Origin of the sequence: Hymenobacter sp. (assembly GCF_031398885.1) — a bacterium.
Classification (GTDB): domain Bacteria; phylum Bacteroidota; class Bacteroidia; order Cytophagales; family Hymenobacteraceae; genus Hymenobacter.
The window spans coordinates 57,672-113,789 of sequence record NZ_JANNOD010000059.1; the positions used below are offsets into that span (position 1 = coordinate 57,672).

The 56,118-nt window shown below is 64.2% G+C and carries 56 protein-coding genes (2 of these 56 running past the window's edge); 36 read left to right on the forward strand and 20 right to left on the reverse strand.

The genetic code is table 11. The features are described from left to right. Positions 1–27 carry the beginning of an RICIN domain-containing protein gene (locus RMO51_RS12245; RefSeq protein ID WP_310395007.1) on the reverse strand. 1,977 nt of this gene lie to the left of the window's left edge, so the window shows 27 of its 2,004 coding nt (coding positions 1–27); its start codon is at positions 25–27; its stop codon lies beyond the left edge, outside the window. Between the two features lie 218 nt (positions 28–245). Between RMO51_RS12245 and RMO51_RS12250 the strand changes: the two genes are divergently transcribed. Beyond that, positions 246–455, forward strand: a complete 210-nt coding sequence (locus RMO51_RS12250) for a DUF2945 domain-containing protein (protein WP_310395009.1) — start codon at positions 246–248, stop codon at positions 453–455. A 39-nt stretch (positions 456–494) separates the two neighbouring features. Further along, positions 495–917, forward strand: coding sequence for a hypothetical protein (locus tag RMO51_RS12255; protein WP_310395011.1), 423 nt, complete (start codon positions 495–497; stop codon positions 915–917). Positions 918–958: 41 nt separating this feature from the next. Here RMO51_RS12255 and RMO51_RS12260 read toward each other — a convergent pair whose 3' ends face one another. Next, on the reverse strand, positions 959–2,266 hold the full coding sequence (locus tag RMO51_RS12260; protein ID WP_310395013.1) for an acyltransferase: 1,308 nt from the start codon (positions 2,264–2,266) through the stop codon (positions 959–961). A 961-nt stretch (positions 2,267–3,227) separates the two neighbouring features. Further along, positions 3,228–4,808, reverse strand: a complete 1,581-nt coding sequence (locus tag RMO51_RS12265; protein WP_310395015.1) for an amino acid permease — start codon at positions 4,806–4,808, stop codon at positions 3,228–3,230. A gap of 250 nt (positions 4,809–5,058) precedes the next feature. On the opposite strand from RMO51_RS12265, the gene RMO51_RS12270 reads away from it, so the two are divergent. The 8 genes from RMO51_RS12270 (at position 5,059) to RMO51_RS12305 (ending at position 14,015) form a co-directional block, all read left to right on the forward strand. Then, positions 5,059–5,496 (forward strand): hypothetical protein, encoded by a 438-nt coding sequence (locus tag RMO51_RS12270; protein ID WP_310395018.1) that lies wholly within the window; start codon positions 5,059–5,061, stop codon positions 5,494–5,496. A 323-nt stretch (positions 5,497–5,819) separates the two neighbouring features. After that, positions 5,820–7,199, forward strand: a complete 1,380-nt coding sequence (locus tag RMO51_RS12275; protein ID WP_310395021.1) for an MBL fold metallo-hydrolase — start codon at positions 5,820–5,822, stop codon at positions 7,197–7,199. A 73-nt stretch (positions 7,200–7,272) separates the two neighbouring features. After that, positions 7,273–7,626: a hypothetical protein gene (locus tag RMO51_RS12280; protein ID WP_310395023.1), complete on the forward strand. Its 354-nt coding sequence runs from the start codon at positions 7,273–7,275 to the stop codon at positions 7,624–7,626. Then, the gene (locus tag RMO51_RS12285) at positions 7,616–8,062 is read left to right on the forward strand and encodes a DUF6934 family protein (RefSeq protein WP_310395025.1); all 447 of its coding nucleotides are present in this window, start codon (positions 7,616–7,618) and stop codon (positions 8,060–8,062) included. Before RMO51_RS12280 ends, RMO51_RS12285 begins: the two co-directional genes overlap by 11 nt. A gap of 11 nt (positions 8,063–8,073) precedes the next feature. Continuing rightward, the gene (locus RMO51_RS12290) at positions 8,074–8,235 is read left to right on the forward strand and encodes a hypothetical protein (protein ID WP_310395026.1); all 162 of its coding nucleotides are present in this window, start codon (positions 8,074–8,076) and stop codon (positions 8,233–8,235) included. A gap of 102 nt (positions 8,236–8,337) precedes the next feature. Further along, positions 8,338–9,597 carry an exonuclease subunit SbcD gene (sbcD, locus tag RMO51_RS12295; protein ID WP_310395028.1) on the forward strand — a complete coding sequence of 420 codons (1,260 nt, stop codon included), beginning with the start codon at positions 8,338–8,340 and terminating at the stop codon, positions 9,595–9,597. A 144-nt stretch (positions 9,598–9,741) separates the two neighbouring features. Beyond that, complete coding sequence (locus tag RMO51_RS12300; protein ID WP_310395029.1) at positions 9,742–10,212, forward strand: hypothetical protein; 471 nt, start codon at positions 9,742–9,744, stop codon at positions 10,210–10,212. An 86-nt stretch (positions 10,213–10,298) separates the two neighbouring features. Then, positions 10,299–14,015: an AAA family ATPase gene (locus RMO51_RS12305; RefSeq protein ID WP_310395031.1), complete on the forward strand. Its 3,717-nt coding sequence runs from the start codon at positions 10,299–10,301 to the stop codon at positions 14,013–14,015. A 125-nt stretch (positions 14,016–14,140) separates the two neighbouring features. Here the strand turns inward: RMO51_RS12305 and RMO51_RS12310 are convergent, their stop codons facing one another. Both RMO51_RS12310 and RMO51_RS12315 read right to left on the reverse strand, forming a co-directional pair. Next, complete coding sequence (locus tag RMO51_RS12310) at positions 14,141–15,229, reverse strand: DUF6687 family protein (protein WP_310395032.1); 1,089 nt, start codon at positions 15,227–15,229, stop codon at positions 14,141–14,143. A gap of 40 nt (positions 15,230–15,269) precedes the next feature. Next, positions 15,270–15,599 (reverse strand): HNH endonuclease, encoded by a 330-nt coding sequence (locus tag RMO51_RS12315; RefSeq protein ID WP_310395034.1) that lies wholly within the window; start codon positions 15,597–15,599, stop codon positions 15,270–15,272. 166 nt (positions 15,600–15,765) lie between these two features. On the opposite strand from RMO51_RS12315, the gene RMO51_RS12320 reads away from it, so the two are divergent. The 3 genes from RMO51_RS12320 (at position 15,766) to RMO51_RS12330 (ending at position 19,141) form a co-directional block, all read left to right on the forward strand. Then, on the forward strand, positions 15,766–16,233 hold the full coding sequence (locus RMO51_RS12320) for a hypothetical protein (protein ID WP_310395036.1): 468 nt from the start codon (positions 15,766–15,768) through the stop codon (positions 16,231–16,233). Between the two features lie 48 nt (positions 16,234–16,281). Further along, positions 16,282–16,686 (forward strand): thioredoxin, encoded by a 405-nt coding sequence (gene trxA, locus RMO51_RS12325; RefSeq protein ID WP_310395038.1) that lies wholly within the window; start codon positions 16,282–16,284, stop codon positions 16,684–16,686. A 118-nt stretch (positions 16,687–16,804) separates the two neighbouring features. After that, positions 16,805–19,141: a TonB-dependent receptor gene (locus RMO51_RS12330; protein WP_310395040.1), complete on the forward strand. Its 2,337-nt coding sequence runs from the start codon at positions 16,805–16,807 to the stop codon at positions 19,139–19,141. 17 nt (positions 19,142–19,158) lie between these two features. Here the strand turns inward: RMO51_RS12330 and RMO51_RS12335 are convergent, their stop codons facing one another. Further along, entirely contained in the window at positions 19,159–19,443 is a 285-nt protein-coding gene (locus tag RMO51_RS12335; RefSeq protein ID WP_310395209.1) for a TIGR03643 family protein, read from the reverse strand. A 244-nt stretch (positions 19,444–19,687) separates the two neighbouring features. Between RMO51_RS12335 and RMO51_RS12340 the strand changes: the two genes are divergently transcribed. Beyond that, a complete protein-coding gene (locus RMO51_RS12340; RefSeq protein ID WP_310395043.1) occupies positions 19,688–20,548 on the forward strand; it encodes a DUF4249 domain-containing protein in 861 nt (286 codons plus the stop codon). Positions 20,549–20,654: 106 nt separating this feature from the next. On the opposite strand, the gene RMO51_RS12345 is transcribed toward RMO51_RS12340, so the two are convergent. From RMO51_RS12345 to RMO51_RS12355, 3 genes are all read right to left on the reverse strand, one after another. Then, entirely contained in the window at positions 20,655–21,476 is an 822-nt protein-coding gene (locus RMO51_RS12345; protein WP_310395045.1) for a purine-nucleoside phosphorylase, read from the reverse strand. 111 nt (positions 21,477–21,587) lie between these two features. Then, the gene (gene sppA, locus RMO51_RS12350; protein WP_310395050.1) at positions 21,588–23,357 is read right to left on the reverse strand and encodes a signal peptide peptidase SppA; all 1,770 of its coding nucleotides are present in this window, start codon (positions 23,355–23,357) and stop codon (positions 21,588–21,590) included. Between the two features lie 212 nt (positions 23,358–23,569). After that, positions 23,570–24,898: a replication-associated recombination protein A gene (locus RMO51_RS12355; protein WP_310395053.1), complete on the reverse strand. Its 1,329-nt coding sequence runs from the start codon at positions 24,896–24,898 to the stop codon at positions 23,570–23,572. A gap of 141 nt (positions 24,899–25,039) precedes the next feature. On the opposite strand from RMO51_RS12355, the gene RMO51_RS12360 reads away from it, so the two are divergent. From RMO51_RS12360 to RMO51_RS12370, 3 genes are all read left to right on the forward strand, one after another. Continuing rightward, positions 25,040–25,963, forward strand: coding sequence for a DMT family transporter (locus tag RMO51_RS12360; RefSeq protein ID WP_310395055.1), 924 nt, complete (start codon positions 25,040–25,042; stop codon positions 25,961–25,963). Between the two features lie 64 nt (positions 25,964–26,027). Next, entirely contained in the window at positions 26,028–26,231 is a 204-nt protein-coding gene (locus RMO51_RS12365) for a hypothetical protein (RefSeq protein WP_310395057.1), read from the forward strand. Then, positions 26,221–26,631, forward strand: coding sequence for a PIN domain-containing protein (locus RMO51_RS12370; RefSeq protein WP_310395060.1), 411 nt, complete (start codon positions 26,221–26,223; stop codon positions 26,629–26,631). Before RMO51_RS12365 ends, RMO51_RS12370 begins: the two co-directional genes overlap by 11 nt. On the opposite strand, the gene RMO51_RS12375 is transcribed toward RMO51_RS12370, so the two are convergent. Together RMO51_RS12375 and lpdA are read right to left on the reverse strand one after the other, a co-directional pair. Next, the gene (locus tag RMO51_RS12375; RefSeq protein ID WP_310395063.1) at positions 26,628–27,614 is read right to left on the reverse strand and encodes a virulence protein RhuM/Fic/DOC family protein; all 987 of its coding nucleotides are present in this window, start codon (positions 27,612–27,614) and stop codon (positions 26,628–26,630) included. The genes RMO51_RS12370 and RMO51_RS12375 overlap by 4 nt on opposite strands. A gap of 109 nt (positions 27,615–27,723) precedes the next feature. Continuing rightward, positions 27,724–29,118: a dihydrolipoyl dehydrogenase gene (lpdA, locus tag RMO51_RS12380; protein WP_310395065.1), complete on the reverse strand. Its 1,395-nt coding sequence runs from the start codon at positions 29,116–29,118 to the stop codon at positions 27,724–27,726. Positions 29,119–29,340: 222 nt separating this feature from the next. On the opposite strand from lpdA, the gene RMO51_RS12385 reads away from it, so the two are divergent. Next, a complete protein-coding gene (locus tag RMO51_RS12385) occupies positions 29,341–30,243 on the forward strand; it encodes a tetratricopeptide repeat protein (RefSeq protein WP_310395066.1) in 903 nt (300 codons plus the stop codon). A 117-nt stretch (positions 30,244–30,360) separates the two neighbouring features. Here RMO51_RS12385 and RMO51_RS12390 read toward each other — a convergent pair whose 3' ends face one another. Continuing rightward, positions 30,361–31,602: a geranylgeranyl reductase family protein gene (locus tag RMO51_RS12390; protein WP_310395067.1), complete on the reverse strand. Its 1,242-nt coding sequence runs from the start codon at positions 31,600–31,602 to the stop codon at positions 30,361–30,363. A gap of 143 nt (positions 31,603–31,745) precedes the next feature. Here RMO51_RS12390 and fabG point away from each other — a divergent pair, with 143 nt between their 5' ends. The 8 genes from fabG to RMO51_RS12430 all read left to right on the forward strand — a co-directional run bounded on the left by fabG (position 31,746) and on the right by RMO51_RS12430 (position 38,736). Beyond that, complete coding sequence (gene fabG / locus RMO51_RS12395; RefSeq protein WP_310395069.1) at positions 31,746–32,495, forward strand: 3-oxoacyl-[acyl-carrier-protein] reductase; 750 nt, start codon at positions 31,746–31,748, stop codon at positions 32,493–32,495. A gap of 2 nt (positions 32,496–32,497) precedes the next feature. Continuing rightward, positions 32,498–33,181, forward strand: a complete 684-nt coding sequence (locus RMO51_RS12400) for a YiiX family permuted papain-like enzyme (protein ID WP_310395071.1) — start codon at positions 32,498–32,500, stop codon at positions 33,179–33,181. 45 nt (positions 33,182–33,226) lie between these two features. Beyond that, positions 33,227–33,469 carry a DUF6364 family protein gene (locus RMO51_RS12405; protein ID WP_310395072.1) on the forward strand — a complete coding sequence of 81 codons (243 nt, stop codon included), beginning with the start codon at positions 33,227–33,229 and terminating at the stop codon, positions 33,467–33,469. Continuing rightward, positions 33,466–33,891 carry a PIN domain-containing protein gene (locus tag RMO51_RS12410; RefSeq protein WP_310395074.1) on the forward strand — a complete coding sequence of 142 codons (426 nt, stop codon included), beginning with the start codon at positions 33,466–33,468 and terminating at the stop codon, positions 33,889–33,891. Before RMO51_RS12405 ends, RMO51_RS12410 begins: the two co-directional genes overlap by 4 nt. 35 nt (positions 33,892–33,926) lie before the next feature. Continuing rightward, positions 33,927–36,008, forward strand: coding sequence for a VWA domain-containing protein (locus tag RMO51_RS12415; protein WP_310395077.1), 2,082 nt, complete (start codon positions 33,927–33,929; stop codon positions 36,006–36,008). 160 nt (positions 36,009–36,168) lie between these two features. After that, a complete protein-coding gene (locus RMO51_RS12420) occupies positions 36,169–36,849 on the forward strand; it encodes an NAD-dependent epimerase/dehydratase family protein (RefSeq protein ID WP_310395079.1) in 681 nt (226 codons plus the stop codon). A gap of 27 nt (positions 36,850–36,876) precedes the next feature. Continuing rightward, positions 36,877–37,971 carry an MBL fold metallo-hydrolase gene (locus RMO51_RS12425; RefSeq protein ID WP_310395081.1) on the forward strand — a complete coding sequence of 365 codons (1,095 nt, stop codon included), beginning with the start codon at positions 36,877–36,879 and terminating at the stop codon, positions 37,969–37,971. Positions 37,972–38,079: 108 nt separating this feature from the next. After that, the gene (locus RMO51_RS12430) at positions 38,080–38,736 is read left to right on the forward strand and encodes a pseudouridine synthase (protein ID WP_310395082.1); all 657 of its coding nucleotides are present in this window, start codon (positions 38,080–38,082) and stop codon (positions 38,734–38,736) included. A gap of 135 nt (positions 38,737–38,871) precedes the next feature. Here RMO51_RS12430 and RMO51_RS12435 read toward each other — a convergent pair whose 3' ends face one another. Continuing rightward, positions 38,872–39,636, reverse strand: a complete 765-nt coding sequence (locus RMO51_RS12435) for an ATP-grasp domain-containing protein (protein ID WP_310395084.1) — start codon at positions 39,634–39,636, stop codon at positions 38,872–38,874. Positions 39,637–39,878: 242 nt separating this feature from the next. On the opposite strand from RMO51_RS12435, the gene dnaK reads away from it, so the two are divergent. After that, positions 39,879–41,831, forward strand: a complete 1,953-nt coding sequence (gene dnaK, locus RMO51_RS12440; RefSeq protein WP_310395086.1) for a molecular chaperone DnaK — start codon at positions 39,879–39,881, stop codon at positions 41,829–41,831. Between the two features lie 86 nt (positions 41,832–41,917). Here dnaK and RMO51_RS12445 read toward each other — a convergent pair whose 3' ends face one another. From RMO51_RS12445 to purE, 3 genes are all read right to left on the reverse strand, one after another. Continuing rightward, complete coding sequence (locus tag RMO51_RS12445) at positions 41,918–43,240, reverse strand: MFS transporter (protein WP_310395087.1); 1,323 nt, start codon at positions 43,238–43,240, stop codon at positions 41,918–41,920. Between the two features lie 743 nt (positions 43,241–43,983). After that, on the reverse strand, positions 43,984–45,102 hold the full coding sequence (locus tag RMO51_RS12450) for an endonuclease/exonuclease/phosphatase family protein (protein WP_310395088.1): 1,119 nt from the start codon (positions 45,100–45,102) through the stop codon (positions 43,984–43,986). A gap of 18 nt (positions 45,103–45,120) precedes the next feature. After that, entirely contained in the window at positions 45,121–45,606 is a 486-nt protein-coding gene (gene purE / locus RMO51_RS12455; protein ID WP_310395211.1) for a 5-(carboxyamino)imidazole ribonucleotide mutase, read from the reverse strand. Between the two features lie 203 nt (positions 45,607–45,809). On the opposite strand from purE, the gene RMO51_RS12460 reads away from it, so the two are divergent. The 9 genes from RMO51_RS12460 to RMO51_RS12500 all read left to right on the forward strand — a co-directional run bounded on the left by RMO51_RS12460 (position 45,810) and on the right by RMO51_RS12500 (position 52,378). Beyond that, on the forward strand, positions 45,810–46,430 hold the full coding sequence (locus RMO51_RS12460) for a MarC family protein (RefSeq protein WP_310395089.1): 621 nt from the start codon (positions 45,810–45,812) through the stop codon (positions 46,428–46,430). A 329-nt stretch (positions 46,431–46,759) separates the two neighbouring features. Then, a complete protein-coding gene (locus RMO51_RS12465; protein WP_310395090.1) occupies positions 46,760–47,521 on the forward strand; it encodes a hypothetical protein in 762 nt (253 codons plus the stop codon). Between the two features lie 55 nt (positions 47,522–47,576). Then, positions 47,577–48,272: a hypothetical protein gene (locus RMO51_RS12470; RefSeq protein ID WP_310395092.1), complete on the forward strand. Its 696-nt coding sequence runs from the start codon at positions 47,577–47,579 to the stop codon at positions 48,270–48,272. A gap of 51 nt (positions 48,273–48,323) precedes the next feature. Next, on the forward strand, positions 48,324–49,439 hold the full coding sequence (locus RMO51_RS12475) for a histidine kinase (protein WP_310395093.1): 1,116 nt from the start codon (positions 48,324–48,326) through the stop codon (positions 49,437–49,439). After that, positions 49,357–50,115, forward strand: coding sequence for a LytTR family DNA-binding domain-containing protein (locus RMO51_RS12480; protein WP_310395094.1), 759 nt, complete (start codon positions 49,357–49,359; stop codon positions 50,113–50,115). Before RMO51_RS12475 ends, RMO51_RS12480 begins: the two co-directional genes overlap by 83 nt. A 209-nt stretch (positions 50,116–50,324) precedes the next feature. Next, entirely contained in the window at positions 50,325–51,350 is a 1,026-nt protein-coding gene (hemE, locus tag RMO51_RS12485; RefSeq protein ID WP_310395095.1) for a uroporphyrinogen decarboxylase, read from the forward strand. Positions 51,351–51,397: 47 nt separating this feature from the next. Next, a complete protein-coding gene (locus tag RMO51_RS12490; RefSeq protein ID WP_310395097.1) occupies positions 51,398–51,589 on the forward strand; it encodes a hypothetical protein in 192 nt (63 codons plus the stop codon). A 95-nt stretch (positions 51,590–51,684) separates the two neighbouring features. After that, positions 51,685–51,759, forward strand: a complete 75-nt coding sequence (locus RMO51_RS12495) for a hypothetical protein (RefSeq protein ID WP_310395212.1) — start codon at positions 51,685–51,687, stop codon at positions 51,757–51,759. Between the two features lie 241 nt (positions 51,760–52,000). Next, positions 52,001–52,378, forward strand: a complete 378-nt coding sequence (locus RMO51_RS12500) for a hypothetical protein (protein ID WP_310395099.1) — start codon at positions 52,001–52,003, stop codon at positions 52,376–52,378. On the opposite strand, the gene RMO51_RS12505 is transcribed toward RMO51_RS12500, so the two are convergent. From RMO51_RS12505 to RMO51_RS12520, 4 genes are all read right to left on the reverse strand, one after another. After that, positions 52,373–53,362: a bifunctional ADP-heptose synthase gene (locus tag RMO51_RS12505; protein ID WP_310395100.1), complete on the reverse strand. Its 990-nt coding sequence runs from the start codon at positions 53,360–53,362 to the stop codon at positions 52,373–52,375. The two genes, RMO51_RS12500 and RMO51_RS12505, sit on opposite strands and share 6 nt — an antisense overlap. A gap of 64 nt (positions 53,363–53,426) precedes the next feature. Next, positions 53,427–54,671 carry a pyridoxal phosphate-dependent aminotransferase gene (locus tag RMO51_RS12510; protein WP_310395101.1) on the reverse strand — a complete coding sequence of 415 codons (1,245 nt, stop codon included), beginning with the start codon at positions 54,669–54,671 and terminating at the stop codon, positions 53,427–53,429. Between the two features lie 73 nt (positions 54,672–54,744). Then, positions 54,745–55,101 carry a hypothetical protein gene (locus RMO51_RS12515; RefSeq protein WP_310395102.1) on the reverse strand — a complete coding sequence of 119 codons (357 nt, stop codon included), beginning with the start codon at positions 55,099–55,101 and terminating at the stop codon, positions 54,745–54,747. Between the two features lie 50 nt (positions 55,102–55,151). Beyond that, a protein-coding gene (locus RMO51_RS12520; protein WP_310395104.1) for a glycosyltransferase crosses the window boundary here: on the reverse strand, positions 55,152–56,118 show its final stretch. It continues 1,049 nt past the right edge of the window; the window shows 967 of its 2,016 coding nt (coding positions 1,050–2,016); the start codon falls outside the window, past its right edge — the gene reads right to left on this strand; it ends in the stop codon at positions 55,152–55,154.

Here is a 56,118-nt window from a genome sequence, read left to right on the forward strand (position 1 = left end):
GGTTTGGGCGGGGGCAAGCAAGGGCAATAGCAGAAGCAGCGGCAGCAATCGAAACATCAGGGGGGCGCGCCGAGAAAGAGCGCACGTGGGTGAATTACGCAAAAGAACGGCGGGAAAGGTGAAGTGTCCGGCCGCGCGCGCCCCGGCGCCGGCCCGGCGGCGGCCCGGGCGCAGGCAACAACGCAGGCCCGTTGGTAGTAAGCAAGAATAAAGCCCCTGATTTTTCAAACTTCTCACGAATAACCATGCGCAAAGGCACCAAAGTCACCTGGAAATACGGCACGGGCACGGCCACAGGCAAAATTGAGTCGCTTCACAAGGAGCCGGTGGCCCGAACCATCAAAGGCACCGAGGTTCACCGCAACGGCTCGGCCGAGGACCCGGCCCTGGTCATCGTGCAAGACAACGGCGACCGGGTGCTCAAACTACAAAGCGAGGTGAAGGCAGCGAATTAAATATATTGCCGGCCCTATTGTTTCGCCTGTCCAGCCGCAATGCTTTCCTTGATGCCGCATTACTACTCCGTGCATTACCAGGCCCAGCCCCCGCTCATCCGGGGCCTCGTGCTGCGCCCGCTAACGGCGACGGAGTTCACGGAAGCTTGCGAACTGCTGCTGGCCCAGGCCCAGGAACACGACTGTCCCTATTGGCTGCTCGACGGCCGGGCCGACGAAAACATTCGTCCCCCGGCCCTATTCCAGTGGCTAGTGGAGGACTTCCTGCCCCGCGTGCCCAAGGTGCTGGGCCGGGTTCCCTGCCTGGCCTTTGTGGCCCAGCCCCGCTTCTGGCGCGAGTTTCAGGCCCGCAACAGCACCCCCGACTCCCCGGGGCTGTTCGTGCCTGGTTTTCGGACCGGCCTGTTTACCGAGGAAGCAATGGCCCTCGACTGGCTCGACACCTTCCGCACCAGCCCGTGAACTCCTGCCGCCGACGTGGTCCCGGCGGCCGGCTCGCCCCGCTACCGGCCAGGCCGCCTCACTTTACGCCCCGGCTGCGCCAGCTGTGACGCACCGTTTTTTTTCCTGACTTCCGCGCCCGGCAGCCGCTTATTTAGTTCGCCGCCTTCCCGTTGTGCTTCACGCGGGCCCGAAAAGCCGGCGGTGGCAGCGGGCCGGGCCGGGCCGCGGCCGCCCGTCAGCACGCCGTAGGGGGCCGGGGCCACGCGCCGAAGCAAGGCCGCCGCCAGCACCAGCGCCGCCAGCACCGCCGCCGGCAACAGGCCAAACACCAGCAGCGGCCACTCCGGCCACCAGCGCAGCGCCCCCTGGGTGGCATAGCTCAGCAAGGGTTCCTGGGCGGCGTAGAGGAAGAACGAGAACCCCGTGAGCCAGACGAACCACGCCCGGCGCATGGCCGCCCGCACCAGCCCGTCGGCCCCGAACCAGAGGGTGAGCACGCCCACCGCTTCGGCCGCTTTGTGCAGCAGTGCCAGCACCAGCGCCGGGGCGGGCAGCACCTGCGGGTAAAAAGCCAGGCTGGTTTTGCCCACCAGCAGGGCCAGCCACAGCGCCAGGAACCGCCCCGGCCGGAACCAGCCCGGCACGGCCAGGGCATCGAAGTGGCGGCCCCGCAGCCACACGCCCAGCGCGAAAAACAACAGCCCGCTGCCTTCCAGCAGGGGCACCACCGGCAGGTGCCAGTTCGTGAGCCACAGCAGCGCCACCAGGCCAAAATACAGGCGCGGCACCCGGTCGACGGCGGCCCGCAGCCACGGGTAGCACAGGCTGTAAACCAGCAGGCTCCGAATGAACCACAGTTGAAACGGCACCGGCACCAGCAGCCAGCAAAGCAGCACCTGCTCGGGCGAGTAGGCGCTCACGAGCGGCGCGTCGGGCCCGAACCGGTCGAGCCCGGCCGCCAGCACCAACTGCCGGGTGCCCGGAAATTGCTCCAGCGCCCACGCCAGCCCCATGCCCAGGGCGCTCCAAGCCAGAAACGGAACCCCCAGCGTGCGCACCCGGTGCCACACCCGGGCCAGGTGCGGCGCGGTGCCGGCGCGGTGCGCAAAAAGGTAGCCGGAGATGGCGAACAGCAGGGGGATGCGAAAGCGCAGCAGCCCATTCGCCAGAAAGTACTGGACCCAGGTGGCGGGCGTCAGCGGCTCTGCCACCTCGGTCCAGGGCTGGAGGTAGTGCGGGTGCAGGTTGTAGGCGTGCACGTAGGCCAGCGACAGCATGGCCGCCAACGACCAAAACCGCAGCTTCTGGCTCAGAAACGGAGGAAGGCGCTCCTCCGGGCGCCGGGCGGGATTGGCAGGGTGAAACAACGGCGACCGGGGGTAGAAAGCGTGAACGAAATGGCCGGGCCCCGGCGCCGGGCGGCAAGGCCGCGCGCCGGCCCGGAGGCGCGGTCTTGCCGGGGCTTCGCGGCCAAAGCCCCCGGACGGCCGTTCCGTTGAGTTTCACTAAAGTAAGTAATTTTTATATTAACATGCGTTTCGCTCGCTGCATTTGGCGACTCCGCTCCTGCTCACGGCCCCGCTCTCCACCCTCCCCGCAGCCCCGGCCGGTTCGGCCGGTTCGGCCGGTTGGCTCTCTTCGAGTCCTGGGCGCCCTTCGCCCGCATCAGCTTGCTGGTGCTGTATGTCTACGCTGTGTTTCACAGGCTGAACCTGGACTACTTCAACCCAAACCTCAGTTGCAGCACTTTCCTGCTGGACGGCTACGGCGGCCGGCGGCCCTTCTTGCCCCACGGGGCGGCGGGCGCGGAGAAACGAAACGGCTCTGCTCGCTCACGGCCCACGGGCATTTCGGACGCGGGCCCGGTCGGGACGACGCCCGGATGCCAACTGGAATGAAATGAAAAGCAGAGAGTCAAAAGCGAAAAAAACCCGTCTACCTTTTAAATCCTCAGACAGTAGTTATCAGTCGTTAGCTACTTGATAAACAACTGACTAACAACAAACAACGAGCAACTGACAACTCGTTTACTGTTGGACGAGTAATTAACTCTTCACTTTTAACTCACCACAAGCGCTTGACTCACCGCAAGCGCTTGCCGCGGAATCACAACCAGTGTAGGCTGCCGGAGCACGGTAGAGACGCACTCCTTGCCGTTCGGCGTTGAACGAGCACAGGGGGAACGACGCGGACGACGAGCCGCAAGGATGCGCCTCTACCCCCCGTGCTCCGCCTGGGAAACAGCTCCGGCGGCGGTTATTGAAAGCCAAAAGCCCCGCTGGTTGTAACCAGCGGGGCTTTTGGCTTTCATTGGCGACGGGGCCAAGGCTACCGGTTATCCTTATCGGGCGTAATGAATGCCTGCTCTTCCATCTCCGTGGGCACCACCACGATGCCCTGCTGCAGCTTGGAGTTGCCGCGGCCGTAGATGAAGTAGACGATGAAGCCCAGCAGCATCCAGCCCACGGCCACTTGCAGGGTGAAGGCGTCGAGGCCGATAATGAGCAGGGTGCACACGATGGCCCCCATGATGGGCACCAACGGAAAGCTGGGCGAGGAGAGCGGCGAGCGGAACGGCCGGGGCTGGTCGGGGTCGGAGCGGCGCATAATCCACACCCCGATGCTCACCAGCACGAAGGCCAGCAAGGTGCCGAACGACGTGAGGTCGCCGGCCAGCGAGCCGGGCACGAACGCGGCAAACAAGCCCACGAACACCATCAGCATGAGGTTGGACTTGTAGGGCGTGTTGAACCTGGGGTGCAGCTCGGAGAAGGCTTTGGGCATGAGCCCGTCCTTGGCCATGGAGAAGAACACGCGGCTCTGGCCCATGAGCATCACCAGGATAACCGACGTGAAGCCGAGCAGGATGCCCACCGTCACGGCCGTGGCCAGCCACTCGAACCCGGGCATGTGCGCCCGGATGGCGTAGGCCACGCTGGCCTCGCCGCCCAGGGCCGGGTCGGCAAACTCGCGCCAGTTGGCCACGCCTGTCAGCACGTGCCCGAACAGAATGTAGAGCACCGTGCAAATGGCCAGCGAGCCCAGAATACCAATCGGCATGTCGCGCTTGGGGTTTTTGGCCTCCTGCGCGGCCGTGCTCACGGCGTCGAAGCCGATGAAGGCGAAGAACACAATGCCCGCCCCGCCGATGATGCCGCCCAGGCCGTGCTTGTTCCAGCCCTCGTAGGTGCGTACCACCTCGCCGGCGGCGTTTTTCACCACGGCGTCGGCCGGAATCAGGTAGGGCGTGTGGTTGGCCGGGTCGACGAACTGCCAGCCCACGGCGATGAACACAATCACAATGAGCACCTTCAGCACCACCACCACGGCGTTGAACAGCGCCGATTCCTGCGTGCCTTTCACCAGCAGCAGGCTCAGGGCCACGATGATGAGCAGCGCGGGCAGGTTGATGAAGCCGTAGGTGTCCACGCCGTTGACCAGCGCGTGCTCGAAGGGCGAGTGGCTCAGGTTGTACGGTATTCGGGTGCCAAAGACTTCCAGCAGCTTGTTCAGGTACTCGCTCCAGGCAATGCTCACGGTGGCCGCGCCCAGCGCGTACTCCATAATCAGGGCCCAGCCGATGACCCAGGCCACAAACTCGCCCATGGTGGTGTAGGCGTAGGTGTAGGCCGAGCCGGCGATGGGAATCATGGCCGCAAACTCGGCGTAGCACAGGCCGGCAAACACGCAGCCGAACGCGGCCAGGATGAAGGCCAGCGTGACGCCCGGACCCGAGGCCTGGGCCGCCGCGTTGGCAGTGCGCACAAACAGGCCGGCCCCGATGATGGCGCCCACGCCCAGCGCCACGAGGTTGCCGGCCCCCAGCGTGCGCTTCAGCGCGCCGTGCCCGGAAGAGTTGGCCTCGCCCAGGAGCACGGCCAGTGGTTTTTTGGCGAAAATACTTGCCATGTGTTAGCTGTAAAGAAGGAAGAGGTGTGAAATAAAACGACCGATTAAACGGAACCGCCGCCTGCTCACCAAGTACAGAATTGGGCGGCCAGGGCAGCGGAGGGCCCGAAATATAGGCAGCAAATTCACGCCGAAGCCGCTTGGGGTCGGGAATACCGACGGCGCCGGGAAAATACCCGGGGCCCTGGCGCGCTTAAACCCGGCGCCGTTTCCGGCATCCAAGCCCGCGTTTTAATCTTTTCAACTCGCCATGAAAAAGTCCCTCTTGTTACTTGCCGTGGTGGCGGCTTCCGTCACCAGCAGTTTTGCCCAGGCGCCCGCCGCCAGCCCTGCCGCGCCGGCCCAACCCGGCGCGGGCCAGCCCCAGTCGCCCGACCAGCAAGCCGACCGCCGGGCCCAGTACCTGGCCAAGGAGCTGAGCCTTTCGGCCGACCAGCAAGCCCAGCTCCGGCCCATCCTGCTGGCTCAGCGCCAGGAGTTGCAGGCCTTCCGGGGCCAGCTTGGCGGGGGAGGCCGCCGTCCGGGCGTGGGCAAGGAGCTCAAAGCCACCCAGGCCAAGTACGACGCTCAAATCAAGGCCGTGCTCACGCCCGAGCAGTACGCCAAGTTTGACCAGTTGAAGGACGACCGCCGCGACAACCTGCGCGAGCAGCGCGCCAACGGCCAGCGCCTGAAAGCAACCGAGTAGCCCCCGGCTTGGCAGGCAAAAAAAGGCCCGCTCATCGACAAGAGCGGGCTGACGCCGGAGCAGCACGCCGGGCTGGCTCAAATGAAGGACGAGCACCGCGACCACTCCCAGGCCAAGCACGCCAGGCACGGCCGAAGCGAAAGCCCAACCGCCGGGCCGGCGCCAGCCACCGCAAGCCTCGCCCCCGCCGGGTGGCGAAGCCGTGGACCACGTGAAGCTTTTTGGGTATTGGGTATTAGACGGAGCCGGGCCGGCTGCAGGCGGTGGCTTGCTTATATTTGGCCTAGTCGGTGGCTTCGCCTTTCGCCCCGATGCCCTGCCCCATGCCTCCCCTCCCCAGTAGCACGGCTTCGGCCGTGCAAATCCAGCAGTTTTACGACAAGGGCCTGGCCCACGCCAGCTACGCCGTGCGCTGCGGCCGCCAGGTGGTCGTCATCGACCCGGGCCGCGACCCCCAGCCCTACTACGACTTTGCCGACGAGCACGAGGCCGACATCATCGCCGTGATTGAAACCCACCCGCACGCCGATTTCGTGTCGTCGCACCTGGAAATTGCGCAGGAAACCGAAGCCACCATCTACTGTAGCCGGCTGATGGGCGCCAAGTACCCCCACCGCAACTTCGACGACGGCGACCGGATTGTGCTAGGCAGCGTGGAGCTGCACGCCATCAACACCCCCGGCCACTCGCCCGACAGCATCAGCATCCTACTGCTCGACGAGCTGGCCCAGAGCCGCGCCATCTTCACCGGCGACACGCTGTTTGTGGGCGACGTGGGCCGGCCCGACCTGCGCGAGGAAGAAGCCGCGGGCGGCCACAACCGCGTGGAGCTGGCCGCTCAGCTCTACAAAAGCACTCGCAACAAGCTCATGACCCTGCCGGGTAGCACCAAGGTGTACCCCGCCCACGGCCCCGGCAGCCTCTGCGGCAAAACCACCAGCCCCGACCTCGACAGCACCATTGCCAAGGAATTAAAGACGAACTACGCCTTGCAGCCCATGTCGCAGGCCGAGTTCATCAAGGTCTTGCTCGAAGACCAGCCCTTCGTACCCAAATACTTCGGCCACGACGTGGCCCTCAACCGGCTGGGCGCCCCCAGCTTCGAGGACAGCATCCGGGCCGTGCCGCACCCCGGCAGCGCCGCCGCGCTGGAATCCGGCGTATTACTCATTGATACCCGCCCCGCCGCCAAGTTCCGCGCCGGCCACCTGCCGGGCGCCATCAATCTGCAGGACGGCGGCAAGTTCGAAACCTGGCTGGGCTCGGTGGTCGGGCCCAAGGAGCCGTTTTACCTGCTCGCCGATTCCAAAATTGCGCTGGACACCGTGGTCCGCAAAACGGCCAAAATTGGGTACGAAGGCAATATCAAGGGCGCGCTGCTGGCCCCTGCCGCGGCCACGGCCACCTCGCCCGCCGTGGACGTGGCCCGCGTCCGGGAGCACCCCGAAGGCTACACCATCGTCGACATCCGCAACCGGACCGAAGCCCAGGTACCGGTGTTCGAAACCGCCCTCCTCATTCCCCTGCCCGAGCTGCGCGAGCGGGCCCACGAAATCCCGACCGACAAGCCCGTGCTGGTGCACTGCGCCGGCGGCTACCGCTCGGCGGCCGGGGCCAGCATTGTGCAAAATGCGCTGCCCGGCGTGGAAGTGCTGGACTTGGGCGAGGCCGTGCTGGAGTTTCAGAAGCAGGCGGTGCATTGAGAAACTACAAAGGGCAGCTTCAGAGGCAAGAGCATCAACCAGAGAAAGCACATCTGTCATACCCCAAGCTGGCATGGCCTTACCTAAAAAAGGGCTTCGGAAAATTACCGTTGACAACTTTCGCTATGCTTGGAGTGCTACTGGAAATGATGGCTGGATTAGCCTTTCCATTGCGCCTTTGGACAATGTAGGACAGCTATTGACAACTGTATTTGATTATCATAGTAAAATCGTTGGAGAGCTTCGCACTCCAACCGGGAAACATCTAGGCTATGCAACAAAACAGCAGCTTCTCATAACACCTTTTATCATTCGTCAAATTATTCAAATAGCCTTGAAAAAGGCTGGCAATCAGCCACGAAGCCCCCCATTCAACTTACCTGGTGTTGAGAATATGATTGATTTAAGACTGGTAGATGAACATTGACAAGTATGCGCTAAAAGCAGAAAGTAGCCTGACCGTTTTTGAATTCATCAGCGAAGGGCCCAACGGAAATATTCGCAAGCTGATTCATTTTCAAGAAACCAACGAGCCGGGAGTTTACAATTTAGCTTTTGGTGATAAACAAGCCGGTTTGGTTGAAATTAATGACTTGGCCATTTCAAATAATGGCGACAGTGAGAAGATTTTAGCCACTGTAGTTTCTGCTTTGTATGCCTTTTTTGCTAAGTACCCTGATTCCTTCGTCTACGCTACTGGCAGCACCCGTGCCAGAACGCGCCTTTATCGAATGGGCATCACCCGCTTTTACGATGAAATAAAAACGGACTTCTACCTGTTCGGGCAAGTAGGTGACGATTTCCACGAATTTGAAATTGGTCGAGAATACAGCGGATTTCTGGCCCAACGAAAGTTTGACTAACTTACCTCGTTATGAAAACGATAGCAGAACTCAACAGTCGCAAAGCTCCTATCGTGCGCATCGACGCTTCTTTGGAGCCGTACCGGGATAAAATACTTTTTCCTGCCAAGCTAGCCAAGGCGAACGAGATGCTGAAGACGGCCAAGCTGCCGGCCAAGCGACAGCGAGACTAAATACCTATGGCCTGATTACAGACTGTTAAAAGCCCCGGCACCTCTCACCGGGGCTTTCTTCATTCCTCACCGCCTGGGTACCTTTGAGATTAACTCTACCCCATGCGCGTCCTTCACACCGCCGACTGGCACCTCGGCCAACACTTCCTCACGGGCCAGGAACGCACCACCGAGCAGCAGGCTTTTCTGGAGTGGCTGCTGCTCACGGTGCAGGACCAGGGCATTGACGCGCTGGTGATTGCCGGCGATATTTTCGACACCCAAACGCCGTCGTACACGGCCCAGGAGCTGTACTACACCTTTCTGGTGAAGATGCAGGCTACCGGCTGCCGCGACATTGTGGTGGTGGGCGGCAACCACGACTCGCCCACCATGCTCAACGCCTCGCGGCAACTGCTGCGGCAGTTGCGCATCCACGTGGTGGGCGGCGTGCCCAGCGACCTGGCCGAGCAAGTGCTGCCCCTCGCCGGGCCCGAGGGCCGGCCCGGGCTGGTGGTGTGCGCCGTGCCATTTCTGCGCGACCGCGACATTCGCCTGGCCGTGGCCGGCGAAACACCCGACGACCGGCAGCTGCGCATCCGCCAGAGCATCGCGGGGCACTACGCCGCCCTGGCCGAACTCGACGCGGTGCGGCGGCTGCGCGAACAGGACGTGCCCGTGCTGGCCACCGGCCACCTCTACGCGGCCGGCGGCGAGGCCCGCGAGGGCGCCGAGCGCGACGTGCACATCGGCGGGCTGGGACTGGTGGGCGCCGAGCACTTCCCGGCCGCCTTCGACTACGTGGCCCTGGGCCACCTGCACCGCCCACAGGTGGTGGGCGGCCGGGCCCACATCCGCTACTCGGGCTCGCCGGTACCGCTCTCGTTCACCGAGGCCGACGACCGCCAGCAGGTGCTGCTGCTCGAATTCCGCGGGGCCGGCGCGCCCGCCATCACGGCGCTCCCGGTGCCGGTAGCCCGGCGGCTGCAACGCTTCCACGGCACGCTGGAGGAGGTGGAAGCCGACATCCTGGCCTACGACAACGCGGCCTTCCCGCTGGTGGCCTGGGCCGACGTGCTGGTGCGCTCCGACGAAGCCCCCGCCGAGGTGCAGCGCCGGGTGCAGGCCGTGCTCCAGTTGCAAAAAGCTCAGGTGCTGGCCCCGCGCGGCGCCCGCCACCAGCGCGCCACCCAACTGCCCGACCTGGCCCTGGACGCTACGCCGCTGACCCTGCTGCATGAGCTGACGGTGGAAGAGGTGTTCAGCCGCCGGGTGGGGGGCCTGCCGCCCGAGCGGGCCGCGGCCCTCACCGCCACGTTCGGCGAGCTTCGCCAACTGCTGACCGAGGCCGACCCGCTGGCCTGGGGCGGCGCGGCCGAGTAAAGCCAGGGATTCTCGGCCGCAGCCCTGCTTTTTTACCGCTATTTTTAAGTTGTCGGGCAGTAGTTGTCAGTTGTTAGCCCCTTGATAAATATCTAACTGACAACGGACAACAAACAACTGACAACTCGTTTACCTCTTACCTGCATGAAGAAGATTTTAGTACCCATCATCGCACTCGCCACCCTGCTCGGAGCGGCTGCCGAAGCCCGGGCCCAGGCCAACCTCGTTCACGGCATCACGGCGGGCATCGGCGCGGCGCGCATGGCGGCCCGCAACAAGGATGCCCAAGCCAAACAAGCCGCCAGCACCAGCACCTACCGCGGCCAGGCGTTCCCCATGCAGCGCACCCCGGCCGACCAGCTGCCCAAAAAAGGCGCCGCCGAGGTGACGGCCGTGGAAACCCAGCTCGACCGCTTCCACACCGCGCTGCTGGCCGACTCGACCAGCGCCCTGTGCACGCCGGCGCAGCGCACGGACATCCAGACGGCCATTGTGAACCTGGCCCGGGCACAGTCGCGTTGGGACCTGGGGCCCTACCAGCAAGAGGCCACGTTCTATTTGGCCGAAGATGCGCGCCGCCAGCGCACGGCCGCCGTCCCGGCCCCGGCCAAGTAGCCCGGCGGCTCGCCTTCCTTACCTGTTCCTATCCTACGCCCGCCCCGCCAGCAAGCGCCTGGTGGGCGCGGGCATAATTTTATCCCATGAAGATTATCAGCGTCCGCTTCGCTAACCTCAACTCGCTGCCCGGACCGTTCCTCATTCGCTTCGATGCCACGCCCTTGGCCGACACGGGGCTCTTTGCCATTACGGGCCCCACGGGGGCAGGCAAAAGCACGCTGCTCGACGCCATTTCGGTGGGCCTCTACGGCCGGGTGCCGCGCCACGACCGCCAGGTGGGCGAGATGGTGAGCCGCCACGCCAAGGACGCATTTTCGGAGGTGGAATTTGAGGTGCACGAAACCAACCCCGACACCGGCGCGGTGGACCGGGTGCGCTACCGCTCGCGCTGGGAGGTGAAGCGCAAAACCCGCGGCGAAGACAAGGGCGGCCTCGGCCAGGACGCCATGACGCTGGTAAGCAGCTCCTCGGGCGAGGCCATAACCAGCGGCAAGGAAGCCGTGCCCGCCCGGGTGGGCGAGCTGTCGGGGCTCGATTTTGGGCAGTTTGAACAGTCGGTGCTGCTGAGCCAGGGCAAGTTTGCCCGCTTCCTGCACGCGCCCGAAAAAGAGCGTAGCGCCCTGCTGGAGAAGATGACCAACGTGGGCATTTACTCCCGGCTGTCGGTGGCGGCGTTTGAGAAGGCCAAGGAGGAAGAGCTGAAAACGCGGCTGCTGCGCGCCAAGCTCGACGCCACCCGCCTGCTCTCGGAAGACGAGCGCACGGCCCTGGAAACCCAGCTCGACGCCCTGCACCAGCAGGCCGAAGACCACCACCTCGAACAGCAGGAGCTGACCGTGGGCCTGACCTGGCGCACCATCCTCGACCAGCTTGACCGGCAGCTGACCGACTCCGCCCGCGAAGTGGAACGGCTGCGCCGGGACGATGAAGCCCTGCAGCCCGAATTTTCCCGACTCAACGACCACGCCCGCGCCGCCGCGCTGGCCACGCCCCTGGCCCTGGCCGAAGCCGCCGAGAAGGAGCTGAGCAGCGACGAAACGAAGCGGCAGGAACTGGAGCAGGCCCTGCCCCGGCTGGCCGCGGCGGCCGCCGCGGCTGCCACGGCCCACGCGGGCGCCACGGCCGCTCGGGCCGCCGCGCTGGCGGACGAAAACCGCCTGCGCCCGCTGCTCCAAAAAGCTCAGCAACAGGACGCGGAAATAGCCGCCGCCCGGCACCAGTTAAGCCTGCAGCGCGACACTTACCTCCAAAACCAACACGACCACCAGCAAGCAGAAGCGGGGCTGGCCCACCTGGCCCGCGAGGTGGAGGAGCTGCGAAGCCAAACCGCCGCGCTCGACCGCTGGCTCATCGGTCACAGCGCCGAAATCGACCTGAAAAACCAGGTCCTCGCGCTGGACCGCGAAATCATTGACCTGCAAGGGGCGCAAAAAGAGCTGGCTGCCCGCGAAGCCCGCCGAAGCGAGGGGCGCAAAACCCAAGGCGCGGCCGCCACCGACCTGCTCCGCCAGCGAAGCCTTGAAGCCGAGGCGCTGGCCCGTCAGCAGGCCATCAAGGACGAGGGGCAGCCCTGCCGCACCGAGCGCGACGCGCTGCTGCGCGGCACCACGGCCGCCGCCCTGGCCCAGCGGGCCGACGACTTCACCACCCGGCTGCAAGCCCTGCAACAACTGCTGCCCAAGGCCGAAACTGCCCGCGAGCAGCGCACCCGCGCCGAAGCCCTGGCCGGGCAAATTGCCGCCGAAGCCCCGGCCCTGGCCGCGGCCGAAACCGCCGTGGGCCACCTCGAAACCCGCCGTGCCGACGGCCAGCACTTGCTGGACAGCTACCGCCGCGAGCTGCGTGCCCAGCAGGCCCTAGCCGACCTCAACGCCCACCGCCAGCACCTGCTGCCCGGCCAGCCCTGCCCCCTCTGCGGCGCGCTGGAACACGCTTTGGCCGCTGATTTCACGGCGGAGGCCGACGAGCAGGAGCAGCGCGTGGCCCGGCAGCAGCTGGCCCTCACCGCCCTGGACGAGGAGCTGCGCCGCGCCACCAGCGCCTGCACCCGCCGCCAGACCGAGCAGCGCCAGCGCCAGCAGCTCCGCCGGGAAGCGGCGGCGGCGGCCGAAGCCGCTGGCCAGCAAGCCGCCGCGCTGGCGGCCGCGCTGGTGCCCGTCCCCGCCCAGCCCGCCGACCCGGCCGCCGTGCAGGCCCTGCTGGCCGAGGCCACCATCCGGCAGGCCGCCGCCGCCGCCGACCGCCGCCGTCTGGCCGTGCTCGATGAAAAGCTGGCGGATTTGCGCGAGAAATACCTGCAAGCCGGGGAAGCCGCGATGGGTGCCCAGCGGGAAATTCCGCGGCTGGTGGAGCGGCAGGCCACGGCTGAAAAAGACTTGGACCAGCTCGCCGACGAATTGGTTTACTGGCAAGAGCAGGCGGCTGTTTTCGAAGGCACCATTCGGGAGTTGCTTCAGCCCCACCAGCTGGCGCTGCCCGCCTGGCCGCCCTACGACGGCCTCCTGGTCACGCTGCGCGAGCGGGCCGACAACTACGAGGCCCAAGTCAGCAACCTGACGGCGCTCGGCCACACCCTGCTGGAAAAAAGCAGCCAGCACAAAACCCGGCACGAAGCCCTGGCCCAAGACGCCACCCGCTTGGCCGCCGCCGCCGCCGCGCTGGATGCGGAGCAGCACGCCATCGCCCGGCAGCAGGCCACCCGGCAGGCCCACTACCCTGGCCCCGACCCCGCAGCCGCGGCCGAGCAGCTGCGCCTGGCCAGCCAGCAGCTAACCACCGCCCTGCAGCTGAGCCAAACCCAGCTAGCCGACCAGCAGCAGGCCCTGGCCATCGGAAAAAGTGGCCTCGACGCGCTGCAAACCCAGCTGGCCGCGCACCGCACCGCCCACGCCCAACGCCAGGCTGAGCTGACCGCGGCCCTGGCCGCGGCCGGCCTGGCCACGCCCGCCGAAGCCCTCGCCCTGCTGCTGCCCCCCGCCGAGGCCGAACGGCTGCACCAGCGCCGGCAAGACCACCTCACGGCCCGCGCGGCCGCCGCCCGCCGTCTCACCGACCTGGGCGCCGAGCTCCTCCGCCACGCCGAGGCCGGCCTCACGCCGCACACCGCCGCCGAGCTCACCGCCCAGCTCCACGCCCTTTCGGCCGCCGACGACACGCTGCAGCAGCGACTGGGCGCCGTGAGCAACCAGTTGGCTCAGGACGATGCCGCCCGCGCCCAGCAGGCGGCCGGGCTGCAGGAGCTGCTGCGCCGCCAACTGGAGGAACAGCGCTGGCAGGACCTCAGCGAGCAAATCGGCTCGGCCCGGGGCGACAAGTTCAGCCAGTTTGCCCAGGGCCTCACGCTCACGCACTTGGCCCGGCTGGCCAACCTGCGGCTGCGGCAGCTTACCGGCCGCTACACCATCCTCAAAACGCCCTACCGCAACCTGGAGCTGCAAATCATCGACCACGACCAGGCCGATACGGTACGCCCCATGGCCTCGCTTTCGGGCGGCGAGAGCTTCCTGGTGAGCCTGGCCCTGGCCCTGGGCCTGAGCGAGCTGGCGGGCCACAAGGCCCGCATCGAGTCGCTGTTCATTGACGAAGGATTTGGCACCCTCGACCCCGACGCCCTCAATACGGCCCTCGACGCGCTGGAACGCCTACAGCACTCGGGCAAGATGATTGGCATCATCTCCCACGTCTCCGACCTCAAGGACCGCATCGGCACCCAGATTCGGATACGGCCCGGGGCGGGCGGCAACAGCACCGTGCACGTCGTGGACGTGCGCGGCGACGAAACCAGCTGCGCCACGCCGTAGCCAAAAGCAAACGAGTTGTCAGTTGTCAGTTGTCAGCATCGCCACAAACAGGAAGCTAACTAACGAGCAATCCGCTTGCTTTTGGCCGATTTTTTCGTGCGCTGCCAAGCGGCGCCGTCCCCGCATTAGGCCATGTGCTTCGGGGGCTGGGGCTGGGCCGGCCCGACAGATTTTATTTCGGGCCAAGTCCAGTATTTTCGAGGCGCAGTACCCGCGTAAGCAGCCCGAAAAAAAGCCACCACCTCTTGTTCCACCAACTCTGGGGTGATGGAGGAAGGGTAAATCGGCCGGCCGTCGGGGTCGGCGTAGCGCCCGGCTTTGGTGAGCTTTTGGCCCGCCAGGCGCAGCAGCGGGCCGGTGTCGGTGATGCCGTCGGCGGCCCAGCGCCGACCAGTGGTTTCCAGGCTGTTCAGGCGCGCCACCAACGGGGCCAGCGCCACGCGCGGGAGCGTGGGCCGGCTTTCGAGGTCCACCCAGGTGGTGTATTTGTACTCCAGCTCGTAGCGCCCGCCGCCGTACAGGCTCAGCACGATGTCGAAACCCGCGGTGGGCCCAAACAGCGCGTAGTACGGCCCGGGCTCCGGGGTGCGGATGACCACCAAGCCGATTTCGGGGTAGTCCTGCCGTTTCGTGAGCGGCCCCCGCAGGGCAGCGGCGGCACGCTTCACCCGGTCGAATTCAGGCTGCCAGGCGGCGCGGCCAGCGGCGGGGTGGGTCAGCATTTCGGCAAAGCGCGGCAGAAACCACGCAAACTTCTCAGCCGAGGCTTCGTCCTCCCGGCGCTTCCGGGCGGGGGCCCCGAACGGCTCGTAGAACCGCGCCTTTTCTTCCGCATTCAGCCAACACACCAGCTGCAAGGCGTGGTCGGCTGATGGATGCAGCCAATCAATTTCCCGAAAGTCGCCCAGCGTGGCCGCGCGGCGCAGCAGGACTTCGTGTTGCAAGGCCAGTTCCGGGTTCAGCATTGCCCACACGCCCACAAAGCCGTCCACATCAAAATGGTTGGCCGTCACGGCCGGGGCCGCCATGCCGGGGATGGCTGCTTGTCGCAGGGCCCGGAGCACGGAGCCGGCGCTGGTGTCGTCGCGCAGGAACGCAGGCGTTGCGGCGCCGCGCCAGTGCGCCAGCGTCAGGGCCGCGCCGTTGCCCACGCTGTCGACGACGACGGTGGGCTGCTGCCGGAGCTGCGCAAAGGGCACGAAATAGCGGTTCATGGGGGTAAAGTTTGGCTGCTTGCCCGGCGGCGGCCAGGAATCAGCCCCCGCCGCGCCGGTTCACGATGCGCTCCACGCGCTGCTTGCGAATCCAGCGCAGGTAGGTTTGCAGCTCTTCGGCCGCCCGCAGCGCCTCGACGGAAGGATAGTGCCGGGCGATATTGCGGTTGCTTAAAAAGCGGTGCACGCTGCTGTGGCAGGGCTGGCACAGGTCCACGGTGGGGCCAAAGCGGCCGCCTTCCTCGCGGGGCACCAGGTGGTGGCGGGAGGTGGCCTGCACGGCCCGCTCGCAGAGGCCGCACTGCGGCGCGGCCGCGGGCGGTGGAGTTGTGGGCGGCCATCCGGCGGACCGCAGGCGTTGCCTTGCCATGCGCTGCAAAAAAAGAATTGGTACGTGGTTTGACTGAGCGGCCAACAATGACAGCTTAGCGCAAGTTGCGGATTCCTTGAAAACGTATTATCTTGGCATACATTGCGCTTTGTTGCATTACTTTAGTCTTCATTAATTAGCATTTCACCTTTTTGTTTTACTCACCGTGATAACATCTGTACCCTCTTCGCATGCGCTCAAACGAATTTCCTTGCCCGGCTGGGTGAAGGGCGTGTTCGTGCTGCTCTTGCTGTGCGGCGCGGCACCCGGGGCCGGGGCCCAAACCTGGATGGTGAGCACCACGGCCCAAATCAAGCTCGGGGTGCTGGACAAATACGGCCAACTGGGCCCCTACACGGCCACATTCATCGTGCACAGCGAGCGCACCGGCAAGGATTATTTTTTGGTGAAAGAAATCACCAAAGGCCAAAGCGGGGTGGACGTGCTCTTTCCCACCGAGCCAACGGATTCTGAGTATTTCAAGGCGGAAACCGGGGAAGCCGCCGCCGCCACGCCCGGCAGCTACACCTGGGAATGCCGGGTGAAGGGCGTGAAGGCAGTGGGCGGAAAGTTCGAGTTTCCTTCCGTCGGCAACGATGTTACGATTATCAACAAAGAGAAAGAAAAAGAATAGGCCCCCGGCGTTTTATTTATTACGTTCACGACCACCAGAAACCTGGCCTTGCGCCGGGTTTTTGCGTTTAGTGCCTGCGCCCCCGTCCGCTGGCGTGGCGCGGTGCCCGAGTACCGCCAGCGGTTTTCTTCCCCCATTACCGCCGTGCCCCGCAAGTCCTTCTCCGAGCTCATCAACAGCCCCGGCATGCCCGTGCTGGTCGATTTTTATGCCACGTGGTGCGGCCCTTGCAAGACCATGGCCCCTATTTTGGAGCAGGTGGCGGCCCAGCACGGGGGCAAGCTGCGCATCATCAAGATTGACGTGGACCGCAACGCGGCCGTGGCCCAGCAATACCGCGTGCAAAGCATTCCAACGCTGATTCTGTTTCATCGGGGCCAGCCGGTGTGGCGGCAGGCGGGCGTGGTGGCCGCCGCCCAAATCGGGGAGGCCCTCCGGCCGTTTGTGAGCTGAGCGGGCGGTGATTTTTCGGAGCAGGGGCAACTCATAAACTATCTGGCCGGGATGGGCGTTGGAAAGGCCGTTGCCTTTTTATTCCCCCGATTAGGACTTCATGCGTACCCCTTCTCCTTTGCGACATATTCTGCCGGGGCTGCTGCTGGGGCTGGGCCTCCTGCGCCCGGCACGGGCCCAGGAGGCCCCTCGGTTCACGCTCAGCGGCACGGTGCGCGGAGGGCGCGGCGAGGTTCTGCCCGGGGCCAGCGTGGCCGTGCCCGCGCTCAGCACCGGCACGGCGGCCGACTCGGTCGGGCGGTTTGTGCTGAGCCTGCCGGCGGGGCGGCACCAGGTGGTGGTGGCCTTTGTGGGCTACCAGCAATTCACCCGCGAAGTGAACCTGACCAGAAACCAGCGCCTCAACCTCGCGCTGGAAGAAAGCGGCAACGAGCTGGGCGAGGTGATTGTGGAAGGTGCGGTGACGTTGGAGCAGAAGCTCAAGACCACCCAGATGGGCGTCGAACACCTCAGCATCCGGGAGGCCAAGCTGCTGCCGGCCTTGTTTGGGGAAGTGGACATCCTGAAGACCTTGCAGCTCAAGCCCGGCGTGCAGAGCGGCGGCGAGGGCACCAGCGGCCTGTTTGTACGTGGCGGCTCGTCGGACCAAAACCTGGTGCTGCTCGACAACACCCTGGTGTACAACCCCAACCACTTGTTCGGGCTGTTCTCGGTGTTTAATTCCGACGCCGTGCAGAGCGTGGACCTGTACAAGTCCGGGTTTCCGGCGCAGTTCGGGGGGCGGCTCTCGTCGGTGGTGGACGTGAAGCTGCGCGAGGGCGACCGGCAGAACTACGTGGCCACGGGCGGCGTGGGGCTGATTTCGTCGCGGCTCACCTACGAGGGGCCCATCAACAAGGGCAAGGGCTCGTTCATCGTGTCGGGCCGGCGCACGTACTTCGACGTGTTCACGCGGGCCCTCAATAAGGCCAACGAAGGCAAGCCCGACTACGACCCCATCCCCGACTACTTCTTTTACGACCTCAACGCCAAGGCCAACTACACGCTGGGCGAGCAAGACCAGTTGTTTCTAACCGGCTACCTGGGGCGCGACGTGTTCGGCTTCAACAGCCCGAACGGCTTCAACTTTACCTTTGACTGGGGCAACACCCTCGGCTCGCTGCGCTGGAACCACGTGTTTTCGCCCCGGCTGTTCGCCAACACCACGGTGTCGGTGTCGGACTACAAATACAACCTGACCAACCGGTTCGACCAGTTCACCTTCGGCCTGGGCTCCAGCATCCGGGACTATACCGGCCGCACGGATTTTGAGTACGCCCCCAACGACCGGCACGTGCTCAAGGCGGGGGCCGTGCTCACGCAGCACGTCTTTGGCGTGGGCCGCGCCGAAGCCAACTCCGGCGACGGGCGCGTCAACTTTGGCGCCAACGTCAAGTACTACGGCCTGGACGGCGCCCTGTACGCGTCCGACAACTACAAGGCCACCGACAAGCTGCAGCTCGAAGGCGGCCTGCGGCTGAGCGGCTTTCGGAGCGGGAACAACCAGTACGGCGGGCTGGAGCCCCGCGCCGCGGCCCGCTACTCGTTCAACGACCGCACCTCCTTCAAGCTCAACTACGCGCTGATGTACCAGTACGTGCACCTGGTGTCGAACTCCGGTGCTTCGCTGCCGACGGACATCTGGTACCCGTCGCGGTTGAGCGTGAAGCCGCAGCGCTCGCAGCAGCTGAGCAGCGGGGCGAGCTTCCTGCTGGGCCAGGGCAAGTACCTGCTCACCAACGAGGTGTACTACAAGTGGGGCCGCAACCAGGTTGACTTCCGCGACGGCGCCCAACTGTTCGTCAACCCCGAGCTGGACACCGAGTTCATCTTCGGCCGCAGCTGGAGCTACGGCAACGAGGTGTACCTGGAAAAAAAGACCGGCAAAACCACCGGTTGGGTGGGCTACACCCTGGCCTGGAGCTGGCGCAACTTTCAGCCCCAGCGCGGCACCACCGGCGTGAACAACGGCGCCGACTTCCACCCCAACTACGACCGTCGCCACAACCTGACCGTGGTGCTGCTCCACCAGCTCAACAAGCGCATCAACCTCACGGCCAGCTTCATCTACACTTCCGGCGGGCGCGCCACGCTGCCGCTGGGCCGGTTCGGCATCCAGGACATCCCGGGCTCGCGCACGGGCATCGACCCGCGCCCGGTGCCGGTGTACCCCGACCGCAACTCGTACCAGCTCATCCCCTACCACCGCCTCGACCTGGGCGTGGTGTACAAAATTGGGTCGCGGCTCAACCAGGACCTGACCCTGAGCATCTACAACGCCTACAACCGGCGCAACGCCTACTTCGTGTTCTTCGAAACCATAGAAGACGCCAACGAACGCATCACCGGCTTCCAGGCCCAGCAGGTGTCGCTGTTCCCCGTCATCCCCTCGCTGACCTACAATTTCAGATTTTAGCGGCGGGCGGCCCCCGTCTATTTTCGCTTGGAGATTTTATTGAAGGTGATGGGGCGCTGCCGCGTGGACTTGAAGCGGGCGTCGTCGACCGCGCTTTTGGCCCGGTGCTTGGTGGCCCGCCCCTGCACCCGCGCCCGCCACATTCGCCACGAAGAAGCCTTCATTTCGCGCCGCATGAGCTTGATTACCTCTGTTTCGCTGAGCCCAAACTGCAGCAGTATGGCCTCAAACGGCGTGCGGTCTTCCCAGGCCATTTCGATGACGCGGTCAATGTCCTGTTCGGTCAACTCTGGTTTGCTCATTTCACGGGTAGCGACGGTGGGGCCGGCCGGGGTTATCGTGGCGGGCACGAAGACCCCGATTGCAAAGAACCTAAACCAGCGGGCCGGCATTAAGATTTACGCGGTACGCATTTAGAACCCTTCGTTTTAAAGAATGCCCGGAAATCCTTCACCGGCCCGTGCGCTTTTTCAACTCCCCAACCACCCGCATCCGTTCTCCGGCCGGCCGTCACCCTTCGCGACTGGTACTTTCGCACTTGCGCTTATGCTGACCCTAACTAAAATTTCCGGCGGCTTGCTGGCCCTGGTGGCCCTGGCCGGCTGCGACTCTTTGCAGAACGACATCGACGTGCCGCTGCCCTCGTACTCGGCCGAGCTGGTGGTGGAATGCTACCTTGAGCCCGGCAAGGTGCCGACCCTGACCGCCACCACCTCGGTGCCCTACCTGAGCCCGGCGCTGCCGCAGTTACCCACCGACATCACCGCCACGCTCACCCTGCCTGACGGCACCGCGGTGCCCCTCAACTTCGCACCCAACTACCAGGTGCTGGTGGACACGACCAGCGGCGAAAAATTTCATACCCACATCGGCCGCGACCCGCTGGTGGCCCGCCCGGGCGACGTGTTCACGCTGGAGGTGCGCGACACCCAGGGCCGCCGCGTCACCGGCACCACCACCATGCTCGCGCCCGTGCCCATCGATTCGGTGGAGTACAAATTCAACGACGAAGCCGGCGCCGAGCGCAAGGCCTACTTCCTCACCAATTTTCGGGACCCGACGAGCCCGGGCGACTCCTACCGGCTGCAACTGCACCGGGGCGACCCGGCCCGGAAGGCCCTGGTCCGGCGGCCCGAAGTGGACAATTCCTTTGAGGACCGGCTGCTCAACGGCCAACCTTTTGTGGTGGGCACCAGCTATCGCTTCCTGCCCGGCGACACCGTCACGAGCACCCTCTACCGCACCGACGCTGCCTTCTACCGCTTCCGCGAGTCGGTGCGCGACGCCCGCAACGCCAACGGCAACCCCTTTGCGCAGCCTTCGGCCGTGTACAGCAGCGTGCAGGGCGGCATCGGCATTTTCACGGTGCTGAGCTACGTGCGCACCACCAAAATTTTGAGCAAATAAGCAGTTAGTGGTCAGTGATTAGTGGTCAGTGATTAGTCTGCTATTTGTGACAGTACCGACAACTAATCACTGACCACTAATCGTTAATCACTAATCACTGGCATTCCTACGCTTCGGCCACTACCGCTTTTATCAGCGCCGTGAGCCGCGGCTCGGCCTGGGCGGCGGCGGCAAAAATATCGGCCAGCACCACCGGCTTGAGGTGGCCCGGCGCGCACAGGTCGGTAATAACCGACACGGCCAGCACGGGCAGGCCCAGGTGGCGGGCCGCGATGACCTCGGGCACGGTGCTCATGCCCACGGCGTCGGCCCCGATGGTGCGCAGGTAGCGGTACTCGGCGGGCGTCTCCAGCATGGGGCCCGGCACGCTCACGTACACGCCGCGCCGGATGGTGGCGGCTTGGCCCAGGGCGTGGGCAGCGGCTTCGGCCCGGGCCAGCAGGCCGGCATCGTAGGGCGCAAACATGTCCGGGAAGCGCGGGCCCAGCTCGTCCAGGTTAGCGCCGATGAGCGGGTTGGTGGGCTGCAGGTTGATGTGGTCCTCAATGAGCATCAAATCCGCCAGGTTGAAGTCCGGGTTCAGGCTGCCGCCCGCGTTGCTCACCAGCAACTGCGCGATGCCCAGCAGCTTGAGCACCCGCACGGGCATGGCCACCTGCTGCATAGTGTAGCCTTCGTAGTAGTGAAACCGCCCTTGCAGCACGGCCACTTTCTTCCCGCTCAAACGGCCCAGCAGCAGCCGGCCGGCATGGCTTTCCACGGTTGAGAGCGGGAAGTGTGGGATGTCGGCGTAGTTGATTTCGTGCTCAATTTCCACCTCCTTAGCCAGCCCGCCCAGCCCGGTGCCGAGGATGATGCCCGTGACGGGCTGGAAGTTTTGCGAGTGGGCTTGGATGTAGGCGGCGGCTTCTTGGAGGTGGTGTAGCATTGTTGGGGGGGCAAAAATTAGCACGGAGTCAAAGGAGGAAAAGGGAGTTTCACGGAGTTCGATACCCTCCGTGAAACTCCCTTTTCCTCCTTTGACTCCGTGCGAAATTAATCAGTTAATTTCCAGCGCATACGGCAGCTTGGCCTGCACGCCGCGCATCTGCAGCAGCTGCTGGTACTGCGCGTAGGCCGGATAGAGCGGGCCCAGCTCGGTTTTCAGCGCCTTGGTTTTGGCCTCGTCGTCGTCGTTGCCGAACATGGACAGGATGTTTTCAAATTCCGACTTCTGGCGGGGCAGGCGCTGCACCTGGTAGTCGTCGGCCTTGAGCTTGGCGCGGGCGGCGGCAATTTTCAGCGCGTCGGAATAGTCCCCGAGCACGTCCACGAGGCCGTTCTCCTTGGCTTCGAGGCCGCTCCAGACGCGGCCCGAGGCCAGGCGGCGCAGGCGCGCCACGGGCATGCCCCGGCCCAGCGCGGCCTTGGTGGTGAAGTCGGCGTAGATACGGTCGACCTCGCCCTGCAGGGTGCGCTTCTCAAAGTCGGAGAGCGGGCGCGTGATGGTGGGCAGGTCCGAAAACTTGCCGGTGCTCACCCGGTCCACGGTGATGCCGAGCTTGTCGGCCAGCAGCTTCTGCACGTTGGGCAGCACCCCAAACACGCCAATGGAGCCGGTGATGCTGTTCGGGTGGGCCACGATGGTGTCGCAGGCCATGGCGATGTAGTAGCCGCCCGACGCCGCCACGTCCGACATCGAGGCGATAATCGGCTTCACTTTTTTGGTCAGCAATACCTCGCGGTAGATGATGTCGGAAGCCAGCGACGAGCCCCCGGGCGAGTTGATGCGCAGCACCACGGCCTTCACCTTGCTATCGAGCCGGGCCTTGCGGATGGCTTCGGCAAACTTGGTGCTGCCGATGTTATTGTCCGAGCCCTTGCCGGTCACGATGTCGCCCTCGGCGTACACCACGGCAATGCGGTTGCCGCTGGTGGCGCCCTCTTTTTCGTCGTCTTTCTCACTCTCAGAATAGTCACTCAGGCTCACCAGGCTGGGCTTTTTGTCTTTGGCCACGCCCAGCTTGCCGCGCAGGTAGTCCTGCACCTCGTCGAAGTAGCCGAGCCGGGTCACCAGCTTCAGGCGCAGGGCGTCGGCGGCGTTGTGCACCAGCATCGAGTCGGAGATGACTTTCAGCCGGGCCGGCGCGATGCCCCGGGCGGCGGCCACCTGGCCTATCAGGTGGCCGTTGATGGAGTTGAGGAACGACACGGTCTGGTAGCGGGCCGAGTCGGAGAAATTCTCGCGGAAAAACGGCTCCACGGCGCTTTTGAAGGAGCCCACCCGGAAAATGTAGGGCTCGATGCCGGCCTTCTCAAACAGCCGCTTGTAGAACAGGACCTCCGTGCTCAGGCCGTTGAACTCCAGCGTGCCCTGCGGGTGCAGGTAAATCTGGTCGGCCACCGACGAGAGGTAGAGGCTCTTTTCGGAGCACACCTCGTGGTAGGCCACCACGAACTTGCCCGACTTCTTGAAGTCCAGCAGCGCGTCGCGCACTTCTTCCAGCGAGGCCAGGCCGCCCTGCACGATGTCCAGGTTGAGCAAAATGCCCTTGATGTCGCCGTCGCCCTTGGCCCGGCCGATGGCTTCCTTCAAATTGACCAGGCCGGTGGACGCGTCATTACCGCCGAAGCTGAACTTGCTGTCGCGCCCGCGCTCGGTGAGCGGCTCGTTGAGCTTGAGTTCCAGTACCGAGTTGGCCGCGGTTTCCTTCTGGTCGCCGGCACTTTTAGCCGCCCCGACAACGAGGGCCAGCACCACAAAGCCCAGGAAGCTGAAGGCCACCAAGCCCACGACGGTGGCCAGGACAAATTTAAAAAATTGACGCATGAGGCCGCAGATTTAACGGGTTTTAACGAATGGGAACGGATTTTTTGGGGTTCAGCGCACGCTTTAATTTCAAGTAGCGCGCCACCCAACCGGCCGGCAAGTTACAAGCCGTTGTATCGTTTGGCTTCGCTGTCCATTACAGGAAAGCAAAATCCCCTTCGGAACCCCCAAAAACCCGTTTTCACCCGCTGAAATCCGCTGAATTGGCGGTTTCAGTAGCCGTACTTCTCGCCCCACCAGCCGCGCAGCCGCTCCTGAATTTTCTGCTCGGCGGGGTTCTGCCCGGGCTCGTAGTAGCGCGTACCGCTCAGGGCGCCAGGCAGAAACTCCTGCTCCTCGAAGTTGCCCGCGCCGTTGTGGGAGTACGCGTACTGCTGGCCGTAGCCGAGCTGCTTGAGCAGGCGCGTGGGGGCGTTGCGCAGCGGCACCGGCACCGGGTGCACGCCGTGGGCCTTCACCTCGGCCTGCGCCGCCCGAATGGCCAGGTAGGCCGCGTTGCTCTTCACGGAAGTGGCCAGGTAGATGACCGTTTGGGCCAGGATGAGGTCGGATTCGGGCAGGCCGATGACGGTGCAGGCCGTGAAGCAGCTCGTGGCCAGCATCAGGGCGTTGGGGTTGGCGTTGCCGATGTCCTCGCTGGCCAGGATGAGCAGGCGGCGGGCAATGAACTTCACGTCCTCGCCGCCTTCGAGCATCACGGCCAGGTAGTAGAGCGCCGCGTTGGGGTCGGAGCCGCGGATGCTTTTGATGAAGGCCGAAATGACGTCGTAGTGCATCTCGCCGCCCTTGTCGTAGCGCGCCAGCGGGCGCTGGGCCACCTGCTGCACCACGGCATCGGTAATTTGGATGACGCCTTTTTCATCGGGTGGCGTGCTCTGCACCACGATTTCGAGCAGGTTGAGCAGCTTGCGGGCGTCGCCGCCGCTCAGGGCCAGCAGGGCGTGGTCTTCGCTGAGCTTCACCTTTTTCTGCTTCAGGGCCACGTCTTCGGCCAGGGCCTTTTGCACCAGCCCGCGCAACGTGTCGGCGCCCAGCGGCTCCAGCACGTACACCTGGCAGCGCGAGAGCAGGGCCGGAATAACTTCGAACGACGGATTTTCGGTAGTGGCGCCAATCAGCGTGACGGTGCCCTGCTCCACGGCGCCCAGCAGCGCATCCTGCTGGGCCTTGCTGAAACGGTGAATTTCATCGATGAACAGCACGGTGCCCCGCTGCCGCTTGGCTTTCTCAATGACGTCGCGCACGTCCTTCACGCCGGCGTTGATGGCCGAGAGGGCCGAAAACGGCTGTTTCAACTCGCTGGCCAGCAGATGGGCCAACGTGGTTTTGCCCACGCCGGGCGGGCCCCAGAGCACGAGGCTGGGCAGCCGGCCGGCGTTCAGGTAGCGGCGCAGCACGCCGGTTTCGCCCACCAGGTGCGGCTGGCCCGCGTAGTCGGCCAGGCGGCGCGGGCGCTGGCGCTCGGCTAGGGGCGCGTCAGGGCCCGGCGCGGGCAACGGGGTAAAAGCGGCGGGTTCGTCGTCGGGAAAGAGGGAAGCCATGAATACTTGCGATTGGTAACGCGACCTTTGCCGCAGCCGTGTCAGAACGTTTGCTGCTCCAACGGGTTTTAGCGGCGCGAAATCACGCGGCAAAGTTGGTGCCCTTCATCGTTCGGCCCACGCCGCTGCCCCTTCGAAACCATGCGTAATCAGCTCCGCGTGCACGCGGCCCTCTTTCTCGTCACCGTCATCTACGCGGCCAACTACAGCTTGTCGAAGGACGTGATGCCGCGCTACATGGGCCCGTTTGGCATCGTCACGCTGCGCATTGTGGGCGCGGTGCTGGTTTTTTCGGCGATAAAATATTTCGTCGCGCCGCAGGACAAACTCGTCGGCCGGGCCGATAACCTGCGGGCCGTGGCCTGCGGCATCTGTGGCATCGGCGTCAACCAGCTGCTGTTCTTCTCGGGCCTGAACCTGACTTCACCCATCAGCGCCTCGCTGCTGCAAACCATCGCGCCCATCATCGTAGTCATTGCCTCGGCCCTCTTGCTGAGCGAGCGAATTACGTTGCCGCGGGTGCTGGGCATTGCGGTGGGCGCGGCCGGGGCGGCGTCGCTCATCCTCAGCCGCAACGCGCAGGCGGCCATTTACCCGCACGCCACGCTGGGCAACGTTTTCATCCTGGCCAATGCCACCGTGTTCGGGCTCTACCTGGTGCTGGTGCAGCCGCTCATGCGCAAGTACCACGCCTTCACGGTGCTCACCCGGGTGTTCCTGGTGGGCGCCTTCATCGCCGTGCCCTTCGGCTGGCGCGAAGCCCTCACGGCCGACTACGCCCACTTTCCGCTCTACATCTGGCTCGAAATCGGCTACATGGTCGTCTTCCTCACCATCCTGGCCTATTTGCTGAACAACTGGGCCCTGAAGTACGCCTCCCCCGCCCTGCTGGGCGTGTATATTTATTTGCAGCCGGTGCTGGCCGTGCTCATCGCCGTGGGCCTGGGCAAAGACCACCTCACCTGGGGCAAGGCCGGGCAGGCCGGGCTCATCTTCCTGGGCGTGTGGCTGGTGAGCCAGCGGCCGAAAGCGGCGAAGGTGCCGGCCGTGGCGGTGGCTGACTGAACGGAAATGAGTGCTTTGCGTTATCTTCCAGTGGCCATTTGCCTACTGGTCGTCTCATCACATCATGGAAACTGTAGTAGTTGATTTAAACCACGAACACGCCCGCCGCTTGCTAGAAGACTTGCAGCTGCTAGGAGCCATTACCATCCGCCCGGCCGCTAACGCCGCCGCTCATGCTTCGCTAGGCCGCCGGCCGGCCACCTTCGACGCCATTCGCCTGGACACGCGCGGGTTCAAGTTCAACCGCGAAGAAGCCAATGAGCGGTAGAATATTCCTTGACACCAACGTACTGATTTACGCCTACGCAGCGTTCGAGCCGGCCAAAAAAGCACAAGCTCTGGCGGCCAGCGGCACCGGAGAGCGCTGGATTTCCACGCAGGTGCTCATCGAATTTATCAATGTGAGCCACCGGAAGCTAAAAACAAGCTGGCCGGATGTTCAAATCACCTTGATTGAGCTCTTGGACAATCATCAGGTTCTGCAAACCACCGCCACTACCATCGCCCACGCCACCCGTTTGGCCGACCGCTACGGCTTTTCCTGGTTCGACGCCCTCATCGCGGCTGCCGCCCTCGAATGCGGCTGCGAAACGCTGTATTCCGAGGATTTGCAGCACGGGCAGCTGATTGAGAATTCGCTGTGGGTGGCGAATCCGTTTCGGGTTTAGTTGTCCTGATTAATTAGGTTCACCACCAGCGTCACCATCATGGCTTTGTCTTCCGGCTTGCTTTCAGCGATGAGCAGCGTGAGGGCTACCAACGCGTTATCGGCCAGTCGCCGGGTGCCATCGGGGTGGTACAGGCACTCGTTACGGTCGAGAAACCACACGAATAGGAAGGCCGCAATGCGTTTGTTGCCGTCCGAGAACGAATGATTCTTCACCACGAAATACAGCAGATTGGCCGCCTTTTCTTCTACGCTCGGGTACAGGTCTTCGCCACCAAAGCTCTGGTAAATGGACCGCACCGAACTTTGGAACGAAGCGTCCTTCTCTCTGCCGAATAAGGCGCTGCCGCCAAACTGCTGTCGCAAGCTGTCCACGGCCTCCAGCCCCGCCTCGTAGGTCAGTTCAAAAGGCTCTTCGGTGGCCGTGCCGCGCACCCGCAGGCGCTGGTGGTCGTACTGGTCGAGTACGTCGAGGGCCCGGGCGTAGTCGCCCAGCACCCGCAGCAGCGCTTCCGACTGGTCGGAAGTCAGCTCCTGATTGGCGGCCACTTCGCCTTGCAGTTGCACCAGTCGCTTGAGGTCGGCCAGTTGGCGGGCGCTTTCACGCAGGCGTTTCTCGTTCAGCGCGTAGCCTTGCACGAGGTACTGGCGCAGAACTTTGGTGGCCCACTGCCGGAAATGCGTGCCACGCAACGATTTCACCCGGTAGCCGACGGAGATAATAACATCAAGGTTGTAATGCTTGACGCGGTAGTTTTTGCCATCAGCGGCAGTTAGTAAGGATTCCTTACCAACTGAAATTTCTTCCAATTCACCGTCCTTGAATACGTTGCTCAAGTGCATGGTGACGTTAGGTCTCGAAACTGCGAACAGCTCTGCCATCTGCGCCTGCGTCAGCCAAACAGTTTCGTGGTCCAACTGCACTTCCAATTGAGTTTGCCCGTCGGGAGCTTGGTATAGAAGGATATTATCGGTAGAATTCATAGCAAAACCTGTAGTTACCCAGACAAGGTAGTGAACGAAAATCCCGCTATAGCGCAACGAGGCCCGGCTGAATCAGCCGGGCCTCGTTGCATCTGAACTGCCAGTGATTCTACAAGTGAATCACCTCGCCGTAAGCCGCGGCGGCGGCTTCCATGATGGCTTCCGACATGGTGGGGTGCGGGTGCACCGACTTGATGATTTCGTGGCCGGTGGTTTCCAGGTGGCGGGCCACCACTACTTCGGCAATCATTTCGGTCACGTTGGCGCCAATCATGTGGGCGCCGAGCCACTCGCCGTATTTCTTGTCGAAGATAACTTTCACGAAGCCGTCTTTCACGCCGGCGGCGCTGGCTTTGCCCGAGGCCGAGAACGGGAACTTGCCCACCAGCACGTCGTAGCCTTTTTCCTTGGCTTCGGCTTCGGTGTAGCCCACGCTGGCGATTTCGGGCGAGGCGTAGGTGCAGCCGGGGATGTTCTGGTAGTTGAGCGGCTCGGGGTGGTGGCCGGCAATCTTCTCCACGCAGATGATGCCCTCGGCCGAGGCCACGTGGGCCAGTGCGGGGCCGGGCACGATGTCGCCGATGGCGTAGATGCCCGGCACGTTGGTCTGGTAGAAGTCGTCGACCACCAGGCGGCCGCGCTCCACTTTAATGTCCAGCTCTTCGAGGCCCAGGTTTTCGAGGTTGGTGGTCACGCCCACGGCGCTCAGCACCACGTCGCAGGCAATCTGCTGCTCGCCCTTGGCGGTTTTCACGGTCACCTGGCAGCCCTCGCCGCTGGTGTCTACTTTCGTTACTTCGGCGCTGGTGAGCACGTTCACGCCGATTTTGCGGAACGACTTCTCCATCTGGCGCGAGATTTCTTCGTCCTCCACCGGCACGATGCGGGGCAGGAACTCCACCACCGTCACCTCCGAGCCCATGGTGCGGTAGAAGTAGGCGAACTCGACGCCGATGGCGCCGGAGCCCACCACCACCAGGCGCTTGGGCAGCTGCTCCAGGGTCATGGCCTTGCGGTAGCCGATGATTTTCTTGTCGTCCACCGGCATGGTGGGCAGCTCGCGGGCGCGGGCGCCGGTGGCCAGAATGATGCTCTTGGCTTCCACGGTTTCGGTGGTGCCGTCGGCCTTGGTCACGGCCACCTTGCCGGGGGCCAGCAGCTTGCCGGTGCCGACAATGGTTTCGATTTTATTCTTCTTGAACAGGAAGTTGATGCCCTTGCTCATGCCGTCGGCCACGCCGCGGCTGCGGTTGATAACGGCCCCGAAGTCGAAGCTCACGCCCTCGGCCTTCAGGCCGTAGTCGCCGGCGTGGTTGAGGTACTCGAACACCTGCGCGCTCTTGAGCAGCGCCTTGGTGGGGATGCAGCCCCAGTTCAGGCAGATACCGCCCAGCGACTCGCGCTCAATCACGCCCACTTTCAGCCCCAGCTGCGAGGCCCGGATGGCGGCCACGTACCCGCCGGGGCCGCTGCCGACCACGACCAAATCAAATTGCAATGCCATAGAATTCTCGGAAAGAAAAAGTACACCGGGCCCGGCTGGGGGGCCCACCCATTGAAGCCGCAAAGATAGCCGCGCCCCCGCGCCGGACCGCCAGTGGTAGTCCAACCGCGCACGCGCCGGCCGGGTTTTGGCGCGCTCCCGGCGCGCAGCCAATCTTACCCACTCGCCGTATAAGCCCCCGGTCACGGCGCGGCTTGCCGGGGGCCCTCACATTCCACCTGCATGAAATTACCGTTCCCCCCGTCCCTGGCCGCCCTCGGGCTGGGGGCTTTTCTGACCAACTGCGCCAGCACCGTCACCGAAAAGGAGAATCCCTCGGCCACGAGCCAGGCCATGGCGGCGCCCACCGCTACCGACGCCCGCCGTCCCGATTCCAGCCGCGTGGCCGCACCGGCTGCGGGCGACGCCCCAGCCGTAGCGCCGCCCCCCCCCATCGCGCCCGCCCCCGGGACCTCCGTACCGGAAGCCGCCGCGGCCCTGGCCGCCGACAAGGCCGACCCCGCCGCCCCCACGGCCGTTGCCGCTTCCGCCGAGCGGGAACGGGAAAAGAAAATGACCAACGCGGGCTACCGCACCATGCTGGCGGACGCCGAAGCCGCCCTCAAAGCCAAGCCCAACGACCCGCGCGCCCTGCTGGCCCGGGCCAAAGCCAAGAGCTACCTGAAGAAGTACCAGGAAGCCCTGCCGGACTACACGGCCGCCATTCGCTACCAGCGCAACAACCCCGACGCTTACTACAACCGCGGCGTGAACCGCCTGATGATGAAGCAGTACAAGGCGGCGGCCACGGATTTTGCCGGCGCCCTCAAGTACCGGCCCGACGATAAAGAATCCTTCTTCGGCCGGGGCGTGGCCCGCATGCAGATGTACCAGTACAAGCCGGCGGTGGCCGACTTTACGCGCGCCATTCAGCTCGATTCGACCTACGCCGACGCCTGGGAATACCGCGGCATCAGCTACTCATCATTCAGTAAATTACCGGAAGCCCGCCGCGACCTCGAGCGCGCCGCCCAGCTCAACCCCGAAGCCGCCAGGAGCCTGCGCCGCTACGTGGGCAACGAGGGCAAGGAGCCCATCAAAGTACCCGGTGCCAAGCCCGCGCCCCGGCCCGCGGCCACGCGGTAGCGGGCCGGCTAGAATTCGGGAATGTCCTGGGGAAGAGCGTCCTGCGCGTCTGGCGTCCGCGCAGTCGAAGCAGGACGTACTTGCTGCTCGTTCGCTTTGTAAGCCCCAAGCCCCTCCTCACTTCCCGCCAAACAGCAGCCGGAAGTAGAACCCCGGCTGGCGCAGCCGCTCGCGCAGGTCCAGGTCCAGGAACATGGCCGAGAGGGTTTCGGCCAGCGTGGGGTTGTTGGCGGCGCGGTTGGCCACGATGTTGAACAGGCTGGGGAAGTTGAGCAGCCGCTGCATCACCCGGCTCAGGCGCAGCTCCTGCCAGAGGCGGTTGTACACGGCCCGGTCGTAGTTTTTGAGAAACTCCGGGCCGCAGTCGGCCGTGGTCACGGCCTGGGCGGCCCAGATGGCGGCGTGGCGCCCGCTCACCATGGCGTGCGAGATGCCCTCGCCGCTGAACGGGTCGATGAGCGAGCCGGCGTCGCCCAGCAGCAGGTAATGGGCGCCCGACAGCGCCCGGCGCTTCGAGCCCAGCGGCAGGCCAAAGCCGCGCACGGGCCCCAGCCGCTCGGCCTGGGCAAAGCGCGGCGCCAGCGTGGGGTGAGTGGCCAGCATCTCGTCGAGCCGCTGCCGCAGGTTGATTTTCTTGGCGGCCACCGTTTTTGAGAGCATGCCCACGCCCACGTTGGCCTGGCCGTTGGGCAGCGGAAACACCCAGAGGTAGCCGGGCAGAAAGTCCTTGATGAAGTGCAGCTCGATGAAGTTGTCGGGGCTCAGCCCGGTTACGCCGCGGTAGTAGGTCCGCAGGCCGGCGCAGTGGTGGTCGGGCTCCAGGGCGTGGCGGGCCACTTTGCGGGCAAACTCCGACTGCGCGCCGTTGGCCACCAGCAGCAGGCGGCAACTGGCGACTTCCTCGCCGGCCTTGCTGAACAATTGCCAGCCGGTGGCCGTGCGCTCGGTGCGGGCCACGTCCACGTTTTCGCGGAAGTCAATTTCGGGGCGCCGACGCACTTCTTCCACCAGCAGGTTGTCGAAATCGAGCCGCTTGGCCACGTGGCCGGCCGCGTGGTCGGTGGCCTTGTCGAACTTGGGCTTGAAGGGAATGGCGAGGCGACGGCCGTTGGGCGCGATAAAATCAATGCCCCAGCTCGGAATTTGCATCGAAGCAGCGGCCAACTGGGCGGGCAGCTTCTCGTCGATGCGGCGCAGCTCGCTGATGACCTTGCCGCTGAGGGCATCGCCGCAGACTTTATCGCGCGGGAATGCGGCGCGGTCCAGCAGCAGGCAGGGCTGGCCGGCGTTGGCCAGGTGCAGGGCGGCGGTGGCCCCGCCGGGGCCGGCGCCCAAAATGCAGATGTCGTGGTGAGGCATAGGGAAGGCGAAGGTAGGACGGCACCCGCGGTGGCGCGAACGTGGCCCGCAGCCTCTGCTGCGGGTTCGGGCGCATTGTTGAACGGTCAACTTCGCGCCCAATCCCGCAGCAAAGGCTGCGGGCCACTTCTTACCTTCGCCCCATGACCCAAAATTTGACCGGAAAAGTAGCCCTTGTGACGGGCGCTTCCAAAGGAATTGGCCGCGCCATCGCGGCGCACTTTGCCCAGCTCGGCGCCGAAGTAGCCTTCACCTATTTGTCGTCCGTAGAGCAGGGCCAGGCCCTGGAAACCGAGCTGGCCGCCCACGGCACCAAGGCCAAAGGCTACCGCTCCGACGCCGCCGACTACCAGCAGGCCGAAAAGCTGATTGAGGACGTGCTGGCCGACTTCGGTAAGCTCGATATCCTCGTCAACAACGCTGGCATCACCCAGGACGGCCTGCTCATGCGCATGAGCGAGCAGCAGTGGGACCAGGTGCTGAACGTGAATCTCAAGTCCGTTTTCAACCTCACCAAAGCCGCCACTAAGCCCATGATGCGCGCCAAAGCCGGCGCCATCATCAACATGACCAGCGTAGTAGGCATCAAGGGCAACGCCGGGCAGGCCAACTACGCCGCCAGCAAGGCCGGTATCATCGGCTTCACCAAGTCGGTGGCCCTGGAGCTGGGCTCGCGCAACATCCGCTGCAACGCCGTGGCCCCCGGCTTCATCGAAACCGAAATGACCGACGCCCTCGACCCCAAACAGGTGGACGAGTGGCGCAAGGCCATCCCGCTCCGCCGCGGCGGCTCGCCCGAGGACGTGGCCAAGGCCACCGCCTTTCTGGCCTCGGACGATTCGGCCTACATCACCGGGCAGGTGCTGCAGGTGGACGGCGGGATGCTGACGTAAGCATGAGAACCTTTGGCAGTGTGCTCATCTGTTTTTTGGCCACCTGTTTAATTGTCCTCATGGTTTGGAGCCGCAATGACTTGCAAAAAAGGCAAAAAGCCTGGGCGCAGACGTTTGAGACAGTTGAATCCATTGGCCCACAACTACGAGCTGGTGACATCATTTTTCAAACATCTACCTCGGAGCAAAGCGAAGCCATCCAGCTGGCAACGCATTCACCGTACAGCCACTGCGGAATACTTTATCAAAATGCAAAGGGCAAGTGGCTAGTCTATGAAGCCGTACAGCCTGTGCGTTTGACCCCGGTCCAGGAATGGGTAAGGCGCGGGCTGCACGGACGCTTTTGGGTGCGGCGCCTGCACGATGCCGCTTCCGTTCTTGATTCTTCGGGTCTGCGACGCCTGCAGGACGCGGGCTTACGCTATCAGAACAGAAATTATGACCCTTATTTCTCGTGGTCCGACGACCGAGTTTACTGCTCTGAATTAATCTGGAAGATGTACAAGCGCGCAATTGGCCGCAAGCTTGGTGAGCTGCAACAGCTGCGCGATTTTGACCTGAGCCACCCGGCCGTGCAGGCCAAGCTGCGCGAGCGGTACGGCGGCCGTCTGCCGCTCACGGAAACTGTCATTTCGCCGGCCAGCATCTTCCGCAGCCCCGAACTGGTGACGGTGCTTAGCCGTTGAACCGGTGGCTGCATTGCTTAACTTGCTGCCCTTATCTCATTGCTTATGTCTACGCTCACGCTCACCTTCGACGATGATTTGGCGACCCAGGCCCAGGAATATGCCCAGCGCACGGGCACCGATTTATCGGTGCTGGTGGCCGAGCTGCTGCGGCCGGTCGTCGCACCTGCCCGCAAGCGGCGGCCTTTGTCGCCCGAAGTCGCCGCCCTAGCTGGTTGCATTTCCCTGCCGCCCGGCTTCGATTACAAAACGGCGCTGGGCGACGCTCTGTGGGAAAAATATCAATGAGACAGTACCTGCTCGACACGAACGTTCTCATCGATTATCTGACCCGGCGGGAGCCGTTCGGCGAAGACGCCACTGAACTGATGCAAGCGGGCGCGATGGGCGAGGCCCGACTTTATGCCGCTAGCCTGTCGTTTGCCAACATCGAATACATCGTGCGGCGGCAAACTTCGGCCGCGCAGGCCCGGCAGCTACTCTCGCGGCTGGCGCGGCTGGTCGAAATTCTGTCCGTTGATGCAACCACCATTCACCGGGCGCTGGCCAGTGACTTCATCGATTTTGAGGATGGTATCCAGCACATCGTGGCTTGCGCTCAGCCGGGTATTCACGCCATCATCACCCGCGACCCAAAAGGTTTTCGGAGCAGCGTACTACCCGTTCTTTCCGTAGCGCAAGCCCTCACCGAACTAGATAATCCGGCCTGATGCCCGGCGGGCATTGCGTTGTTATTTCCTGCCTTTTGCTGACCACTCACTATTCTTCCTGGTTCATTCTGCTCTGCCTGGCCGTGGGCGCGGGCTACGCGGCCCTTCAGTATTCGGCCAAGGCGCCGTGGGGCAAGGAGCTGAACTATACGCTGGCAGGGCTGCGCTTTGCCGTGGTCAGCTTCCTGTGCTACCTGCTGCTGGCGCCCGTTATCAGAACCACCACTACGCGCACCGAGCCGCCCACCGTGGTGCTGGCCGTCGACAATTCGCAGTCCGTCGAGCTGTTTACGCCCAAGACGGTGCTGAGCCAGGCCACCGCCGGCCTCGCCCAGCTGGCCGAAACGTTGCGCGGCCGGGGCTTCGCCGTCGAAACCCGCACCCTGACGGCCCCGCCCGGCCGCCCGGCCCGGCTCGATTCGCTGCGCTTCGGCGCCCCCACCACCGACCTCAACCTGCTGCTGGCCGGCACCCGCGACGACTACCGGGACCGCAACCTGGCCGGCGTGGTGCTTGTGTCCGACGGCCTCGTGAACCAGGGCCGCAGCCCGGCGTACGCGGACTATAACTTCCCGATTTACGGCGTGGGCGTGGGCGACACCATCCCCAAGCGCGACCTGCGCCTCACCGGCCTCACTTACAACCGCGTGGCGTTCAGCGGCAACAAGTTTCCGGTGGAGGCCGAGCTCGGGTTTGAAGGCTACGCGGGCGGCGCGGCCACCGTGGAGCTGCGCGAAGGCGCCCGCGTGCTCGACAGCCGCCGGGTGGTGCTGCCCGCGGGCCGCCGCCGGGCCACCGCCACGTTTCAAATCACGGCCCCCGCGCCGGGCAAGCGCCGCTACGCCGTGCGCGTGGTGCCCCAGCCGGGCGAATTCACCGAGCTGAACAACACCCGCACGGCCTTCGTCGAAATCGTGAAGGGCAAGCTGCGCGTGCTGCTGGCCGGCGCCGCCCCCCACCCCGACCTGAAAGCGCTGCGGGCGGCCATTCTGGCCAACGACAACTTCGACCTGACCCTGGCCCTGCCCGGCGTGGTGCCGCTCCCGGCCGGCGCCGACTTCGACGTGGCCATCCTGCACCAGCTGCCGGCGCAGGGCGGGCTGGGCAACGAAATCCTGGCCCAGGTGAAGGCCCGGCGCACCCCGGCGCTGTACGTCATCGGCGCGCAGTCGGACTTGGAGGCCTACAACCAACTCGGCGCCGGCCTCACCGTGCAGGCCCGCGGGGCGCAAACCGACGAGGTGACGCCGCTGCCCAACCCCGGCTTCGCCCGGTTCGCGACCGACGAGGAGGCGGCCCGCCGCTACGGGCAGTACCCGCCCGCGCCGGTGCCGTTTGGCGATTTGCGCCTGGGCGCCGGGGCCGAAGTCGCGCTCTGGCAGCGGGTGGGCCGCGTGGCTACCCAGAAGCCGCTGCTGGTTTTTGGGGGCGCGGCCGACGCCCGCCGGGCTACTTTGCTGACCGATGGCAGCTGGCAGTGGCGCCTGCAGGAGGCCGTGGAGCACGACGACAAGCCCGAGGCCTACGACCGGCTCGTCATTCGCATCCTGCAACTCCTCACGCAAAACGCCAACAAAAAGCGCCTCGACGTGTACCCCACGCAGGACGCCTTCGGCACCCAGGACGACGTGACGCTGGGCGCCGAAACCTACAACGCGGTATTTGAGCGCCTCTACAACCAGAAAATTGACCTCGTGCTGACCGACGAGAAAAAGCAGGCCCGCCGCTTTTCGTTCGCCAACCCGGAGGACGGCTCGCCCCTGCACCTGGGCCCGCTGCCGGCCGGCCTCTACCGCTACCAGGCCCGCGCCACGCTCGGCGGCCAGGCCCAGCAGGATGCGGGCGAGCTGCTGGTGCAGTCGCAGCCCCTCGAAGCGCTGGAATCGAAGGCCGACCACAACTTGCTGGCCCAGCTCGCGCGCCGCAGCGGCGCCCGGCTGTACTTCCCGGCACAGTTCGACCAGCTGGCCCAGGACATTCTGAAAGCCAATTACAAGCCGGTGATTTCGCAGGAAGAAGACCTCCAGGACCTAATAAACCTCAAGTGGCTGTTCTTCGTCATCCTGGCTTTTCTGACGGTGGAGTGGGCCGTGCGGAAGTATTCGGGCAGCGTGTAGCGCCGACGTTGCCAGCGTGCATTTCGGAAATCGCGCCATTTTTATCCGTCCTGCTCACCTGGCGTCCGCGGAAGGTTGTTGGTGGGGGACAAAAACGGGTTGGCTAAAGTAGAAGCGCCGCCCGCGCGTCTTAGCGCTACCACTACACTTTGCTGTTTTCATGACAATAAAAGCCATTATTACCGGCGCCACTGGCATGGTGGGCGAAGGCGTGCTGCTCGAATGCCTGCACGACCCCGCCGTGACTGAGGTCCTGGTGTTGGGCCGCAAGGCCAGCGGCTACGCGCACCCCAAGCTGCGGGAGCTGCTGCACGCCAACTTTGAGGACTTGTCCGCCATCGAGTCCCAACTCACGGGCTACGACGCCTGCTTTTACTGCGCCGGCATCTCGGCGGTGGGCGTGAGCAAGGCCGCCTACGAGCGGTTCACCTACGACACGACCCTGGCCGCGGCCCAGACCCTGGCGCGGCTCAACCCCGGCATGGCCTTTTGCTACGTGACCGGCGCGGGCACCGACGGCACCGAGCGAGGCCGCAGCCACTGGGCCCGGGTGAAGGGCCGCACCGAAAACGCCCTGCGCCGCCTGCCGTTCCGGGCGGTCTACCTGTTTCGGCCGGGCTACCTGCACCCCACCCCCGGCCAGCGCAACGTGCTAAAAATGTATAAATTTCTGAGCTGGCTCTACCCCGTGTTGCGGCGGGTGGCGCCCCGCACGGCCAGTACCCTGCGGGAAATGGGCCGGGCCATGATTGCGGCGGCGCGTGACGGCTACCCCCGGCCGGTGCTGGAAGTACCGGATATTGTGGCGCTGGCCCGGGGCAACGTGGCCACGCCGGCATGAATGAGCAAACTTTTTTCTCCCTCCCTCATGGCAACAAGCAGTAGTATCGGCGTGGTTCTGGTGGCCGCCGTCGCCTTCGTCGCCCTCAGCCCGCAGCTGGGCGGCAAACCCACCAAAACCGAGCAGCAGGCCTACGCCCAGTCGGGCCATTACCGGAAGGGTGAGTTCGTGAACCTGGTGCCCACGTCCGTCTCTACGAGCCGCAACACGCTGGCCACCATCTGGACATTCCTCTTCCACAAAGACCCGCACGCGAAGCCGAAAGGTCCGCTGCCCCTGCTGCCGCTGGATTCGCTGGCCATCACGCGCAAAACCCCGGAGCTGGTGCGCGTGACCTGGTTCGGCCACTCGGCCAGCCTGGTGGAGCTGGCCGGCCACAACATCCTGCTCGACCCCATGCTGAGCATGGAAATGGGCCCCGTGAGCTGGGCCACCCCCAACCGCTACAACCGCAGCCTGGCCATCACCCCCGAAAAGCTGCCGCCCATTGCCGCCGTCCTCATCTCGCACGACCACTACGACCACCTCGACTACGAAACCGTCCGCAAAATCAAGGACAAAGTGGGCCGGTTCTTCGTGCCCCTGGGCATTGGCCCGCACCTGCGCCGCTGGGGCGTGGCCCCGGAGCGCATCACCGAAATGAACTGGGGCGACAGTGCCCAGTTGCCCGGCCTCACGGTGCGCTGCACGCCCAGCCGCCACTTTTCGGGCCGGGGCCTGGGCAATCAAAACTCCACTTTGTGGAGCTCCTGGGTGCTGCAGTCGGCCACAAAACGTGTTTTCTACAGCGGCGACGGCGGCTACGGCCCGCATTTCGCCACCATCGGCGCCGCCTACGGCCCCTTCGACCTCGCGCTGATGGAGTGCGGCCAGTACGACGCCAACTGGGCCGAAATCCACATGCGCCCCGAACAAAGCGTGCAGGCCGCCCGCGACGTGCAGGCCCGCCTGATGCTGCCCGTGCACTGGGCCGCCTTCACCGAGGCCAACCACGCCTGGACCGACCCCATCGAGCGGGCCACGGCCGAAGCGCAGCGCCTGGGCCAGCCCATTACCACGCCGCGCCTCGGCGAACCCGTGACGCTGGGGACGGCGCTGCCGAACGCGCGCTGGTGGGAATAAGCGGAAATAGAACAGTCGTGCTAAGCCTAGTCGGAGCATGACCGTCTAGGCGTACCATACCAGGCGACCTTTGTGACTCTTCCCACGGCGCTCAGACTTCTCCCGCCCATGCGCTACATCCTCCTCAACAAGCCTTACGAAGTCCTCACCCAGTTCACGGACGAGCACGGCCGCGCCACGCTCAAGGACTTTGTACCCGTAACCGGCGTCTACCCCGTGGGCCGGCTCGACTTCGACAGCGAGGGCCTGCTCCTGCTCACCGACGACAAGGCCCTGCAGCACCGCCTGAGCGACCCCAGGTTCAAAGTCCCCAAAACCTACTGGGCCCAGGTAGAAGGCACCGTGCCCGAAGAAGCGCTGGCGCAGTTGCGGCGCGGCGTGCAAATCAAGGAAGGCCTCACCGCGCCCGCTCAGGCCGCCGTACTGACCGAGCCAAATGGGCTGTGGGAACGCAGCACGCCCATCCGCTTTCGGGCCAGCATTCCCACCAGCTGGCTGCAAATCACCATCTCGCAGGGCATGAACCGGCAGGTGCGCAAGATGTGCGCCGCCGTGGGCCTGCCCTGCCTGCGCCTCATCCGCGCCCGCATCGACGAGCTAGCGCTCGACGAGCTAGCCCCCGGCCAGTGGCGCGAGCTCACGCCGGAGGAGTCGCGCAAGCTGAAAGCCAAGTTCTCCGCCACCAAGAACCCGGCGAACCGGAAGGTGGCGGTGAAGAGTGAAAGGGCGCCGCAAGCTGCGCCGCGCCGCCCGGCGAAACCGTAGCTGTTTCGGTTCATCATACATTTCCACCTCGCCAGCCCGAAAGCCCAACACGGCTTCTCCCGGCGTGGGCCACGAGCCATGTTGGCGGCGCTGAGCCGCCGATTGGGAGCAGCAAGCGCGGAAGTTTCTCAGCCGCTAAGCAGTTGTTAACTCAGCCAGCGGAGCAATGGCTTTGCTGTACAGTTCTGCCAGCGTCCACTCTTTGCTGTCGGAAACCTGTCCGTCACCAACCTCGATTATCACAGGTTGTCCCATTTGAGTATAAGCCACATCTACGGTGTAAAACCATCGGTTTCCTAAAGCCTCCAAAGCAGGTACAAGCGGCTTGGGAAACGGTGAATCCGCAGCTCCAAAAACTTCGTTCCGCACTACAAAAAACCGCTGCTCTGGCTGGTTTAATAATTCGACAAACTCGCGCACGAACAATAATTCCTGCGGCTTCACTTCGTGTTTTTGCAAAAGCGCGTCAAACTCGGAGCGCGAGGAAATCACAGACTCTGCGCCGAACGACTTACTCAAGCCTTTGACAAAACACTTCTCATTTTGCCGTAGGAGTGATACGACAGAAGCTTCCGCAACACTGGCGGCAACGATACTGCTCCGTGGGGTGAATCTTGCAATTGACTCATACCAGCCATCAGCCCGATGCGACGCCAAATACATTTCCATTGAAACCAGCAACGGCGTCCTGTTCGCCAGTTGTTGGTATCCGTCCGCCGACAGCATCCACCCGCGATATAGTGTGGGATATTGCGGATTAGGCAGTTGATAAAGCTTTTCCTGCTCCGCATCGAACAGGCACACTGAGTAGCCGCAGCCTTGGGCAACGTCCATTTCCTCTTGCCACATTGGGTCAATAACGCGCTGATAAGGCAAGCTTGGGAGTATGATGTTTAGCATTGGAGAAGCAAATAACTGTCAATTCAACGGCAAGAAAGCTCCGTTTCCCAATTCCTGTCAGGAAAAATCCCGCCGTCCAAACCAAACCCGGCCAGCGCGTCGGACAACCCGCCTGATGGTTGAGAAGCGGTGACAATCTGTCACCAAAAGCACGCTGGTACGTTGCTTGTAATCCCCCGGTAGCGGCCGAAAAGCTGCTTCCAACCTGACACATTCCACTTTATAACCAACGCACCCACCTCATGGGCAAAATAATCGGCATTGACCTCGGCACCACCAACTCGTGCGTGGCCGTGATGGAAGGCAACGAACCCGTGGTCATTCCCAACAGCGAAGGCCGCCGCACCACCCCGAGCATCGTCGCCTTCCTCGACGGCGGCAAGGGCGAGCGCAAGGTGGGCGACCCGGCCAAGCGCCAGGCCGTGACCAACCCCAAGAACACCATCGCCAGCATCAAGCGCTTCATGGGCCGCCAGTTCTCGGAAGTAACCGCCGAGAGCAAGTACGTGGCCTACGACCTGACGCCCGGCGCCAACAGCACGGTGGCCGTGAAAATTGGCGACCGTAACTACACGCCGCAGGAAATCTCGGCCATGGTGCTCCAGAAAATGAAGCAGACGGCCGAAGACTATCTCGGCCAGCCCGTGACCGAAGCCGTGATTACGGTGCCGGCGTACTTCAACGACGCCCAGCGCCAGGCCACCAAGGAAGCCGGCGCCATTGCCGGCCTCGACGTGAAGCGCATCATCAACGAGCCCACGGCCGCGGCCCTGGCCTACGGCCTCGACAAGAAGCACAAGGACCAGAAAATCGCCGTGTACGACCTCGGCGGCGGCACGTTCGACATCAGCATCTTGGAGCTGGGCGACGGCGTGTTTGAGGTGCTGAGCACCAACGGCGACACCCACCTCGGCGGCGACGACTTCGACCAGGTCATCATCAACTTCCTGGCCGACCAGTTCAAGGCCGACAACGAAGGCCTCGACCTGCGCCAGGACCCCATGGCCCTGCAGCGCCTCAAGGAAGCGGCCGAGAAAGCCAAAGTGGAGCTCTCCAGCTCGACCGAAACCGAAATCAACCTGCCCTACATCACGGCCACGGCCTCGGGCCCCAAGCACCTGGTGGTGAAGCTGAGCCGCGCCAAGTTTGAGCAGCTCGCCGACGACCTCGTGCGCCGCTCGATGAAGCCCGTGCAGGAAGCCCTCACCGCCGCCGGCCTGAGCACGTCGGACATCAACGAAGTCATCCTCGTGGGCGGCTCGACCCGCATTCCCCGCATCCAGGAGGAAGTGGAGAAGTTCTTCGGCAAGAAGCCCAGCAAGGGCGTGAACCCCGATGAAGTGGTGGCCATCGGCGCCGCCATCCAGGGCGGCGTGCTCACCGGCGAGGTGAAGGACGTGCTGCTGCTCGACGTGACCCCGCTCTCGCTCGGCATCGAGGTGCAGGGCGGCGTGATGAACCGGCTGATTGAGTCCAACACCACCATTCCGACCAAGAAATCGGAAGTGTACTCGACGGCTTCGGACAACCAACCGAGCGTGGAAATCCACGTGTTGCAGGGCGAGCGGCCCCTGGCCAGCCAGAACCGCACCATTGGCAAGTTTCACCTCGACAGCATCATGCCCGCGCCGCGCGGCGTGCCGAAGATTGAAGTGACGTTTGACATCGACGCCAACGGCATCCTCAACGTCACCGCCAAGGACCAGGGCACCGGCAAGGAGCAGAAAATCCGCATCGAAGCCAGCTCCGGCCTGAGCGAGGACGACATCAAGCGCATGCGCGACGAAGCCGCCGCCAACGCCGAATCGGACAAAGCCGAAACCGAGCGCATCGGCAAGGTGAACGCCGCCGACTCGATGATTTTCCAGACCGAGAAGCAGCTGAAAGAGTACGGCGACAAGCTGAGCGACGGCAACAAAACCGCCGTCGAAGGCGCCTTGGCCGACCTCAAGAAAGCCCACGAAAGCAAGGACCTCGGCCAGATTGATGCGGCCATGACGGCCATCAACGCCGCCTGGCAGGCCGCCTCGCAGGAAATGTACGCCGCTGCCGGGGCCGAAGGGGGCCAGCCCGGCGCCGGTGGTTTCCCCGGTGGCGACGGCCAGCCCCAGGGCGGCAACGGCCAAGGCCAGCCGCAAGCTGACCACGTGACCGACGTGGACTACGAAGAAGTAGACGGCAAAGACGCCAAGTAAGCCGCCGTCGTCGGAATTAAAAGGCCGGAAGCGCATTGCTTCCGGCCTTTTTTGTTGAAATACTGCCAGGATTCCGCGGTGGCTTCCTATTTGGATATGCGATAAGCGGCCTGCGGCTGCAGCGTTGGCCGGGCTTTCGCATTCACCCGACGCAAGCGCCACAGGGCCACCAGCACCACGGCCGCGCAGCACAGACCAATCACCGGCGCCGTGGCAAAGCCCAGCAAAATGCCGGTGATTTTGGCCCCGATGACATCGCCAAAATTGATGAGCGCCATGTAGGTGGTGAACTGGGAGCCGGCCACCCGGCTGTCGCACAGGTTCATGAGCAGCGGCAGGGCGGCCACGCTCATGAACGGGTCGACGAGGCTGGCCAGCAAGATGCCGCCCGTGGCCACCGGCGGGTGCCCCCACTGGGCGCCGGCCGCGCTTATCCCCACGATGACCAGCACGATGAAGCCCAGCACCCAGCCCTGCAGGCGCGCGGGCCCCAGGCGGTCGGACAGCAGCCCGCCGCCTACCAGGGCGGCCAGCACCACCAGGTTGGCCCAGCTGCCTTCGAGCACCGACACGTCTTTGGCGGCCCAGTGCAGCGAATGGATAAGGGTGTAGATGAAGCTGCCGAAAAACACGGCAAACGACAAGTACACCGCCCAAATGCACACGAAAATCTGCAGATTGCGCGGCTGCGAAACGTTCCGAAACAGCTCGCGAAAAATCCACCGCAGCGGCGGGTTATCGGCATCGTCGGGGGCGGCAAGCGCCACGGGCACCGGCCGGGCCCGGGCCCAGCCGGGCAGCAGGCGGTCGGTGCGGTGCAGGCGAATGACGAACGTGAGCCCGGTGAAAAACAGCAGGGCCAGCGACTGCAGCAGCGCCGCCCGCTGAAAGCCGTGCTGCTGCAGCACCGGCGCCAGCCCGGCCGCGCCCAGCGAGCCGCCCAACAGAAACCCGGCCCGCATGAAGGCGTTGACCCGGCCGCGCTCGGGCTCGGGCGTCACGGAAATGGCCATGGCGTCCACGCTCGTGTCCTGGATGGAGGCGAACAGGCTGTGTACGAAGAACAGGGCCGACATCAGGCCCAGCTGCGCGAGCGGATCGTGCACCAGCAGCAGGCCCAGCGAGGCGGCCACCGCCACCAGCTGGGTGAGCACCACCCACTGCTTGCGGTGGCCCATGAGCGAGTGCTGAAACCGGTCGACGATGGGCCCCCACACGAACTGAAACGACCACGGCAGCCCCACCACCAGCACGAAACTGCCCACCGCCGACGCGGTGAGACCTTTCTCGATGAGGTAGTTATAGACGGTGGCGCCCCGAAACCCTCCCGGAATACCCTGCATCACGTACAGGTAGAAAAACGTGAAATAGCGCAGGTTGCGGCTCTCGGTGAGTACGGGGATTTTCACAAGGGCAGAAAGTTGGGTGCGAAGAGGACGAAAGGGCGGGTGGCCAAAGAGGACCACCGCGGCTCCGACGACTTGTTCAAATAAGTCCGATGGGCGGGGCATTGTTGGTACAACACAACCGCCCCAGGCCATTATCCCCTCCTTATGATGGTCCAAATGGTTTTAGCGCGTTCGCTCATGACTTTCTCCCTCCCCATTTGTTTGCATCACCTGGTTCCGATGGCTTGAGTTGGTCCTTGACCATATTGCCAACTTCCTCCGCCATAAACTTGGAGGCCTACACGGCGTGGTCGTACAGGTGAAGCAGTTGCACCCGTTGGGCCTGTATCCAGCGAATGTGCGGGTCACTTGTTTTCCGCACATTCGCTGGATACAGGCCCAACGGGTTGGCGCCACCATAGCCGACATCTTACCGGCTAAGAAGTCGGCCGTCACCCCAAAATCAACCTTTTGGATGCAGTTCAACGCCCCAGACAAGGCGCTGAATTCTGCAAGTTCAATTTTAAGCACTCGTGCATAGGTAAACAGATAAAATAAAACGTCCTGCTGAGCTTGCAGAAGCATCTCGCCCGCTTCGTTGGGGTACTAACCCACGCGAGATGCTTCGGCAAGCTCAGCAGGACCGCCTTTTTACCATGCAGTTACTTATGCATGAGTACTTAACTCTTTTCTCCTGGCTTTCAAGCCACAAGCAGCAACCAATACGGTCAGGGGCGGGCCAGCTGGGAGCCGGCGCCCGGGCCCTACTCGGTGCCTTGGGCGGCGTCGGCCACGCCTTCTTCAATCTTCTCCTCGGCTTCGGCGTGGTCGTCGGCGTCGGCCGTTTCCAGCTCGGCTTCCTGCTCATTCCAGCCGCTGGGCTCGTAGCTGAGGCGGATGTAGATGGGGTAATGGTCGGAGCCGATGTGGGCGAGCCGCTCCAGGCGCTGCAGGCGGAAGTGCGCGGAGTGAAACACGTGGTCCAGGGGCCAGCGCAGCAGCTTGTGGTCGGCGTGGAAGGTGGGCAGCAGGCCGCGCCCGATGCGCGGGTCGAGCAGGCGCGAGAGGCGCCGGAACAGCTCGGAGGTGTGCGACCAGGCCACGTCGTTCAGGTCGCCGGCCACGATGGTGGGCCCGTCGTGGTGCTGAATGGCTTTGCCCACCACCAGCAGCTCGGCGTCGCGGCGGGCGCTGCTTTTAGATTCCTGCGGCGCCGGCGGCTTGGGGTGCAGGAAGTGCATGTTCACGGGCACGCCGCTGGGCAGCACCGCGCAGCCGTGAAAGGACGGAATGTCGGAATCGAGGATGTAGCGAATCTGCGGCTCGCGCAGCGGCAGGCGCGAAAACACCAGCATGCCGTAGGTGTTGGGCAGCGGGGCGTGGCAGGTGTGCGGGTACTCGGTTTCGATGCGCTCCAGTTGGCTCAGCCACCAGTCGTCGGTTTCCACGGCCAGCACGATATCGGGGCGAAAGTGGGTGATGTGGCCCAGCAGGCGCGAGGCGTCGCGGTTGTACATCAGCACGTTGGCCACCATGATGCTGAGGTGGTTGTCGTTGTCGTCGGCCGGGCGGCTGGCGTCGGCCACTTGGCGGCGGTGCAGCGGGGTGTAGGGCCAAATGCGGCTGGCCTGGTACACCAGCGCGAGGCCCAGGGCCACCACAAACCAGGTGTGCGCCGCCCACCGGGGCGCGGGCAGGGCCAGCGTGGCCGCCAGGCTGAGCAGCAGGCCGGCCACGATTTGCAGGCGGGGAAAGTCGAAAACGCGAATCCACCACGCCGTTTGCCGCAGCAGCGGGAGCAGCGTGGCCACCAGGGCCACGCCGCCCAGAACCCACACCAACCAGTGGCCCGCGATTAGCAGGCCGGAGAGAAAAGCAGGCATTAGAAAAAAGAGTCGGGGTTAAACATCGTCTTGAAACCCGCCTTTGCGCAGCTCTTCAATGGTGCGCAGCACCCGGTCTTTGAGCGTGTTCCGGTATTTTTCCAGCGCGTCGGCGAGGCGGGCGTTGGTCAGGGTCAGGATTTGGGTAGCCAGCACGGCGGCGTTGGCGGCGTTGTCGAGGCCCACGGTGGCCACGGGCACGCCGGCCGGCATCTGAATCATGCTCAGAATGGAATCGAGCCCCTGAATGGACAGCGTGCTGTTGATGGGCACCCCAATCACGGGCAGCGTGGTGAAGGCGGCCACCATGCCCGGCAGGTGGGCCGCCCCGCCCCCGCCGGCGATGAGCACCCGCAGGCCGCGCTTGCGGGCACTTTCGGCGTATTCCACCATGCGGTGCGGGGTGCGGTGGGGCGAGACGAGGGTGATGTCGTAGGGCACGCCGAACTGCCGGAGCGTGTCGGCCGCAGCCGACATGATTTTCAGGTCCGACTTGGACCCCATGATGATGCCCACCAGGGCGGTTTCGGCTACGGGGCGGTCGTCGTCGGAGCCAGCGGCGTTGTTGGGTGCAGAAGCGTCGGAAATCATCGGGTGAAAAGCGGGAAAGAGCGGGAGCTTCCCTAACGGCAAACCAAGCTGCACCGTTGGGTCGGCAAAATAGCGCTTTTCCGCCCGGCCCGGCCCTTGGCCTACCTTTGCGGCCCATGGAAGTACTGCTCGCCACGTTCACCACCCTGTTTTCCATCGTCAATCCGTTCGGGGCGATGCCGGTGTTTCTCACCCTCACGGCCGAAGACCGGGCCGCCGAGCGGGCGCAGACGGCGCTGCGGGCCTGCATCTACATGGTCTGCATTCTGAGCGTGGCCTTCTTCGGCGGGCAGTACATCCTCAACTTTTTCGGCATCAACATCCAGCACCTGCGCATCGCGGGCGGCATCCTGCTCATGCGCTCGGCGTTTGAGCTGCTCACTCCCGGCGCCAACCGCGACCGGGTGGGCCCCGACGCCCTGGAGGAAAGCAAGCTCAAGGACGACATCAGCTTCACGCCCCTGGCCATGCCCATGCTGTCCGGGCCGGGCTCGATGGCCGTCTGCATTGGCCTCATCCGCCCCACTTACGTCGACAAGGCCATGACCGTGGCCGGCTTTGCGCTGGTGGCGCTGGCCGCCTTCGTCATTTTGCTGTTCTCGCTGCGGCTCACCCGGGTGCTGGGCAAGCCGGGCATGGCGGCCATGGCGCGCATCATCGGCTTCATCACGCTGGCCATCGGGGTCAACTTCTTCGCCACGGCCATTGCGGCGCTCTTTCCGGGCCTGACGCGGTAAGACCGGGACTTGCCGGAACCCCACGCCGGGGGCCGCCCACTCGGCAACTCGCTTGGTTGCCGCACGCCGCGAAGACCTCCGCCGGGCGGCAATTCCGCGTTCAAAATTGGTGCTGAGGGGGCCTCCCACCCGGCCACACAAGCACGTTGGCCGACGCACCGGGCCGGCGGATGGCTGCATTTCACTGGGTCCGATTGACACTTCGCGGGAGCCGTTCAACAGGCCACCGCGCGGCGCTGGACACCGGCGTTTGAGAGGCGTAAAATTGTCCAAGCTCCGGCACGAAGCCGGGCACCCAACGGACCCTTACCCCTCTCAACACCACGGCCATGAAGATTTTTCAAACCGCCCCCGCCGCTCCCCAACTCCCCGCCCCGCAACACCCGGCGCCCCCGACAGCCAGCCTGTTCGCTCCTGCAAAGCTTCTCGCCGTGGGGCTTGTGCTGGCGGCGCTGCCGCTCGGGGCCCGGGCGCAAGGCCTCCCCACCCGCCGCGGGGCGGACCCGGCGCCCCGGCAGGTAGCGGTGCTGTTCGGGCTGAACCAGCCGCTGCTGGCCAAGGGCTTCAACATCGAAGCCAACTACTACACCAAACGGCTGGTTTTTGACTACTCCCACGGCGCGTCGCTGGACTTCAGCGGCCCAAACGGGGGCGACCAAATCAAGGCCCAGGGCCTGGCCCTGCACATGCCGTTCACCACCGGCTTCGGCGTGGGCTACCGGTTCAGCAAGCTGGTGAACCTGCGCGTGGAGCCCAAGCTGCACCGCTTCGAAATCTATTACGCCGGCGACGCGCAGACGGCCGGCAACCGCATTACGGCTTACAACACCTTCTCGCTGGGCCTGGGCCTGTACTTCAAATGGCAGCCTTTTGAAAAGCAGGAGGGTCTGCTGCGCGGCCTGATAGTGGCGCCCAGCGTCCGCTACTGGCCCAACCTCGCCACCGGCCTGACCAACGACCAGTTTCGGTACCAGAACCGCACCACCGACCGGACCGAAACGCACCAGGCCCAGCAGCCCGGCATCGCCAACACGCCCGTGGTCGTGAACGTGAGCGTGGGCTACGCCCTCGACCTGCGGAAGCGCAAGTAGTCTTCCGCACCCGGCTTATCATTTCGATGACCTCCCATCTTTTTCATTATCCCGCATGAAAACTTTCGTTTTCCCAGCCGCAGTAGTTTTCGCCTTCCTGAGCACCGGGGCCCTCCGCGCCCAAACCGCAGCCGGCCCGCCCGCCGAACCAACCTTGCCGCCCTGGGCGCGCACCCAGGTGCACGTGGGCCTGGGCGTGGCCGCGCCGCAACTCCGGGCGGGCCAGGCGCTGCTGGCCAACAAGAACCGCCGCGCCGCCGAGGGCAGCTACGGCCGCCAGCTCGGCCAGACGGTGGAAATCGGCTTTTACAAGCCGCTGCGTGCGGTGCCGGGCCTGCTGCTGGGCGCCAATTTCAAGCTCTCGCTCACGGGCAGCGAGCCGGACGCGGGCTACCCGGAGGGGTACTACTTCAACCCCGGCCTGCTGGGCGCGGCCGCCAAGTACTACCCGCTGCGCAACGGCGCGGCCCGCAACCTGTTCGTGCGCGCCGAGGGCGGCGTGAGCTTCGTGCTCGAAAAAACCCGCTTCGTCAACGACCAGGGCGCGCAGAATTTCTTCCACCAGTTTGGCGTGGGGGCGGGCGCGCTGGGGGGCCTGGGCTACAGCCTGCCCGTGGGCAAGCGCCGGGGCCTGCTGCTGGAGCCCGCCCTCACCTACGAGCTGCACGGCACCCGGGTGGAAGTCAACGGCGTGGGCGACGACCCGTGGCGCTTCGGCGTGCTCAGCGGGATGCTGACGCTGAGCTTTTAACGGTATCTTCGATATTCGGCCGCTTGGCCCGCCTTCTTACCAAGCACGCGCATGAAAAAGCTCCTTCCCGGCCTGCTGCTGCAAATTCTGGCGGGCCTGCTGGCGTTCCTGGCCGGGCGCTTCTTCACGCTGCCGGCGGGGCAGCTGTTCGCCTTCGGCCCGCACAGCTACGCCTACGCCATCCTGGCCGTGGTGGTGGTGACGGGCAGTTGGGAAGGCAGTACCCAGCTCTACCGGGCCGCGCGCCGAGTGCTGTTTGCCAACCTCGCCCCCGTGCAGTGGATTACGCTCTTCACCCTGGCCAGCGGCTTGTACGCGGTGCTGCTCACCGGAGGGGCCGTGTTCCTGCACATCGACGTGCTCGAAGTGCTGCTGAACTGCCCGCCCACCACCGAGTACAAGCAGCTGTTTCTGGCCGTGCTGTTCGTGGTGTGCCTGGTGGTGGGGGTGAACGGGGTGCGCATCTTTTTCCGGCACTGGCAGCAGGCCCAGCAGCTCACCGCCGAGCTGAAGCAGGCCACCATCCTGGCCGACTACGAGGCGCTGAAAAACCAGGTGAACCCGCACTTTCTGTTTAACAGCCTCAGCGCCCTTTCTGCGCTGATTTACAAGGACCAGGACCTGGCCGCCGACTTCGTGACCCAACTGGCCAAGGTGTACCGCTACGTGCTTGACAGCCAGCGCCAGGAGCTGGTGCCGTTGCGCACCGAGCTGGAATTCGTGCGGGCCTACGCCTTTCTGCTGACCATCCGGCACGATGCCGCGTTCGCCCTGGAGCTGGACCTGACGGACGAGCCCACCCCCGAGGCCCTGCCGCCGCTGAGCCTGCAAATGCTGGTCGAAAACGCGGTGAAGCATAACCGCCTCTCGCCCGAAAGCCCACTGCACGTGCGGGTGTCGCGCGTGCCCGGCGGCCTGCTGGTGCAGAACAACGTGCAGCGCCGGAGCACGCCGGAGCCCTCCACCGGGCTGGGGCTGGCCAACATCCGGCAGCGCTACGCCGCGCTCGGCCCGGCCCGGGTGGAAATCAGCGCCACCGCCGCCACCTTTGCCGTGACCCTGCCCTTGCTCCCGCTCCCCGCCCATGAAAGTACTGATTCTGGAAGACGAGCCCCTCACGGCCGAACGCCTGACCGGGCTGCTCCGGCGCTACAGCCCCGCCATTGAGGTGCTGGCCGTGCTCGACTCGGTGGAAAAAGCCGTCCGCTGGTTCGAGCAGCCCGCCCGGCCCGACCTGATTTTTGCCGACATCCACCTCAACGACGGCCTGGGCTTCGAGCTGTTCGAGGCCGTGCGCAGCCACACGCCGGTCATCTTCACCACCGCCCACGACGCCTACACGCTGCAGGCCTTCCGCCTCAACAGCGTCGACTACCTGCTCAAGCCCGTCGCCTTCCCCGACCTGGCCCGAGCCCTGGACAAGTACCACCGGCTCTATCCGCCGCCGGCCGCCGCCCCTGCCCTGCCGGCCCCGGCGGCGACGGCTCCGGCCCCGGCGCCCGGCTTCAAGCGGCGCTTTTTGGTGAAAATCGGCCAGCAGCTCAAGTACATGCCGGTGAGCGAAGTGGCCTATTTTCAGTACGAGGACGAGGGCGTGGCCCTGACCACCCTGGCCGGCGCCCGGCTGCCCGTCGATTATACCCTCGACCAGCTCGAAAGCATGGTGGACCCGCGCAGCTTCTTCCGCATCAGCCGCAAGTTTCTGGTGGGCCTGGCCGCGGTGCAGAAAATTCACCTCTACTTCAACAGCCGCCTCAAGCTCGACCTCGCCCCGCCCGCCGACGCCGAGGTGCTGGTCAGCCGGGAGCGAGTGGCCGATTTTAAGCAGTGGCTGGACGCCTGAACCGCCTCCGCTAGAGCGGTTTCGGAATCGGGGTACCTGCTCCGGCCAGGCTAACCTCACCCCCAGCCCCTCTCCCAAAGAGAGGGGAGCCAGACGACCGGTACACCAACCCCGAAACCGCTCTAAATGCCCGGAAAGGCCACTGGCTGCCCTCACCCGAACAAGCCGGCGCGGCTTTCGGACCACCCCGGGCCGTAACTTGCGGCCCCATGCTAAAAAACGACCTTTTCCTTCGGGCCGCCCGCGGCGAAGCCACCGAGCGCCCCCCCGTCTGGCTCATGCGCCAGGCCGGCCGCATCCTACCCGAATACCGCGAGCTGCGCGCCCGCCTCTCCGGCTTCAAGGAGCTGGTGGAAACCCCCGAGCTGGCCGCCGAAGTCACCATCCAGCCCGTGGACGCGCTGGACGTGGACGCGGCCATCATCTTCTCCGACATCCTGGTGGTGCCCGATGCCATGGGCCTGCCCTACGAAATGGTGGAAGCCCGCGGCCCGCTGTTCCCGCGCACCATCAAGTCGGCCGCCGATGTGGAGCGGCTCCGCGTGCCCGACGTCGAGGAGGGCCTCGGCTACGTGCTCGAAGCCATCCGCATCACCAAGCGGGCCCTGAACGGCCGCGTCCCGCTCATCGGCTTCGCCGGCGCGCCCTGGACGCTGCTGGCCTACATGGTGGAAGGCCACGGCTCCAAAACCTTCAGCAAGGCCCGCGGGATGCTCTACCGCGAGCCGGCCCTGGCCCACGCGCTGCTGGCCAAAATCACGGCCACCACCATCGCCTACCTGCAAGCCCAAGTGGCGGCCGGGGCCCAGGTGGTGCAGGTGTTCGACTCCTGGGCCGGCACTCTGCCGCCGGCGCACTACGCTGAGTTTTCGAGCCGCTACATCGCCGAAATCTGCGCGGCGCTGGCCCCGCTGGCGCCCGTCACGGTATTCGCCAAAGGCGCCTGGTGGGCCGTGCCCGAGTTCGCCGCCATGCCCTGCCGTACGATAGGCCTCGACTGGAACCAGGACCCTGCCCAGGTGCGCGCCCAGGCCGGCGACAAAACCCTGCAAGGCAACCTCGACCCCTGCGCCCTCTACGGCACCCGCGAGCAGGTGCAAGCGGCCACCGAAGCCATGCTGCGCCAGTTTGCCGGCGGCCCACACATCGCCAACCTCGGTCACGGCGTGTACCCGGACACCGACCCGGACATGGTGCGCGTATTCGTGGACACGGTGAAAGCGTGGCAGGGGTAATGGAGCTTTAAAGAGCAGGAGGTTTTCCGCCTATAATTTCAGAGACCATGATGTCCGCTTTCGGTTCCACTTTCTACATCACCCTGGCCCTGCTACTGGGCCTGCTTGCCTTCATGTGGCGCTGGTTCCTCAAGAAGCCGGAACGCACCGGCATAGAAACCTTCATGGTTGTCCTGATTTCGTTGGGTAGCCTGTCGCCCGTGTTTTTCTTGGTCTACCTGCTGCTTGTGCAGCGTTAAACGAGCCAATTATCCAATTCCTATGGGTATTAAAGACAGCAACGGAGCTTTACTCGTTGAGGGCGACTCGGTCACTCTTGTTTAAAGACCTGAAAGTGAATGGTTCATCGCTGACGATAGAGCGCGGCACGCTGGTTAAAAATATCCGCCTCACCAACAGTGCCGGCTAAACCGAATCTCGCGCTGGCGACAGCACCATGGTACTGAAAATCGAGTTTCTGAAGAAGGCTTAAAAATCAACACGTGGGCCATACGATGAAGGTAATTAGCGTCTATCGTCTTGATTATCCCCTATACGCTCCGGACGCAGCTGTTAACGCACGTCCCATCAGTCACGACCCTGATTATTGGGTTGAAGAACAGCCTCTGGGGCTATTCTTCAAGTTTGCATCCCTACCTAACGGCCTACTCGTGTACATTAGCAATGATGCCGAGCAGGTTTGCTTCGAGGTGCGTAGAGCAGCCTCTTTGGCTGAGCAAACTGACTATTTTGGATTTTTATCTCTTGTAGGCAATAGCTCCAGACTGTCAGGCATTACCAATAGTAATTTGGGGGAAATCGAGTTTGGATATGCTTCGGGCCAGTCACCGACTGCGCCCCTGCTTATTATAGTAAAGCTTTTGTTCAGTTCAGAAACCCTGTTTTTCGTCAACAACGCCGACGAGGGGTACTATTTTTTTGACGACAGTAGGAAGTGTGCGGACTTCTTCTCAGAGTGTATTGAGCTGTTCGGGATGATTATATGGGTTGAGCAGCCACAGCTTTTGGCACAACTAGCTGCCTTATAACCCCGCTGCTTCAGCTTCCCGCAGCAGCCGCTGCTTTTCCACGGGCACCACGCCCACTTGCTCGCACACCAGCCCGCCGCCCAGGTTGGCCAGCGCCGCTGTGAAGGCGGCCGGCTGGCCCAGCGCCACGCACAGTGCGGCAATGCTGATGACCGTGTCGCCGGCGCCCGACACGTCGGAGATGCTGCGCACGTGGGCCGGCAGGTAGGTTTTCACCGCGTCCTGCTGGGCAAATACGCCGTGCTCCGACAGCGTGACCAGCACGATTTCGGGCGTCAGCTCTTCGCGCAGGCGGGCCACGGCGGCTTCAAAGCCCGCGCGGTCGGCATCCGGCGCGCCAAATTCCAGCTTCAGGCCCTCGCGCAGCTCCTTCAGGTTGGGCTTGAACAGGGTGCAGTGGCGGTAGGCCAGAAAATTCTTTTTCTTGGGGTCCACCACCGTCGGGATGCCGCGCTGCCGGGCGCGGGCCAGGCACTGCTCGATGACGGCCGCGCTCAGCACGCCCTTGTCGTAATCCTCAAAAATCACGACGTCGGCGCGCGCCAGCAGCTCGTCGTAAGCAGCCAGCAGCGGCGTGGTTTCGGTGGCGTCGAGGTCCGTTTCCACTTCCGAATCGATGCGGAGCAGCTGCTGGTCGTGGGCCAGAATGCGCTGCTTCACCGTGGTGGGCCGGGCCGCGCTACGGATGATGCCGGCCGCGGAAAGGTCGTGTTCCCGCAGCAGTTGCAGCAGCTGGTCGCCGCCGGCGTCGGTGCCAATCACGGCGCAGAGCAGCGGCGTAGCCCCCAGAGCCTGCACGTTCAGAGCCACGTTGGCGGCCCCGCCCAAACGGTTTTCGGTGCGGGCCACGTGCACCACCGGCACGGGCGCCTCGGGCGAGAGCCGCGTGGCCCGGCCCCACACGTAAGCGTCCACCATCACGTCGCCAATGATGAGGACGCGCAGGCGGTTGAAGTTGTCGAACAGTTCAGATAAGGTATTCAATGAAGAATGAGGAATGAAGAATGAGGAATTATTCAACCGGAGCTTTTTCTCAATTCCTCATTCTTCATTCCTCATTCTTCATTAATTTCCCCAATTTCCCCAGGCTGGTCTTGATGCGCCGGAAGGCTTCGACCAGCTTGTCGTCGGCCGCGGCGGTGCTGAAGCGGATGCACTCCGGCGCCCCGAACGCGTCGCCCGATACGGCGGAGACGTGGGCGTCGTTCAGCAGAAAAATGGCCAAATCCGCCGAGTTATTGATGAGCGTGCCACCGGGCGCGGTGCGGCCGAAATAGGCCGACACTTCGGGGAAGATGTAAAACGCCCCGCTGGGCGTGGGCGTATTAAAGCCGGGAATGTCGCGCACGAGGCCCAGCACCAAGTCGCGGCGGCGGCGGTAGGCCGTCACCATCTCGTCGGCCGAGGCGCGGCCGCCGCGCAGGGCCGCCAGGCCCGCCCGCTGGGTAATGGAGCACGTGCCGGACGTCACCTGGCTCTGCATCTTCTCGCAGGCGCTGGCAATGTCCTGGCGGGCGGCCAGGTAGCCCAGGCGCCAGCCCGTCATGGCGTAGCCCTTGGAGAAGCCGTTGACGGTAATCACCCGGTCCTTCACCCCGGCAAACTGGGCCAGGCTGGCGTGCTCGCCCACGAAGTTGATGTACTCGTAAATCTCGTCGGCCAGGGCGTACACCTGCGGGTGCCGGGCCAGCACGGCCGCGATGGCGCCCAGCTCCTCGCGGCTGAACACCGCGCCCGTGGGGTTGCAGGGCGAAGAGTACATGATGAGCTTGGTGCGCTCCGTGATAGCCGCTTCGAGCTGCCCGGCCGTGACTTTGTAGTCGTTTTCCAGGGTGCCCACCAGCGTTACGGGCACGCCCTCGGCCAGCTTCACCATCTCCTCGTAGCTCACCCAGTAGGGCGCAAACACAATGACCTCGTCCCCCGGATTCACCAGGCTGAGCACGGCGTTGGCCAGGGCCTGCTTGGCGCCGGTGCTCACCACAATCTGGTTGGGCAGAAATTCCAGCTGATTATCGCGCCGGAATTTGTCGCAGATGGCCTGCCGCAGCTCCGGGATGCCGGGCACCGGCGTGTAGAAGGTGTAGCCGTCGTCGATGGCCTGCTTGGCGGCGTCCTTGATGTACTGCGGGGTCTGAAAGTCCGGCTCGCCGAAGCTCAGGTTGATGACGTCAACGCCCTGGGCGGCCAGCTCCCGGGCCTTTTTGGCCATGGCAATGGTGGCCGACTCGTTCATCGCCAGTAGGCGGTCGGAGAGCGGCGAGGTTGTCGCGAGCGTAATGATGTCGGACATAATTGGGCAATAGTAAGTAGGTGGCAAAGGTACACGGCCCAATTTACCGCACTCATCTAATGACAGCCCTGCCTCACCAGTCTTCGGCTTGCCCCGCGCATCCTTCACCATCAATAAAATATCTCAAGCGAAATACTTCAGGAACATGAAAATGCTTTGAAAAACATACGAACCCCATGCCATCGTGACCTCGCAATATGCACCTTCCATCAAACTCTATTTCGATGGACTCTGCACTTCCGAAATACCAATAGCTTTCCCCATCGTCCCACTGAAGTAGCTCAAGTAACTTTTGCCGCTCTTCCCTCCCAACTGTAGCTTTCCAATCACTGGGGCCTATCTGTATGCAATCGAAGCCGGTCATAAACAACCCGAATCTATCATCATGCACCCGAAAGAACCAAGTGGCACCGTCGGGTATCAGCATCACGATTTCCGAAGCAAATTACTGTTCTTCCGTCATTGCTGTTGTCATTCAATTTACTGCCCCAGCCGCCGCCAGCAGCGCCACAGCAGGTTTACGTCCGTGCCGGGCTCGTAGTCCTTGGCATAGAGCAGCTCCAGCCGCCGCCGCGTCACTTCGTTTAGCAGCACCGCCGATACAACCGCGTCGGCGGGCGAAAGCACGGCCGGCACGGCGCTGGCCGGGCCCGCCAGGTAGCGCAGCCCCACCCAGGTCCGGCGGCCCAGCAACACCGCCAGGCAGTTGCGCAGAAAGCCCATTCGCTTGGGCTGAAACCACACCAGCGCCGGGGCCAGCAGCAGCAGCAAGGCACTACTCAGGATGTCGAGCAGGCGCTTGGCGCGGACCTGCCGGGGCTGGTACAGGTTCAGGGCAATGTCGAGGGTGTAGTAGTCGCCGGGCGCATCCTTGCTGCTGCTGCCGATGATGTACTGACTGTCTTCGGGCAGGATTTTGTAGGCCACCGGCGGGTTGGTCGGCAGGCTGAGCATCAGGGCAATAATCTGACTAGCGGGCAGGTCCTTGCCGCAAAAAATCAGCTCGTCCAGCGCGTACAGGCTGATGATGTCCGCCAGCTGGCGCAGCTCGCCCAGGGGTTCAATGGGCGAATGGGCGAATGGGCGAACGGGCGAACGGCCCGCTGGTGGTGGCACTGGTCCGGCTGTTGGGGCGGGGCCGGCTTCCACGTAGCCAATCACGCGGGCCTGCACACCAGCCGCTTCCAGCAGCTGGCCCACGCGGCGGCTTTCGGGCCCCGAGCCCACGATGGCAATGTTCTTCTGGCGGCGCTCGCTCAGGCGCAGGTCGCGGTACTTGACGAAGTGCGCCAGCAGCTGCCGGCCCACCAGCGCGGCCACGGCCCAGGCCCCGCCCAGGATAATCAGCGCCTTGGAAAAGCGCCAGGCATCCAGAAAATTGGAAGCCGCCGAAATCAGCAGCGTGCCCACGAAGATGCCCCGCGCCACCCGCGACGCTTTCACGGGC

Bases quoted from the DNA above. Each gene is read 5' to 3' on its own strand.
- RMO51_RS12250 (WP_310395009.1), top strand. From the start codon at position 246: ATGCGCAAAGGCACCAAAGTCACCTGGAAATACGGCACGGGCACGGCC.
- RMO51_RS12255 (WP_310395011.1), top strand. From the start codon at position 495: ATGCTTTCCTTGATGCCGCATTACTACTCCGTGCATTACCAGGCCCAG.
- RMO51_RS12265 (WP_310395015.1), bottom strand. From the start codon at position 4,808: ATGGCAAGTATTTTCGCCAAAAAACCACTGGCCGTGCTCCTGGGCGAG.
- RMO51_RS12270 (WP_310395018.1), top strand. From the start codon at position 5,059: ATGAAAAAGTCCCTCTTGTTACTTGCCGTGGTGGCGGCTTCCGTCACC.
- RMO51_RS12275 (WP_310395021.1), top strand. From the start codon at position 5,820: ATGCCTCCCCTCCCCAGTAGCACGGCTTCGGCCGTGCAAATCCAGCAG.
- RMO51_RS12280 (WP_310395023.1), top strand. From the start codon at position 7,273: ATGGCCTTACCTAAAAAAGGGCTTCGGAAAATTACCGTTGACAACTTT.
- RMO51_RS12285 (WP_310395025.1), top strand. From the start codon at position 7,616: ATGAACATTGACAAGTATGCGCTAAAAGCAGAAAGTAGCCTGACCGTT.
- RMO51_RS12290 (WP_310395026.1), top strand. From the start codon at position 8,074: ATGAAAACGATAGCAGAACTCAACAGTCGCAAAGCTCCTATCGTGCGC.
- sbcD (WP_310395028.1), top strand. From the start codon at position 8,338: ATGCGCGTCCTTCACACCGCCGACTGGCACCTCGGCCAACACTTCCTC.
- RMO51_RS12300 (WP_310395029.1), top strand. From the start codon at position 9,742: ATGAAGAAGATTTTAGTACCCATCATCGCACTCGCCACCCTGCTCGGA.
- RMO51_RS12305 (WP_310395031.1), top strand. From the start codon at position 10,299: ATGAAGATTATCAGCGTCCGCTTCGCTAACCTCAACTCGCTGCCCGGA.
- RMO51_RS12310 (WP_310395032.1), bottom strand. From the start codon at position 15,229: ATGAACCGCTATTTCGTGCCCTTTGCGCAGCTCCGGCAGCAGCCCACC.
- RMO51_RS12315 (WP_310395034.1), bottom strand. From the start codon at position 15,599: ATGGCAAGGCAACGCCTGCGGTCCGCCGGATGGCCGCCCACAACTCCA.
- RMO51_RS12335 (WP_310395209.1), bottom strand. From the start codon at position 19,443: ATGAGCAAACCAGAGTTGACCGAACAGGACATTGACCGCGTCATCGAA.
- RMO51_RS12340 (WP_310395043.1), top strand. From the start codon at position 19,688: ATGCTGACCCTAACTAAAATTTCCGGCGGCTTGCTGGCCCTGGTGGCC.
- RMO51_RS12345 (WP_310395045.1), bottom strand. From the start codon at position 21,476: ATGCTACACCACCTCCAAGAAGCCGCCGCCTACATCCAAGCCCACTCG.
- sppA (WP_310395050.1), bottom strand. From the start codon at position 23,357: ATGCGTCAATTTTTTAAATTTGTCCTGGCCACCGTCGTGGGCTTGGTG.
- RMO51_RS12355 (WP_310395053.1), bottom strand. From the start codon at position 24,898: ATGGCTTCCCTCTTTCCCGACGACGAACCCGCCGCTTTTACCCCGTTG.
- RMO51_RS12360 (WP_310395055.1), top strand. From the start codon at position 25,040: ATGCGTAATCAGCTCCGCGTGCACGCGGCCCTCTTTCTCGTCACCGTC.
- RMO51_RS12365 (WP_310395057.1), top strand. From the start codon at position 26,028: ATGGAAACTGTAGTAGTTGATTTAAACCACGAACACGCCCGCCGCTTG.
- RMO51_RS12370 (WP_310395060.1), top strand. From the start codon at position 26,221: ATGAGCGGTAGAATATTCCTTGACACCAACGTACTGATTTACGCCTAC.
- RMO51_RS12375 (WP_310395063.1), bottom strand. From the start codon at position 27,614: ATGAATTCTACCGATAATATCCTTCTATACCAAGCTCCCGACGGGCAA.
- lpdA (WP_310395065.1), bottom strand. From the start codon at position 29,118: ATGGCATTGCAATTTGATTTGGTCGTGGTCGGCAGCGGCCCCGGCGGG.
- RMO51_RS12385 (WP_310395066.1), top strand. From the start codon at position 29,341: ATGAAATTACCGTTCCCCCCGTCCCTGGCCGCCCTCGGGCTGGGGGCT.
- RMO51_RS12390 (WP_310395067.1), bottom strand. From the start codon at position 31,602: ATGCCTCACCACGACATCTGCATTTTGGGCGCCGGCCCCGGCGGGGCC.
- fabG (WP_310395069.1), top strand. From the start codon at position 31,746: ATGACCCAAAATTTGACCGGAAAAGTAGCCCTTGTGACGGGCGCTTCC.
- RMO51_RS12400 (WP_310395071.1), top strand. From the start codon at position 32,498: ATGAGAACCTTTGGCAGTGTGCTCATCTGTTTTTTGGCCACCTGTTTA.
- RMO51_RS12405 (WP_310395072.1), top strand. From the start codon at position 33,227: ATGTCTACGCTCACGCTCACCTTCGACGATGATTTGGCGACCCAGGCC.
- RMO51_RS12410 (WP_310395074.1), top strand. From the start codon at position 33,466: ATGAGACAGTACCTGCTCGACACGAACGTTCTCATCGATTATCTGACC.
- RMO51_RS12420 (WP_310395079.1), top strand. From the start codon at position 36,169: ATGACAATAAAAGCCATTATTACCGGCGCCACTGGCATGGTGGGCGAA.
- RMO51_RS12425 (WP_310395081.1), top strand. From the start codon at position 36,877: ATGGCAACAAGCAGTAGTATCGGCGTGGTTCTGGTGGCCGCCGTCGCC.
- RMO51_RS12430 (WP_310395082.1), top strand. From the start codon at position 38,080: ATGCGCTACATCCTCCTCAACAAGCCTTACGAAGTCCTCACCCAGTTC.
- RMO51_RS12435 (WP_310395084.1), bottom strand. From the start codon at position 39,636: ATGCTAAACATCATACTCCCAAGCTTGCCTTATCAGCGCGTTATTGAC.
- dnaK (WP_310395086.1), top strand. From the start codon at position 39,879: ATGGGCAAAATAATCGGCATTGACCTCGGCACCACCAACTCGTGCGTG.
- RMO51_RS12450 (WP_310395088.1), bottom strand. From the start codon at position 45,102: ATGCCTGCTTTTCTCTCCGGCCTGCTAATCGCGGGCCACTGGTTGGTG.
- purE (WP_310395211.1), bottom strand. From the start codon at position 45,606: ATGGGGTCCAAGTCGGACCTGAAAATCATGTCGGCTGCGGCCGACACG.
- RMO51_RS12460 (WP_310395089.1), top strand. From the start codon at position 45,810: ATGGAAGTACTGCTCGCCACGTTCACCACCCTGTTTTCCATCGTCAAT.
- RMO51_RS12465 (WP_310395090.1), top strand. From the start codon at position 46,760: ATGAAGATTTTTCAAACCGCCCCCGCCGCTCCCCAACTCCCCGCCCCG.
- RMO51_RS12470 (WP_310395092.1), top strand. From the start codon at position 47,577: ATGAAAACTTTCGTTTTCCCAGCCGCAGTAGTTTTCGCCTTCCTGAGC.
- RMO51_RS12475 (WP_310395093.1), top strand. From the start codon at position 48,324: ATGAAAAAGCTCCTTCCCGGCCTGCTGCTGCAAATTCTGGCGGGCCTG.
- RMO51_RS12480 (WP_310395094.1), top strand. From the start codon at position 49,357: ATGAAAGTACTGATTCTGGAAGACGAGCCCCTCACGGCCGAACGCCTG.
- hemE (WP_310395095.1), top strand. From the start codon at position 50,325: ATGCTAAAAAACGACCTTTTCCTTCGGGCCGCCCGCGGCGAAGCCACC.
- RMO51_RS12490 (WP_310395097.1), top strand. From the start codon at position 51,398: ATGATGTCCGCTTTCGGTTCCACTTTCTACATCACCCTGGCCCTGCTA.
- RMO51_RS12510 (WP_310395101.1), bottom strand. From the start codon at position 54,671: ATGTCCGACATCATTACGCTCGCGACAACCTCGCCGCTCTCCGACCGC.